This is a genomic window from Rhodanobacter sp. KK11 (genome assembly GCF_033345435.1).
GTDB lineage: Bacteria > Pseudomonadota > Gammaproteobacteria > Xanthomonadales > Rhodanobacteraceae > Rhodanobacter.
In genome coordinates, this window is sequence record NZ_JAWPMI010000002.1 from 283,075 (window position 1) to 325,389 (window position 42,315).

The window sequence follows — 42,315 nt, forward strand, 5'->3', positions numbered from 1 at the left end:
CTGGCCGGATTGCGCCGGCGCTTCTCCACTTCGCTCAAGGGCGCTTCGCTGGCCCGGTTGATGGCGATGGCGGCGCAGCTGGGTTTCGCCTGCCGTCCGCTGAAGCTCGACATGGAAGATCTGACCCAGCTCAGGACGCCCTGCGTGCTGCATTGGGACCTCAACCATTTCGTGGTGCTCAGGTACGCTGGCCCACGCGGCGTCGTGATCCACGACCCCGCGCGCGGCATCCGCAAGCTGGGTTTGAAGGAGATTTCCGAGCACTTCACCGGCGTGGCGCTGGAGCTGAATCCCTCGGCCGACTTCGCGCCGGTGCGCGAGCGCCAGGCGGTTTCACTTCGCGCGCTGACCGGACGCGTGCGCGGATTGGTGCCGGCGCTGGTGCAGATCCTGCTGCTGGCCCTGGCGCTGGAGGTGTTCGCGCTGGCGGCGCCATTCTATCTGCAGTGGGTGATGGACCAGGTGCTGGTATCGGCCGACCGCGACCTGCTCAACCTGCTCGGCCTCGGCTTCATCGGCATCACGGTGTTCTCGGCCGCGGTCACCGCGGCGCGCTCGTGGGCGGTCGTCTGGTTGGGCGCCACGCTCAACGTGCAGTGGGCCGGCAACCTGTTCGGACACCTGATGCGGCTGCCGCTGGACTGGTTCGAGAAGCGCCACGTGGGCGACGTGGTGTCGCGCTTTGGCTCGATCCAGAGCATCCAGCGCACGCTGACCACGCAGTTCGTCGGTTCGCTGCTGGATGGCCTGATGTCACTGGTGACGCTCGTGGTGATGGCGCTCTACAGCGTGGGGCTTACCGCGCTGGTGCTCGGTCTGTTCGCCGGCTACGGGCTGATCCGCTGGGCGTTCTTCCGCCCGTTGCGCCGCGCCAGCGAGGAGCAGATCGTGTACGCCGCGCGCCAGCAGAGCGAGCTGCTCGAATCCATCCGCGGCGCCATGCCGATCAAGCTCGCCAACAAGCAGGGCGAGCGCCTGACGCGCTACGCCAATGCCACTGTGTCCACCGCCAACCGCGACATCGGCATCCAGCGCCTGGGCATCGCCTTCACCCTGGGCAACCAGCTGATGTTCGGCATCGGCCGGGTGGCGATGATCTGGATTGCCGCCACGCTGGCGCTCAGGAACGAATTCTCCGCCGGCATGCTGATCGCCTTCATCGCCTACGCCGACCAGTTCACCGGTCGAGCGGCTGGCCTGATCGACAAGTGGGTGGACTTCAGCATGTTGAAGCTGCACGCCGAACGCGTGGCGGACATCGCGTTGAGCGCGCCGGAGAAACTGGCCGATGCGGCGTGGAGTGGCCCGGCCCCCGAGGCCGCCATCGAGCTGTGCAATGTCAGCTTCCGCTACGCCGAGGGCGAGCCGTGGATCCTGCGGCACTGCAGCCTGCGCATCGAGGCGGGCGAGTCGGTGGCCATCGTCGGCCCCAGCGGCTGCGGCAAGAGCACGCTGGCGAAGATCGTGCTGGGCCTGCTGGAGCCTACGGAGGGCGAGGTACGCTTCGGCGGCATCGACATCCGCCAGCTGGGGCTGGACGCGTACCGCGGCTGGGTCGGCGCGGTGATGCAGGACGACCAGCTGTTCGCCGGCTCGATCGGCGACAACATCGCCTTCTTTGACCCCGACGCCACGCCGGCGCGGATCGAGGCAGCCGCGCGGCTGGCCGCCGTGCACGAGGACATCGCCACGATGCCGATGGGCTACCAGAGCCTGGTCGGCGACATGGGCTCCAGTCTGTCCGGCGGGCAGAAGCAGCGGGTGATTCTGGCCCGGGCGCTGTACCGCCGGCCGCGCCTGCTGGTACTGGACGAAGCGACCAGCCACCTGGACGTGGGGTGCGAACGACTGGTCAACGCGGCGGTGCAGCGGCTGCGCATCACCCGGCTCGTGATCGCGCACCGACCGGAAACGGCGGCGGCCGCGGAGAAGGTCATTCGGCTGGGAATGAAACGAGATTGATTGCGACCGGCGGGTGCCGGCGTGGTTGGTGCCTGGCAGAGGCTGTCTGCCCATGCAAACAAGGGAGTTGAGACATGCGTGAACTGGAAATGCGTGAAATTGACGAGGTTGCGGGCGGTGTGCTTCCCGTGCTCATCGGAATACTTGCATTCGAGTGGTATGAGGCGGGTCACATCCGCAGTTTCATCGATGGTGTGCTGGACGGTGCGAATCGCTGACTCGTCATGGAGTCCGTTGATTCGCGGTGGAGATCCAGGAAAAGACTCCGTCTTGTACTGATTTTTCTCTTTTGCACGATATGGGCATTTGCTGAAGAGATCAGGGAAGTGCTCATGTTCGTTTTTGAGAAATTGATCTAGGAGATCATGTGATGCGTGAAATTGCAGATGCCGAAATCCAGCTTGTTTCCGGTGGCCTTTGCCCTGATGGCGATGTCTATTACGACATGGGGCATGCGGTGGGAGAGGCTTATGCCTGGGCTGTGGACAAGACGTCCAGGGCCATAGAGTGGGTGGCAAACCACCTCTGATAAGTTGGCCGTCGAGGTGGCGGTTGTTTGCCGCCTCGGCATCCATGACTCTTCGAATACAGTATGCAAATGACGAGTGAAGAAAAGATTCCGTATTCGCGAGGCCTGTGGATTTTCATGGGCTACTTTGCAACAAGGTGGATTGTCGCGGCGTCGACTATTTTGTGGCTGGATCAGTTCCGCGGCCTTTCAAGCGACAAGGTGTCATTGGCGACGGCTTATACGGGCATACTCGGTGAGATCCTGGCTGCCGGAGCGGCATGGCTTCTTGTTCGGCACTATTGTCGGTCACAGATGAGTGTCGAGGGCGGCGTCTCCATTGGCCTGTTCCCGATTTCGATCAGGCAGTCGGCAGTGTCGGTGTTGGCGGGTGTTGCGCTGGCGGCGGTGATCATCGCCCTGAGTGTGACATTCCCTTCCGGTTCCCGTGCGGCAGGGTCGGCAGTCGATGCGTACACGATGCATGGAAGGGCCCTCCTCTACTCGTGGATGATTGCAGGTGTTGCGGTGGCGCCGTTTGCCGAGGAGCTGCTTTTCCGGGGGGTGGTGTTCTCGATAGTGTCGTCACATTTCAACACCTTTGTCGGGGCGGTGGCGTCGGTCGCGTTGTTCATGGCGGTACATGTCCCGCAAGTAATGCACTATTGGACGTCCGCCATGGCCGTATTCATGCTTGGTGCAATGTGCGCGTTCGTCAGGGCGAAGGGGATGCCGTTGTGGGCTGCCGTGATTCTTCATGGAACCTACAATGCCGTTTTGTCCGTGTGGACAATGATTAGGTAAATAGTGTCCTGTCGATACGCTTCTGGGTGGCGGGTGAACAAGAAGGTGGCTGCAGCAAGCAACATGATGCATCTACAAGCTCGATCCATTTGAAGGGGCGCCATGCGTAAGGCAGATGCCATCGCAATGCCGCTCGTAGCAACAAGTTTGCTTCTTGTCGTGTTTTGCCCGGGCAAGTCTGGTGTCTTGAAGCAGGCGTGCTTGATAAGTGCCATCGTGATCCCGTTCTTGGGCGTGGCGGTGAGCGTCATGGCCAGGCTGAAGTAGGGCATTGCACTTCGGAGTCGAATCCGCCACGAGCGCTGGCCCAGGCTCCGTGGCCAGCCTCTGCCACTGACGTCGTGTCTCAGCGTGTAGCTATCCCCTCTGGCGGAGGTGCCGGCGAGCGACGTAGCAGGGCGTGTTTCGCCAGCTGCAGGTCGGCAGCGGGGAGGTCGATCAGCGGCATGACCTTGCCGCCGGCCAGTGCGGCGATCGGCGCGCCGTCGCGGTACAGCACGCGCGTGCCGGCCAGCGCCGGCACCTTGTCGCCGGCCAGCACGGTGCCGACCAGGTTCAGCGGATCGCTGCCGCTGAGGCAGACCAGCTCGCCGTCGTCTGCGCGGGAGCGCACCGCGCGCAGCGGCGCGATGGCCTCGGGCAGGGCGAACTGTTCGCCGACCAGGCCTTCGACGAAGCGCCCGCCGCGGATTTCGCCGCGCGCTTCCAGCCGGTGGTACACGCGCAGCAGTTCGCGCCACGGCGGCAGCCACGGCGCCTCGCGTTCCAGCAATTTCCAGAACACCACGCCGTGGCGGCGCAGCAGGGTGCGGGCGATGTGTTCGATCGCCTCGGGGTCGGGCGTGTCCGTTATCGCGCCACGCGCCAGCGACCAGCGCCCGGCGTCCTCGATACCGCCGAACTGGTGCCGCCGCAGTCGCCGGCGGCGCCCGCCATCGCGTTTCGCTGCCGGCAACAGCAGGGCACGCAGGCCGGCGAAGCTGTCCGCGCTGGCCCGTCCGGCAGCGACCAGCTCCCCCAGGGCATCTTCCAGTTCGGTGCGCAGCAGGTGGGTGTCCGCCAGCAGTTCGTCAAAGAACAGGGCGCCGTGTGCCTGCAGCGCGTCGGCGACGGCCTGGGCGCGCGACGACAGCAACACGTCCTGGACGTCACCGCGGGAGGCAATGGACGTCCAGACGGCCACTTCGCGCCGCGGCAGCAGCACGATCGGTGTGCTGCGTACCGGACCGCCGCCACCGCCGCTGCCGGTACGCAGGCGGCTCCAGACGATGCGGCCGGCGCGGCACAGGTCGTCCAGCCAGTTGATCGAATAGTCCTCGATGCGCGCCGGCAGCAGCTCGGTCTCCCACGCGCCGGCTGCGGCCTCGTAGCCTTCCAGCTGCGCCAGCGTGGCGGCCAGCGCATCCGGGCCGCTCAGTTTGGTGGCCGCCGACACGTGCTGCCAGTCGAACAGGAAGCGCATCAGCGCACGCCGGCTGACCGGCTCGATCTCGCGGCGCAGCCGACCGATGGTGTAGCGGTGGATGCGTGCCAGCAGGTGGCGTTCGCACCATTCGGTGTCGTTGGCATCGGCGGTGAAGCGGCCCTGCATCACGTAGCCTTCGGATTGCAGCCGCAGCAGCGCCGGTTCGACCTCGCCGGCATCGACGGCCAGCGACTGCGCCAGCGAAGCGGCGGTGACCGGGCCGAGTCCGCCGAGACGATGGCGTACCAGTTCCAGCAGCGCGCCCTCGCGCGTCCACGTTTGCGCGGCGTATTCGGCGGGCGTGGCGATCGGCGGCTGCATGGCAGTGGCGGGATGCAGCGCCCGCAGCAGCGGCAGCAGTTCGGCGGTGGTCCACAGCCCGGCGCCCGCATCGAGCCGGGTGGCGCGGTGGGCGCGGGCCAGCGCCTGCAGGCGCTCGGGCCAGCCGGTGTTGGCGGCCGCTTCCGTCGTCGTGACGAAAGCCAGCAAGGTCAGCGCCTCGTGCATCTCGTCGGCATCGCGCACGCGCGGCCAGGCTTCCTCGCGCACGGCGGCGATCGCCTCGGGGTCGAGCCGGCCGAGGTCGTCGGCGCTGTCGGCGCCGTTCCATCGGCGCGTCTGCACGGCCTGGGTGCGGCGTTCCTCCAGCGGCGCATCATCGAGGAAGGCATAGGGCGCGGCATTCAGCACCTCGCTGGCAAGCGGGCTGGGCGCGGTGAGGTCGCGCGCGACGATGGCGATCTCGCCGGCCTCCAGCTTCCGCAGGATGGCCAGCAGGCCGTCCACGTCCATCGCCTCGCGCAGGCAGTCGTGCAGGGTCTGGTTGACCAATGGGTGATCCGGCACCTCGCGCTCGCCCACGATGTTTTCCAGGCAGGCGACCTGGTCGGGGAAGACCGCGGCGAGCAGGTCCTCGCTCTTCATGCGTTGCAGCGGCGGCGGGGTCTTCTTGCCGCCGGTGAAGCGCGGCAGCGCCAGCGCGGTCACCGCGTTCCAGCGCCAGCGCGCGGGGAACAGCGGGGCGTCGAGCAGGGCCTGCACCAGCACGTGCTCGGCGGTGGCCGAGTGCAGGTAGTGCGCCACCTCCTCCAGCGGAAAACTGTGGCTGGTGGAAAGTGACAGTACGATCGCGTCCTCGGTCGCCGCCGCCTGCAGCTCGAAGTTGAACTGGCGGCAGAAACGCTTGCGCAGCGCCAGCCCCCACGCGCGGTTGATGCGGCTGCCCCACGGCGTGTGGATCACCAGCTGGGTGCCGCCGGACTCGTCGAAGAAACGTTCCAGCACCAGCGTGTGCTGGCTGGGCAGCACGCCGAGCGCGGCTTTCGCGCGGGAAAGATAGTCGGCCAGCTGCTGCGCGGCGGCCTCGTCGAGGCCGAGTTGATTACGCAGCCACGCGACGGCGGCGGAAAGACCGCCGACATCGAGTTGTGCGGAAATCTCCTCGCGCAGACGCGACACGCCGAACGACAGCTCGTCGCTGCGCCCCGGTGCTTCGCCCAGCCAGAACGGAATGCTCGGCGGCGCGCCGTGCGCGTCTTCCACCCGCAAGCGGTCGCGCTCGACGCGCTGGATGCGGTAGCTGGCGTTGCCGAGCTGGAAGATGTCGCCAGCCATGCTCTCGACCGCGAAATCCTCGTTCACCGTGCCGACGATGATCGCCTGCGGTTCCAGCACCACCTTGTAGTCGGCGGTGTCGGGGATGGTGCCGCCGGAGGTCAGCGCGGTGAGCCGCGCGCTGCGCCGCGGGCGCAACTGCCGGTTCACCGCATCGCGATGGATGTAGGCCGCGCGCGGTCCCTGGCGGGTGGTGAAACCTTCAGCCAGCATGCGCACCACCGCGTCGAAATCCGCACGCGCGAGATCGCGATACGGATGGGCGCGGCGCACCAGTGCGTACAGCGCGTCCTCGTCCCATTCGGCGCAGGCGACCTCGGCGACGATCTGCTGCGCCAGCACGTCGAGCGGTTGCGGCGGCATGACCAGCGCGTCCAGCTCGCCGCGGCGCACGCAGTCGAGCAGGGCGGTGCATTCGATCAGGTCGTCGCGCGTCGCCGGGAACAGCCGCGCCTTCGGCGTGCCGTCGATGCTGTGGCCGGAGCGGCCGGCGCGCTGCAGGAACGCGGCGATCGAACGCGGCGAACCGAGCTGGCAGACCAGGTCGACCTCGCCGATGTCGATGCCCAGTTCCAGCGATGCGGTGGCCACCAGCACCTTGAGCTCGCCGCGCTTGAGCCGCTGCTCGGCATCCAGCCGCAGCTCCCTGGCCAGGCTGCCGTGGTGCGCGGCGACGTGTTCCTTGCCCAGCCGTTCGGACAGGTGCCGCGCCGCGCGCTCGGCCATGCGCCGCGTGTTGACGAAGACCAGGGTGGTGCGGTGCGCGTGCACCAGCTGGGCGAGGCGGTCGTAGACCAGCTCCCAGCTGTCATTCGACATCACCGCTTCCAGCGGCACCGGCGGTACTTCGATGGCGAGGTCGCGGGGGCGGGTATGGCCCACGTCGATGATGGTGACTGGGCCCCCTCCCAGCCTCCCCCTGCCAGCAGGGGGAGGGGCAAGAGCGGCGAGCGTGGCGTATTCACCGGCTCCCACGAGAAAGTCGGCGACTTTCTCGATCGGCTTCTGCGTCGCCGACAGCCCGATCCGCAGCAACCGCCGCCGGCACAGCGACTCCAGCCGCTCCAGCGACAGCGCCAGGTGCGCGCCGCGCTTGCTGCCGGCGATGGCATGGATCTCGTCGACGATCACCGTGCGCACGTCCTTCAGCATGTCGCGGCCCGAAGCCGAGCCGAGCAGCACGTACAGCGATTCGGGCGTGGTCACCAGGATGTGCGGCGGCAGCTTGCGCAGCAGGTTGCGCTCGACCTGCGGGGTGTCGCCGGTGCGCACCGCGGTGCGGATCGCCACGTCGGGCAGGCCGAGTTTCCCCAGCTCGGCGCGGATGCCTTCCAGCGGTGCTTCCAGGTTGACGTGGATGTCGTTCGACAGCGCCTTCAGCGGCGACACGTAGACCACCGTGGTGGCGTCGGTCAGCACGCCGGCGTGCGCCACGCCTTCGCGCACCAGCGCGTCGATCGCGGCGAGAAAGGCGGTGAGCGTCTTGCCCGAACCGGTCGGCGCGGCGACCAGGGTGTGTTGGCCGGCACGGATCGACGGCCACGCCGCCGCCTGCGCCGCGGTGGGCGCGGCGAACGCACCGCGGAACCAGGCGGCGACGGCGGGATGGAAATCGGCGAGCGGAGGCGACATGGTCTTCCCTAGATGGGTGCCATCGGCATGCCGGACAAGCGCGCCGCATCGGTTCATGATGTGGCGGCTTGCGACGAAAACATTACGTTAGCACCCTGTGGCTGGTCGCCACGCCGTCTTCCCGCCGCCGAGGTTGTCATGTCCGGTCGTTCATGCCGTCTGCTCGCCTGTCTCGCCACCATATGCGTCGCCACTGGCGCGATCGCCGCCGAGGCGCCGGCGCGGCCCTGGATGAACACCGCGCTGTCGCCCGATGCGCGCGCCGCGCTGGTGCTGCAGGCGATGAGCCAGGACGAGAAGTTCCAGCTGATCACCACCGCCTACGGCAGTGCTTCCGAGGGCAGGGCGGCGCCGGCCTGCGCGCTGGGTTCGGCGGCCTGCGCGCCGGCGCTCGCGCGGCTGGGCCTGCCGGCGCTGCAGGAGACCGACGCGGGACTGGGCGTGGCGCGCCCGCTCAACGCGCACAGCCGCGACGTCGCCACCGCGCTGCCTTCCGGCCTGGCCACGGCGGCCAGCTGGGACCCGGCGGTGGCCGAGGCCGGCGGCGCGATGATCGGCCGCGAGGCGCACCGCAAGGGCTTCAACGTGCTGCTGGCCGGCGGCGTCAACCTGCTGCGCGATCCGCGCAACGGCCGCAACTTCGAGTACGCCGGCGAGGACCCGCTGCTGGCCGGCGTGATGGCCGGCCACGCGGTGCGCGGGATCCAGTCGCAGCACGTGGTGTCCACGCTCAAGCACTACGCCGTCAACGACCTGGAAACCGGCCGCAACACGCTGAGCGCGAAGCTCGACCCGGTGGCCGCGCGCGAATCGGACCTGCGCGCGTTCGAGATCGCGCTCGGCATCGGCGCGCCGGGCTCGGTGATGTGCGCGTACAACCGCGTCAACGGCGTCTACGCCTGCGAGAACGCCTGGCTGCTCGACCAGGTGCTCAAGCGCGAGTGGGGCTACAAGGGCTTCGTGATGTCCGATTGGGGCGCGGTGCACAGCGCGGCGAAGTCGGCGCTGGCCGGACTCGACCAGGAATCGGCCGGCGAGACGTTCGACCCGCAGGTGTTCTTCGACCGGCCGCTGCGCGCGGCGATCGCCGCGGGCGAGGTGCCGCAGGCGCGGCTGGACGACATGGTCCAGCGCATCCTGCGCAGCCTGTTCGCGGTCGGCGCGATCGACCATCCGGCCGAGCCGGCGCCGATCGACTACGCCGCCGACGCCAAGGTGGCGCAGCACGCCGCCGAGGCCGGCGCGGTGTTGCTGCGCAACCAGGGGAATCTGCTGCCGCTGGCGCGTACGCTGGCCTCGGTGGCGGTGATCGGCGCGCACGCGGACCAGGGTGTGCTGGCCGGCGGCGGTTCGTCCGCGGTGACCGCGCCGGGAGGCAATGCGGTGCCGGGGCTGGCGCCGACCGTGTGGCCGGGCCCGGTGATGTACCACCCGTCCGCGCCGCTGGCGGCGATCGCGCGCCGCGTCGGTGGCAAGGCCAGCTACGCCAGCGGCGAGGACATCGCGGCGGCGGCGAAGCTGGCGGCCTCATCCGAAGTGGCGGTGGTGTTCGTGCAGCAGTGGGCGGCCGAGTCGTTCGACCGGCCGAGCATGGCGCTGGACGGCCAGCAGGATGCGCTGGTCGCCGCCGTCGCCAGGGCCAACCCGCGCACCGTGGTGGTGCTGGAGAACAACGGCCCGGTGGCAATGCCGTGGCTGGCGCAGACCGCGGCGGTGCTGGAAGCGTGGTACCCCGGCAACGCCGGCGGCGAGGCGATCGCGCGGCTGCTGTTCGGCGAGGTCGACCCATCCGGCCGCTTGCCGCTCAGCTGGCCGCGCGACGAGTCGCAGCTGCCGCGCCCGACGATTGCCGGCGCCGGCCTCGCCGCGATCGGCCTGCCGCCGCAGGGCCAGCCCGCCGACACGATCGACTACGACATCGAGGGCGCCGACGTCGGCTACCGCTGGTTCCAGCGCCGCGGCAGCGAGCCGCTGTTCCCATTCGGCTACGGCCTCGGCTACACCACCTTCGGCTACGGCCCGCTGACCGTCGCCACCGATGCGGCCGGCGCGGTGACGGCGTCGTTCGCGGTCACCAACACCGGCCAGCGCGCCGGCGCCGACGTGCCGCAGCTCTACGTGCAGTTGCCCGGCGATGCGGTGTCGCGGCTGGTCGGCTGGCAGAAGGTGGCCTTGCGGCCGGGCGAGACACGGCGGGTCCGCGTGGTGCTGCCGGCGGTGCGTTTCGCGCGCTACGACGATCGCGGCCACGGCTGGCGCGTCGCCGCCGGCAGCTACCGGCTGCTGCTCGGCCGCTCGTCCGCGCAGATCGAACAGGGCGCGGAGCTGCAGCTGCCGGCGGTGTTCCCCGCCGGTGCGCAGCGCTGATCCGCCGGCGGTTCGCTTTCACAAGCAGGGCCGCTGTATGACAATACGGCGACGAACGCGCCGACGTGGGGCCGGCCGCGGCGTCTTCCCTTTCGCCATTTGAGGACCGACCATGCACGTCGCCACTTCGTTGCGCCTCGCCGTACTCGCCGCCAGCATCGCCGCCGCGCTTCCGCTGGGCGCCGCCCTGGCGCAGGAGGCGGCGCCGACCAAGCCGCAGCAACCGGCCAAGACCACCGAGCTGCAGACGGTGAACGTCACCGCGTCGAAGCGGGTGGAGAACATGCAGAAGGTGCCGATGGCGCTGACCGTACTGACCCCGGACAAGCTGGAGGCGTTCGGCCAGTCCGGCGACACCGTGCTGCAGCTGGCCTCGCGCGCGCCCAGCGTGTACGCCGAGACGTCCTACGGCCGCGAGTTCCCGCGCTTCTACATCCGCGGCCTGGGCAACAGCGACTTCGACCTCAACGCCTCGCAGCCGGTATCGATGGTGTACGACGACATCGTGCAGGAGAACCCGATCCTGAAGGGCTTCCCGCTGTTCGACCTGGCCCAGGTCGAGGTGCTGCGCGGCCCGCAGGGCACGCTGTTCGGACGCAACTCGCCGGCCGGCGTGATCAAGTTCGAGTCGGTACGCCCGAGCCAGGAGACCAGCGGCTACGCCCGCGTCTCGTACGGCTCGCTGGGTACCGCGAACGCCGAGGCCGCGCTGGGCGGCGCGCTGGGCGGGCACTGGTCCGGCCGCGTCTCGGCGCTGGCGCAGCACCGCGACAACTGGATCGACAACACCTTCACCGGCCAGAAGAACGTGCTGGGCGGCTACGACGACCGCGCCGTGCGGCTGCAGGCGCTGTACGAGAACGGCGGCTTCAGTGCGCTGATCAACGGCCACGCGCGCTGGCTGGACGGCAGCGCGATGGTCAACCGCGCCAACGCGATCGAGCTGGGCAGCCCCAGCTTCGTGCCCGGTTTCGAACGCGACAAGGTCGCGCACGACGGCCGCAACAAGCAGCACCTGTTCAGCTGGGGCAGCAACCTGCACCTGGCATGGAACCTGGGCGACGTGACCTTTACCTCGATCACCGGGCTGGAGCGCGCCACCACCTACAGCCTCGGCGACGTCGACGGCGGCTACGGCGCCAGTTTCCATCCGCCGATGGGCCCGGGCTTCATCCCGTTCCCGGTCGAGACCGCCGACGCGCTGCCGCACGACCGCCAGATCACCCAGGAATTCCGCCTCGCCAGCAACGGGCAGGAGAAGCTCAACTGGCAGGTCGGCGCCTACTGGTTCGACGAAGACATCGCGATCAGCAACTTCGACTACGCCACCTTCAACAACCACGCGCTGGACGGCTATGCCATGCAGACCCAGCGCACCAAGGCATGGGCGCTGTTCGGCTCGGCCAACTACCAGCTCGCCGACGACTTCGAGCTGCGCGCCGGCGCGCGCTGGTCGCACGATTCGCGCGATTTCAAGGTGGACCGCGTGCTGTCGCCGATCGGCGGCGGCCCGTTGCAGCTGACCGCGAATCCGCACGACGCGCGCTGGAGCGGTGACCTCACCGGCACCTGGACGCTGAACCCGAACGTCAACGTGTACGCGCGCGTGGCCAACGGCTTCCGCGCGCCCAGCGTGCAGGGCCGCGTGCTGTTCTCCGACTTCATCTCGCAGGCCAAGCCGGAGACGATCACCAGCTACGAGCTGGGCGTGAAGACCACCGGCATGGACAACCACGTGCGCTTCAACGCCGACGTGTACGGCTACACCATGCACAACCAGCAGCTCACCGCGGTGGGCGGCGACATCAACATCACCCGCCTGATCAACGCGAAGAAGACCGAGGGCTACGGCGCCGAGTTCGACCTGGAGGCCTACCTCACGCCGAACTTCGTGCTCACCGCCGGCGGCAGCTACAACTTCACCAAGCTGAAGGACCCGGGCCTGGCGGTGGCCGTATGCGGCTCCGGCTGCACCGTACTCGACCCGCTCAACGGCGCGGGCAATGCGCTGATCGACGGCAACACCCTGCCGAACGCGCCGAAGTGGATCGGCACGCTCACCGCGCGCTACGGCATCCCGTACGGCGACGGCGGCGAGTTCTTCGTCTACACCGACTGGAACTACCGCAGCGAAGTGAACTTCTTCCTGTACGACTCGGCCGAGTTCAAGGGCAAGCCGTTGCTCGAAGGCGGCGTGCGGCTCGGCTACAACTGGGACTACGGCCGCCGCGAGGTTGCCCTGTACGGCCGCAACATCACCGACAGGCAGGCGATCACCGGCGCGATCGACTTCAACAACCGCACCGCCTTCGTCAACGATCCGCGCATCATCGGCGTGGAATTCCGCGCCGAGCTGTAAACCTGGGGGGCTTGCCGCGGCGGGGCATCGCGCTGCCTGCGCCGCGGCTCGCGCCCGCCATGCAAGCCGTGCGCGAGCATGCCAAGATGCATGCCAGCTGCCGTCCGCGAGGATGCCGAGGGGAGTCCGCGGGCGGCCGCTTCGGGGCAAGGGAAAACCATGCGTACACGGTGTGAAGGAGCGATCCGCCGGCTCGGCCTGTTGTTGCTGTTGCTGGCCGGCCCGGGCCTGGCGGGAGTGTCGGCGGTGCAGGCGGCCAGCCTCGATGCGGCGCTGCTGCCGAAGATCCAGGCGGCCACTTTCGAGGTGGTGCAGGCCAAGCCGGCCAGCGATCCGCTGAGCTACGAGAAACCGCTGCCGCTGGAGCTGCTGCCCTACCAGGAGCGCACCGACAAGTACTACTCGATCGGCACCGCGTTCGCGATCGGCCACGACCGCTACGTCACCGCCGCGCACGTGCTGCTGGCCGGCGCGGACAGCCTGTGGGGACCGCCCGAGCTGCGCGACGCCGCCGGTCGCGTCTACCCGATCGGCAAGATCGAGCAGTTCTCGCTGGGCAAGGATTTCGTGGTGTTCACGCTGGCGCAGCCGCCGGCGGGCGGCGCCGCGCTGGAGGTCGACGCCAGCCCGGCGCTCAACCAGGTGGTCTACGCGGTGGGCAATGCGCTGGGTACCGGCGTGGTGATCCGCGACGGCCTGTACACCTCCGACACGCCGGAGCAGCAGGACGGCGCCTGGAAGTGGATGCGCTTCTCCGCCGCCGCCTCGCCCGGCAACAGCGGCGGTCCGCTGCTGGACAAGGATGGCAAGCTGATCGGCGTGGTGCTGATGAAGTCGGACAACGAGAACCTCAACTACGCGCTGCCGATCCGCGAGGTGCTGGATGCGCCGGCCGGGCAGGCGGTGATGGACTCGCGCGTCGCCTACCAGCTCGACCTGTTCGACACGATCCAGAACGGCCGGCTCAAGGCGCAGTTCGCGCTGCCGCTCGGCCTGGCCGATTTCTACCGCGAGTTCCAGTCGCGCATGAACGCCAACAGCGACGCCCAGCTGAAGGCGCTGCTGGCCAGGGAGTCCGCCAACCTGTTCCCGAACGGCGCGGGCTCGGCGCGCCTGCTGCACCAGCAGACGCAGTTGAACGGCTTTCCCACGCTGATCGTGCGCGGCAGCGACGGCGAATGGCAGCGGGTCGGCCAGCAGTCGCAGTATTTCGCACTGGACGGCAACGGCTACGTGGCCGTCGGCGACGTTTCGCGCAACGGCTTGGCTCGCCTGCGCCGGCCCGACGGCATGGCGGCGGCGATGTTCTACGGCGACGCGAAGTCGCGCATGGACCTGCTGGCGCGGACCGGCATGTTCCAGCGCGTGGTCGCCGGCGAGAAGATCAAGATCACCTCGCTGGGCAAGCCTGTGCGCGAAGCGACCCACGTCGACCGCTGGCAGCGGCCGTGGCACGTCGGCGTGTGGACGCTGCCCTACGCGAACGCGCTGGTGGTGGCGTACTCGCTGCCGGTGCCCGACGGCAGCGTGATGCTGCTGCGCTTCGCGGCGCCCCCCCACGAGCACGACACCATGCTGGACATGGACGAGCTCAGCGGCTTCATCCACGTCACTTACCAGGGCACCCTGGCGCAGTGGAAGGAGTTCCTCGGCAATCCTGCGCTGCAACCGGCCGCGTTCAGGAACATCCGCGTCGACTACGATTACGGCCAGCGCTTCAGCTACGCCTCGCAGCGGGTGGCGTTCTCCTATCCGTCCGCGCTGCAGGCGGTCAGGCCGGACAACCTGCTGTGGCTCGGCTTCCGCTTCTTCCTGGACGACGGCAAGCCGGTATGGGACGTGGGTGACGTGAACGTGTGGAAGGACACCGCCTCCGACGACCACAACAACATCAACGTGCAGCGTTACGTCGCGCCGCCGCCCGGGCTGGACGACGACATGAGCAGCCGCTGGCGCAAGCTGTCGGAGCGCGAGTATCCCTACAATGGCGTGGCGCGCTACGAGAACGACCTGATGAAGATCAACACCGTGGTCGCTCCGGCAACGGCCGCCGGCGGGCAGCCGTCGGCCGTGCTGTACACCGCCTTCTACGGCACCGCGGGCAATCAGCCCCAGGCCGACATGAAGGGCAAGCTCGACCTGCTGACCAAGGACATGCGGGTCACGGAACATTGATGCCGGTCCCGGCGCGCACGATGGCGCCGGGACCGGGGAACGAACGCGGAACCACCCATGCAAGCGGCAACACCCCACCGTCCGGCGGACGGCACCGAACCCACCGCCTGGCTCCACATGGCCGACGGCCAGCCGCTGCTCCTGCGCGACTGGCCGCTGGCCACCCCGCGTGGTGCGGTGCTGCTCGTGCACGGGCTGGGCGAACACAGCGGCCGTTACCGGCGCCTGGCGCAATGGTTCAACCAGCGCGGCTACGCCGTGCGCGGCTACGACCAGCGTGGTCACGGCCGGACGCCGGGCCGCCGCGGCGGCCTGCGCCATGGCGACGACCTACTGGAAGACCTCGCCAGCGTCTACCGCGACTATGCCCGCGGCCTGTCGCATCCACCGCTGCTGCTCGGCCACAGCCTAGGCGGCCTGGTCGCGCTGCGCGCGGTGCTGGACGGCCGCGTCGCGCCGCCGGCGCTGCTGCTGTCCTCGCCCGCGCTGCGCAGTTGGGAGTCGCCGCGGATGATCCGTCTGGCGCGAGTGCTCAGCCGCATCGCGCCGAACCTGCCTTTGCGCAGCGGGTTGGACTTCGAGCAGCTCTCGCACGACCGCCAGGTGGTCGCCGACTACCGCAACGACCCATTGCGGCACGGCTGGATCACCCCGCGGCTGGCCGACTTCATCTTCCGCGCCGGCGCCGCGTGCATCGCCGACGCCACCCGGCTGGCGTTGCCGACCCTGCTGCTGGTGGCCGACGGCGACGCCCTGGTCGATCCGTCCGGCAGCCGCGCGTTCGCCCGCGCGGCCGCCGCGACGGGTCAGCTCACCACGCGCTTCTTCTCGCTGCTGTACCACGAGCTGTTCAACGAAGCCGAACCGGGGCGCGGCCAGGTGCTGATGCAACTGGGCGACTGGTTGGGCCGGCAGACGCTGCCGGCGCGGGGTTGAGCGTCGGCGTCACGTCACAAAGAAGCGGCGCGCCCGATCCCTGCCTCCATGCCGCCATGAATTCCGGCGATACTCCCGTGCAAACCTGCCGGGAGAAGGTTTCATGTCGCGTCGATCGTACGAGTGCCTTTCGCGCCGAGTCTTGTCGCGTGCCCTGATCAGCTTGCTGCTGGGCCTGCTGCTGGCGGCCTGCCAGCGCGGCCCCGACCACGGCAAGCCGGCCCTGCAGGGCGCGCCGGCCGGCAGCGCTTCCGCGCCGGCACCGGCGAAGGCGGAGTTCGCGCTGGTCTCGGCCAGCTCGCAAACCAGCGACTCGCGCACCGCGCTGACGCTGCGCTTCAGCGCCACGCTGGCCTCGGCGCAGGCGTTCGACACGCTGATCGCGGTGACCGGCCCGAACGGCGAGGTGGTCGGCGGCAGCTGGAGCCTCGACGACGACAACAAGACGCTGCGCTTCCCGTTCGTGCAGGCGAACACCCGCTACGCGGTGCAGCTGAAGGCCGGCCTGCTCGCCGCCGACGGCCGCACCCTCGGCCACGAAGTGAAGCACGACGTGTACTCCGGCAACCTGCCGGCGGCGGTCGGCTTCGCCTCGCACGGCAGCGTGCTGCCGGCGCGCGGCACCCGCGGCCTGCCGCTGGTGTCGATGAACGTGCACGACGCCGACGTGGAGTTCTTCCGCGTGCGCGAGGACGCGCTGTCGGACCTGTTCTGCAGCTATCCGCGCAACGGCCACCGCGACAGCTACGAGCTCGACCACGACGTCGCCTACTACAACAACTGCGGCCAGGGCGACGATCGGCGCAGCCGGGTGCCGATCACCCAGCTGGCCGACTCGGTCTATGCCAACCACTACACACTGGGCGGCGAGCCGAACGAGCGCACCGTGACCTACCTGCCGGTGCAGAACATCAAGGAGCTGGCGCAGCCCGGCGTCTACATGGCGGTGGTCAAGGCCGGCGGCAGCTTCAGGGACGGCTACGACACCGCCACCTTCTTCGTCAGCGACCTCGGCCTGCACCTGCGCGTGTATCGCGACAACGTGCTGCTGCACGTCGCCTCGCTGCGCGACGGCACGCCGGTGAATGCGGTGAATATCGAAATCCGCGACGCGGCCGGGCGCAGCAAGCTCAAGGCCACGACTGGCGCCGACGGCAATGCGCTGCTCGCGTACCAGGTCAAGGCCGCCGACGTGCTGGTCGCGCGGCACGGCAAGGACGTCTCGGTGCTGCCGTTCAACCGGCCGGCGCTGGACGTGTCCAACTTCGACATCAGCGGCCGCAAGCAGGCGCCGTTCGAGGTGTACGCCTGGTCCGGCCGCGACCTGTACCGCCCCGGCGAGACACTGCGCGCCTCGGCGCTGCTGCGCGACGACGACGGCAAGCCGATGAAGGCGCAGTCGCTGTTCGTGCGGGTGAAGCAGCCGGACGGTCGCACCCTGGTGGAAAAGCGGCTGGAGCCGCAGCCGCTGAACTATTTCGAGCTGAGCCAGGCGATCCCCGCCGACGCGCCGACCGGGCTGTGGCAGCTGGAGTTTCGCCTCGATCCCGCCAGCAAGGAGACCGTGCAGGCGTTCCCGTTCCACGTCGAGGAGTTCCTGCCCGAGCGGCTCAAGGTCGAGCTGTCCAGCCCGCAATCGCGGCTGGCGCCGGGCGAGCCGCTTCAGCTGAAAGTCGCCTCCAGCTACCTGTACGGCGCGCCGGCCGACGGCAATCGCTTCACCGCGAAACTGCTGGTGGCGCCGGAGGTGCATCCGCTGGCGGCGATGAAGGACACCTTCTTCGGCAATCCTCTGGTCGAGCTGCCGAAGAGCGCCGCCGACGTGGTCGACACCAAGCTCGATGCGCAAGGCGTGCTGGAGCAGGACGTGGCACTGCCCGACGACGTGAAGCCGGTCGCGCCGCTGGCGGTGACCCTGTCCGGCAGCGTGTACGAAAGCGGCGGCCGCGCGGTGACCCGGCTGCTCAAGCGCACCTACTGGCCGGCCGAGGCGCTGGTCGGCGTGCGCCCGCTGTTCGACCCGAAGCAGGGTGCGGAGAGCGAGGCGCCGGCCGGCTTCGAGATCGTGCGGGCGAATGCGAGTGGCGAACTGGTCGCCGGCGCGCATCTCAAGGTGCGCCTGCAGCGCGAACTGCGCGATTTCTACTGGCTGTACGAGCGCGATGGCGGCTGGCAATCCAATGCGAACCAGCGCCTGCAGCTGATCGACGAAAAGGACATCGACGTCGCCGCCGGCAAGTCGGCGAAGGTCGAGTTTCCGGTGCAGTGGGGCAGCTATCGCGTGGAGGTGTACGACCCGGCCACGAAACTCACCACGGTGTTCCCGTTCTTCGCCGGCTACAGCTGGGACGACGAGAACCTGGGCAAGGAGGCGCGCCCGGACAAGGTCAAGCTGCAGCTGGACAAGGCGCGCTACCGCGCCGGCGACACCCTGAAAGTCACGGTGACGCCGCCGCAGCCCGGCCCTGGCGTGCTGCTGGTGGAATCGGATCATCTGCTCTACACGAAGAACATCGACGCGAAAGCCGGCGCCACCTTCGAGATCCCGGTCACCAAGGAATGGGAACGCCACGACGTCTACGTGTCGGCGCTGGTGTTCCGCGGCGGCGAAGCGGCCGAGCACACCACCCCGGCGCGCGCGCTGGGCGTGGAATACGTGGCGATGGACCGCAACGACCGGCGCATCCCGCTCAAGCTCGACGCGCCCGCGCTGATGCGCCCGGGCAACCCGCTCGAGGTCAGCGTGCAGGCCACTGGTCTGGCCGGGCAGAAGGCGTTCGTCACGCTGTCCGCGGTCGACCAGGGCGTGCTCAACATCACCAACTATCCGGTACCCGATGCGTGGGCGTGGCTGTTCGCCAAACGTGCGTTGAGTGTGGATGCGTACGATCTGTACAGCCGCCTCATCGAGGCGATGGACGGCGCCGAGGCCAAGCTGCGCTACGGCGGCGACATGAGCGGTGCGGCGCTGCCCAAGGCCACCCGGCTCAACCCGAAGGTGCAGATCGTCGACCTGTTCGCCGCGCCGGTGGCGTTCGACGCGCAGGGCAGGGCCACGCTGCGCGTCGACGTGCCCGACTTCAACGGCAGCCTGCGCCTGGCCGCGCTGGCGTACACCGACAGCCGCTACGGCAACGCCGACGGCGCGGTCACCGTGCGCGCGCCGCTGGTGGTCGAGCCGAGCACGCCGCGGGTGATGGCGGCCGGTGACAAGGCGATGATCAGCCTGGATCTGAAGAACCTGTCCGGCAAGGACGGCACCGCGAAAGTGGGCGTCAAGGGCGGCGGCCTGATCACGATCGACAAGGCCACCCAGAGCGTACCGCTGAAGGACGGTGCCGGCACCACGCTGCACCTGCCGGTGACGGCGCAGGCGGGCGCGGCGGTGGCGACGGTGGACATCCACGCCGAACTCAACGATTACCGCGTGGATCGCCACTTCGAATTTGCCGTGCGCCCGGCCTGGCCGGAAACCGTGAGCACCACGCCCATGGCGCTGGAAGCCGGCAAGGGCGAGCGCTTCGGCGCCGCCGCGATCGCCGGCCTGCTGCCGGCCACGGTGAACGCGCGGATCACCCTGAGCACCTTGCCGCCGCTGCCCTACGCGGCCGCGCTGCGCGACATGCTGCGCTACCCGTACGGCTGCATCGAGCAGACCACCAGCAAGGGTTACGCCGCCTTGATCCTGGACGGCCAGACGGCCAAGGCACTGGGCGCCCAGGTGATGAGCGACGCCGTGCGCCAGGCCGCGGTGGACGGCGCGCTGTCGCGGATCGCCTCGTTCCAGGCCAGCAACGGCCACTTCAGCTTCTGGGGCGGCAGCAGTCCGATCCAGACCTTCACCACCCCGTACGTGGTCGACTTCATGCTGGACGCGCGCGACGCCGGCTTTGCGGTGCCGCAGGACGTGCTGCAGAAATCGCTGCAGCGGCTCAATGACGACCTGCTCGCCGGCGGCCATCCGTACTACAGCTACGAGCACCACGACCATCTGCGCCTGGCCGACGAGGCGTACTCCGGTTTCGTGCTGGCCCGGGTCAACCGCGCGCCGCTGGGCACCCTGCGCGCGATCTTCGACAACGAACGGCAGAAGCTGGTCGCGCCGCTGCCGCTGGTGCATCTGGGCATCGCGCTGAAGCTGATGGGCGACACCGAGCGCGCGCAGAAAGCCGTCGACGAGGCATTCGCCTGGAGCAAGGAACGCCCGTGGTACGTCGGCGACTACGGCTCGGAGCTGCGCGACCTTGCGCTGATGGTGGCGCTCACCCACACCTATGGCATGAACAAGCCCGCCTACGACGCCAAGCTGGTCGACTGGGCGCGCAACGCCACTGCGAACGTGCGCCAGCGGCAGCAGGAATTCGCCGACTACCGCTGGTCGTGGTCGTACCTGAGCACGCAGGAGCAGGCGGCGATCGCCCGCGTGGCACGCGCGTTCGACGCGAAGAGCAACGCGCCGCTGGCCGCCACCATGACCGTGGCCGGCAAGGCCGAGACCGCACCGGACAGCCGCGTGTGGAGCCGTGAACTCACCGCCGCCGATCTTGTGGCCGGCGTCAGCGTGCAGCCGACCAGCGACGCGGCAATCTTCGCCACGCTCGACGTGGCCGGCATTCCGCAGCAGGCGCCTGCGGCCGACGCCAGCCAGATCGACGTGCGCCGCAGCTGGTTCACCACCGACGGCAAGCCGTGGAGCGGCAGCCAGTTGAAGGAAGGCGACACGCTGATCGTCGAGTTGGAGATCGAGGCATGCATGGACATCCCCGACGCGCTGGTCACCGACCTGCTGCCCGGCGGGCTGGAGGTGGAGAACCTCAACCTCGGTGGCGCGCAATCGTGGTCCGGCGTGGTGATCGACGGCATCGAGCTGGACCAGCACGCCGCCGCCGCGCAGATCGTGCACGAGGAATACCGCGACGACCGCTACGCCGCCGCCCTCAACCTCAGCCGTGGCGACAAGGCCCGCGTGTTCTACCTTGTGCGCGCGGTGACGCCGGGCACGTACACCGTGCCGCCGCCGCTGGTGGAGGACATGTACCGCCCGGCGGTGCGCGGCATCGGCAAGGTCGAGCCGGCGAAGCTCACCGTGGTCGAGCCGTAGCTGTGCTTTGCTCCTCCCCCTGCTCGCAGGGGGAGGTGGGGAGGGGGTAAAGCTTTTGACCTTCGCTTCGACGTGATGAAGAGCACCCCACCCCAGCCCTCCCCTGCGTTGCAGGGGAGGGAGCCAGACATCATGACTGTGACCACTTCCGCCAAGCCGTCCCCTTCCACGCGTCGCTCCCGCGCGTGGCGCTGGCTGCGCGCGATCTTCATCGCCGTCGGCGTGCTGCTGCTCGCTGCCGTCGCCCTCGACCGCCTGTTCCCGTTGCGCCTGCCCGCGCCCGACACCGGCAGCACGGTGGTGCTGGCGCGCGATGGCACGCCGCTGCGCGCGTTTGCTGACAGCGATGGCGTGTGGCGCTACCCGACCAGCGCGAAACAGGTCTCGCCGCTGTACCTGAAAGCGCTGCTGACTTATGAGGACCGCCAGTTCTACCGCCACCCCGGCGTGAACCCGTACGCCCTGCTGCGCGGTCTCGCCGGTGGGCTGCGCCATGGCCGCATCGTCTCGGGCGGCTCCACGCTGACCATGCAGGTGGCGCGGATCATCGAACCGATCCCGCACACGTTCCGCGGCAAGCTGGTGCAGATCCTGCGCGCGCTGCAGCTGGAAGCGCACCTGAGCAAGGCGCAGATCCTCGACCTGTACCTCAACCACGCGCCGTTCGGCGGCCCGATCGAGGGCGTCGAGGCAGCCTCGTGGGCGTACCTGGGCAAGCCGGCGACGCGGCTGTCGCATGCCGAGGCGGCGCTGCTCGCGGTACTGCCGCAATCGCCCAGCCGGCTGCGCCCGGATCGCCGTCCCGAGGCGGCGCGCGCGGCGCGCGACAAGGTACTCAAGCGCATGCGCGATCTTGGGGTGTGGAGCGCGGCGGAAGTGCGCGACGCGGCGATCGAGCCGGTGGTGGCGCGCTCGCTGCGCGCGCCGCTGTCCGCGGCCTTGCTGGCCGAACGCCTGCACCGGCAGCAACCGCAGGCGCGACGCATCACCAGCACCATCGACGCAAACCTGCAGCGTGCCGCCGAGGATCGGGTCAGCGCGTACCTGTCGCGCCTGCCGGCACACACCTCGGCAGCGCTGCTGGTGGTCGACAACGCCACGCTGGAGGCGCGCATCTACGTCGGCACCAGCGACTTCGCCGATCCGCAGCGGCATGGCTACATCGACATGGTGAACGCGCCGCGCTCGCCCGGCTCGACGTTGAAGCCGTTCCTGTACGGCCTGGCGCTGGACGACGGCCTGATCCACTCGCAGAGCCTGCTGGTCGACGCGCCGCAGGACTTCGGCGGCTACAAGCCGGGCAATTTCGATGAGGCGTTCTCCGGCCCGGTCAGCGCCGCCGAGGCGCTGCAGCGCTCGCTCAACGTGCCGGCGGTGGACGTGCTGGATCGGCTCGGGCCGAACCGCTTCGTGGCGCGGCTGGCCAACGGCGGCGTCGACCTCGGCCTGCCCGCGGGTGCGCAACCGAACCTGTCGATCATTCTCGGCGGCGCCTCCACGCGATTGGAAAACCTGGTCGGCGCGTACACCGCGTTCGCCAACGGCGGCCTCGCCGGCACGCCGCGCTACACCACGGAACAACCCGCGCGTCCACGCCGGCTGTTGTCGCCCGGCGCGGCGTGGATCATCCGCGACATCCTCGCCAGCAACCCGGCCGACGTCGAAGGCGGCCCGCTCGCCGGCGCGATCAACCGGCACGCCACGGTGGCGTGGAAGACCGGCACCAGCTACGGCTACCGCGACGCCTGGTCGATCGGCGTCACCGACCGCTGGACGATCGGCGTGTGGATCGGCCGCCCGGACGGCACGCCGTCGCCTGGTCAGTACGGCGCGGTGACCGCGCTGCCGCTGCTGTTCCAGATCGTCGACATGCTGCCCGCGCGCGGTGGCCACGCGCGGGCGCAGCCGGCCAGCGTGAAGTCGGTCGGCATCTGCTGGCCGCTCGGCGGCGCGGTCGCCGCCACCGATCCCGCGCTGTGTCGGCAGCGCCGCACGGCCTGGGTGCTCGACGACGCACTGCCGCCCACGTTTGCCGAACGCGACCTCGGCGCGTGGTCGTCCGGCCTGCTCACCTTGCGTGTCGACGCCAAGGGCCGGCGCCTCAGCGGTGCCTGCCACGCCCGCCACGAGCACACCATCCAGCTGGTGCGCTGGCCCGCGCTGGCCACGCCGTGGCTGAGCGTGGACGACCGCGCCCGCTCCGCGCTGCCACCGCTCGCGCCCGGCTGCGCCGCCGACTCGCTGGACCGCGCCAGCCCGATCCGCATCAGCGGCCTCGGCGACGGCGCCACCCTGCGCCGCGCGCCGAACAGCGACAAGCCGCTGCGCGTGACCTTGCGCGCACTGGGCGCGCAGTCCGGCGTGCAATGGCTGCTCAACGGCCGCCTGCAGGGCAGCAGCGAAGCCGATGCCGCGATCGCGATCAGCCTGCCGCAGGCCGGCGACTACCGCATCACCGCGCTCGCCCGCGACGGCGCCTTCGCCACCCTCACGCTGCGCGTGGTCGGCCCGTCGGCGTGACGGCGGGCGCCAGTAGGGCGGGCACGGCCCGCCGCTGTTCGGTCACGCGCGAAGCGGAAGCCGGCGGGCCACGCCCGCCCTGCCGTGCCGGGTCCGCTTAAGAAAGAACTAAGCAGCGGCTTCCAGAATGGCGGCATGCGCGATGCGGGCCGCCAGCGATGTTTCTCCTCGACAAGCCGCGGCCTGCGCACGGTGTGCGCCGTCGCCGTCGCCGTCGCGTTGCTCGTGTCCGGTTGCGCCAGCTATGCGCCGTTGCCGCTGGACCAGGGTGAGGGCGCGGCCGACGTGAGGCAGCTGACCGTGCCCTCCAGCGAAATGCCGCTGCCGTCGCTGGCAACGCATCGCTTCGATCCCGCCGACGGGCTGGATGTGACCGAGACGGCGATGCTGGCGGTGGCGAACAGCCCGGCGTTGAAGCTCAAGCGCGACGAGCTGGGCGTGGCCCGCGCGCAGGCCTTCGCGGCCGGGCTGCTGCCCGATCCGCAGCTGAGCCTGGGCGAGGATTTTCCGCAGCACTCCGGCGGTGGCCTGACTACGGCGTTCAATCTCGGCCTCAGCGAAGACATCGGCGCCCTGCTGACGCGCTCGTCGCGCCAGGCGGCGGCGCGCAGCCAAGCCGGTCAGGTGAACCTCGAGCTGTTGTGGGCGGAGTGGCAGACCGTGGCGCAGGCGCGCTTGTTGTTCGGCCAAGTGCTGAACCTGCGCGCGCAACAGGCGCGGCTGGCCAGCGAGCAGGCGGCGCTGGAGCAGGTCACGCCCTACGTGCAGGCGGCGCTGGACGCCGGCAACCTCACCTACGACAGCGCCAGCGCCGGCCTCAACGCCGCCGCGGACGTGCGCAAGCAGCAGGCCGACAACGCGGTCGCCCTGCACCAGGCCGACAGCGACCTGCATGTGCTGCTCGGGCTGGCGCCGACCGCACCGCTGGAGCTGGTCGGCGCGCCGTACCAGGTCGCGCCCACTGCGGCGCAGTTGCAGCAGGCACTGGCCGACCTGCCGCGCCGGCGCCCCGATCTGCTGGCGCTGCAGGCAGGCTATCAAGCGCAGGAAGCCAAACTGCGCGGCGCGGTGCGGGCGCAGTTTCCCGCGTTGACCATCGGCTTCAACAGCGCGCGCGACACCAGCGCCATCTACACCCACGGCTTCAGCGTCGGCATCACGCTGCCGCTGTTCGACCGCAACCGCGGCAACATCGCGATCGAGCGGGCGACCCGGCAGCAGTTGAAGGACGACTACGCCTCACGCGTGCTGACCACGCGCAGCGACATGCAGCGGCTCGCCGCCGATCTCGCCACGCTGGATCGGCAACGCGACACCTTGACCGCCCACGCAAGGCAGCTGGCCGAGGCCCGCCGCGCCGCCGAACCGGCGTGGCAGCAAGGCCTGCTGGACTGGCCGACCTGGCTGGCGATCCGCAGCCGGTCGCTGGCTGCCGACCTCGACCTGCTCGCCGTGCAACAGCAGCAGGCCACCCAGTCGATCGCGCTGGAAGCGCTGCTCGGAAACACCGATGTCGACATCGCCACCCATCCCGTTTCCACGCAGGCGCCCACGCCATGAACCGATCGCTGCTCCTGCCGCTGTTGTGCCTGCTGCTGGCCGCGTGCAGCCACGGTGCCGCCGATGACGAAGAAGCGGCGGCGGCCAAGGGCCAGGTGGCGGTGACCACCGCCACGCCGGTGCAGCGGACCTTCCACGACACCGTCGAGGCCTGGGGCAGCGCCGCGGGCGATCCGCAGCATGCTCGCGCGGTCAGCCTCGCGCATGGCGGCCAGATCGTGGCGCTGAGCGTGGCGGCCGGGCAGAGCGTGCGGCGCGGACAGCCGCTGCTGACGATCGCCCCCGATCCGGCCGCGCGCAACGCGTACCAGCAAGCGCAGAGTGCGCTGGAGCTGGCCCGCGGCGAACTCCAGCGTACCGAACAGCTGGCGGCGCAACGACTGGCCACGCAGTCGCAATTGGCGACCGCGCGCAAGGCGTTGGCCGACGCGCAGGCCGCGCTGGGGGCGCAGCGCGCGCTCGGCGGCGGCAGCGCGCAGGAAACCGTCGGCGCGCCGGCCGATGGCGTGGTCAACGCCCTCAGCGTGGGCCTAGGCGAGCGCTTCGCCGCGAACGCGCCATTGCTGAGTTTCACCCCGGCGCATGCACTGGTCGCACAGCTCGGCGTGCAGCCGGAAGACGGCGCGAAGCTGCATGCCGGCATGCCGGTGCAGCTGCGCAGCGTGTATGGCGACCAGTCCGCTTTCGTGGGCACGTTGCGCATGATCGGCCAGTCGATCGACCCGCAGACCCATCTGCTCGGCGCGCAGGTCGAACTGCCGGCCGAAGCCGGCGCCGCGCTGGTCGCTGGCGCCGCGCTGGAGGCGCAGATCCGCACCGCCGATTTCAGCGCGTGGGCCGTACCGCGCGCGGCGGTGTTGCACGACGAACACGGTGATTACCTGTTCGAGCTTGAGCACGGCCACGCCAAACGCATCGCCGTGACCCTGCGCAGCCCGGCGGGCGATCCCGTCGGCGTGCAGGGCCCGCTCGATGCGCAGGCGAAGGTGATCGTGCTCGGCGCCTACGAACTGGCCGATGGCGATGCGGTGCGGGAGTCCGCCCGGTGAGCGTCACCGCATGGATGCAGCGGCATCGGCGTTCGCTGCTGTTCCTCGCCCTGATGCTGGCGATCGGCGGCATCGCCAGTGCGCTGCGGATGCCGGTGGCGCTGTTTCCCAACGTGGCGTTTCCGCGCGTGCAGGTGTCGCTGGATGCGGGCGACCGCCCGGCCGATCAGATGGCGATCGAGGTGACCACGCCGGTGGAGGAGGCGATCCGCCACGTGCGCGGCGTGCGCGACGTGCGCTCCACCACCAGCCGCGGCAGCGCCGAGGTGGCGGTGACCTTCGACTGGGGCGCGGACATGGCTGCGGCGCTGCAGGAAGTGAATGCGGCGGCCGGGCAGATCCTGCCGCAGCTGCCGGCCGGCACAGCGCTGAGCACGCGGCGGATGGATCCCACCACGTTCCCGGTGCTGGCCTACAGCCTGCGCTCGCACACGCAATCGCCGGCTGCACTGCACGACCTGGCCGAGTACCAGCTGCGTCCGTTGCTGAGCGGCATCGGCGGTGTGGCCCAGGTCCAGGTGCAGGGCGGCGAGGTGGCCGAGTTCCACGCCGACGTTGATCCGGGCAAGCTGCGCGCGCTGCAACTGAACCTGGCCGACGTGGCCACGGCGGTCGGCCACGCGGCGACGATCCAGGCGATGGGCCGCGTCGCCGATCACTACAAGTTGTACCTGCTGCTGGCCGACAACCAGCCGAAGACGCTCGCCGCGTTGCGCGACATCGTGCTGCGCGCCGGCCCCGGCGGCGCGGTGCGGTTGGGCGATGTGGCCGCGCTCAGCCTCGACCACGTGCCGCAGTGGATCCGCGTCAACGCCGATGGCCAGGACGCGGTGCTGCTGCAGGTCTACCAGCAGCCCGACGGCAACAGCGTGCAGATCGCCGGGGAAGTGAAGCAGCGGCTGGCCGACTATGCGCCGCAGATGCCGGCCGGCGTGCGCATCGCCAACTGGTACGACCAGACCCAGCTGGTGGCCGGCGCGGCGGCCAGCGTGCGCGATGCGATCCTGATCGGCGTGCTGCTGGCCGGACTGGTGCTGTTCGTGTTCCTGCGCAACACGCGGGTGATCCTGGTCGCGCTGATCGTGGTGCCGGCGGTGCTGGCGATCACCGTGCTGCTGCTGTTCGTGCTCGGCATGAGCTTCAACATGATGACGCTGGGCGGCATGGCCGCGGCGGTCGGCTTGATCATCGACGACGTGATCGTGATGCTCGAACACATCATCCGCCGGCTCAACCAGGGCGAGGGCGAAGTGCACGAACGGATCGCCGGCGCCGCATGGGAGTTCACCCGCCCGCTGACCGGTTCCAGTGCCGCCACCGTGGTGATCTTCCTGCCGCTGGCATTTCTGTCCGGTGTTACCGGCGCGTTCTTCAAGGCGCTGTCGCTGACCATGGCCAGCGCGCTGGTGATTTCCTACCTGCTGACCTGGATCGCGGTGCCGCTGCTGGCGGAGCGTTTCCTTGATGAGCGTCATCGTGCCGAGCATCCGCCGGGCCGTTTCACCCGGCGCATGATGCAGGGTTATCAGAGCATCCTGCAGCGCTGGCTGCGGCGGCCGTTGCTGGTGCTGCTGCTGATCGTGCCGTTGCTGCTTGTCGGTGGCCTCGCCTTCACCCGCGTCGGCACCGGTTTCATGCCGCAGATGGACGAGGGCGGCTTCATCCTCGACTACCTGTCGCCGCCAGGCACCTCGCTGCAGGAAACCGACCGGCTGCTGCGCCAGGTCGAGGCGATCATCCGCGCGAACCCCTACGTGGACACCTACTCGCGGCGCACCGGCCTGCAGCTCGGCGGTGGCCTCACCGAGGCGAACCAGGGCGACTTCTTCGTGCGCCTGAAAAGCGGCTCGCGCCCCGATACCGAGGCGGTGATGGCGCAGGTACGCGAGGAGGTGGAGCAGCGCGTGCCGGGGCTGGACATCGAGCTGTCGCAGCTGATGGAGGACCTGATCGGCGACCTGGTGGCGGTGCCGCAGCCGATCGAAATCCAGCTGTACGGCGACGACCCGACCCAGCTTTCTGCCACCGCCGGCAAGGTCGCCGCGGCGGTCGGGCGGATCGGCGGGGTGGTCGGCGTGCGCAATGGCATCAACCCGGCCGGCGACGCGCTGACCGTGCAGGTCGATCCAGCCAAGGCCGCGCTGGAAGGGCTCGACCCGGCCAGTGTCGCCGACCAGGTGGCGGCGGCGATCGACGGCACCGTGGCCGCGCAACTTCCCACCGACGGCAAGCTGGTGGGCGTGCGCGTGCGCCTGCCGACCGCGACGCACCAGCGGCTGGAACAGGTCGCCGCCTTGCCGATCCGCGCCGGCGACGGCCACCTGCTGCCGCTGTCGCGGGTGGCCACGCTGCAACAGGTGCAGGGCCAGCCGCAGATCACCCGCGACAACCTGAAACGGATGGTCGCGGTGACCGGGCGCATCAGCGGGCGCAGCCTCGGTGCCACCATCGCCGACGTCAAGCGCGCGCTGGCCCGGCCCGGCCTGCTGCCCAAGGGCATGTACTACCAGCTCGGTGGCCTGTACCAGCAACAGCAGCAGGCGTTCCGCGGCCTCAGCATCGTGCTGCTGGCGGCGATCGCGCTGGTGTTCACCCTGCTGCTGTTCCTGTACGAGAGTTTCCGGGTGGCGCTGGTGATCCTGGCGATGCCGTTGCTGGCGATTCCGGCGGTGTTCGCCGGGCTGTGGCTGACCGGCATCGAGCTCAACATCTCGGCGATGATGGGCATGACGATGATCGTCGGCATCGTCACCGAAGTGGCGATCTTCTACTTCTCCGAACTCGAACAGGCCGCCGCCGGCCTGCCGTTGCACGAGGCGCTGCACGAAGCCGGCCGGCACCGCACGCGGCCGATCCTGATGTCCACGCTGGCCGCGATGCTCACCCTGCTGCCGCTGGCGCTGGCGCTCGGCGGGGGCTCGCAGATGCAGCAGCCGCTGGCGGTGGCGATCATCGCCGGCCTGCTGGTGCAGGTGCCGTTGGTCTTGTTGGTGATGCCGGTGCTGTATGCGCTGTTGCGCCGTCGCGACATACAAAAGGCGGCGGGCTAAGGCTGGCGTAAGTCGGCGCTCGCATGCTGGGTCGACCACTCCAGCCGCCCGAGGTGCCGCCATGTCACGACTGATCCGCAAACGGCTGCCCGCCGCGCTGCTGGCGCTGGCGATGCTTTCGCCGGCCGCCGCGACCGCCGCGTCGCCGCCGGTTCCCCGCCTGCTTTCGCGACTGGCGCTGGGCGGCCCGGGCGGTTGGGACTATCTGGCCTTCGATGCGCCCAGCCGCCGCCTGTTCGTCAGCCGCGGCGACCGCGTGCTGGTGATCGACGTCGATGCCGGCAAGCAGATCGGCACGATCGCCGGCACCGCCGGCGTGCACGGTATTGCGCTGGCCGATGACCTGCAGCGCGGTTTCGTCAGTGACGGCAGGAGCGACTCGGTGACCGTGTTCGACCTGGCTTCGCTGCAGACCGTGGCGACGATCACCGGCACCGGCCGGAATCCCGATGCGATCCTGTACGACAGCGCCTCGCACCACGTGCTGACCTTCAACGGCAGAAGCACCAGCGCCAGCGTGATCGACCCGGCGAAGAACACGGTAGTCGGCAGCATCGCGCTGCCGGGCAAGCCGGAGTTCGCGGTGGCCGATGGCGCCGGCCACGTCTACGTGAACATCGAGGACAAGTCCGAGCTGGTCCAGCTCGATTCGCTCCACGGCAAGCTGCTGCAGACCTGGCCGCTGACGCCGTGCGCATCGCCGAGCGGGCTGGCGCTCGACCACCCGCACCATCGCCTGTTCTCGGTGTGCGACAACCGCACGATGGCCGTGCTCGATGCGCGCGATGGCCACCACGTGGCCGACGTGCCGATTGGCGACGGCCCGGACGGCGTGGTGTTCGACGCGGCCGAGGCGATGATCTACAGCGCCAACGGCGAGAGCGGCACGCTTACCGCGGTGCACGAGGACGATCCGGACCACTACCGCGTGACCGCGACCATCCCCACCCAGGTCAGCGCGCGCACGCTCACGCTCGATCCGAAGCTGCACCGGCTGTATCTCTCGGCGGCGCAGCTGGGCGCGACCCGGCAGGCCAATGGCCGCCGCACGATCGAGCCGGACAGCTTTGCCGTCCTGACCGTCGGGCGGCCTTGATGAAGTTCAGGATCGCAGCGGGATCGTGACGCGTACGCGCAGGCCGCTGCCGTAGGGCGAGTCGAGCAACTCGATGCCGGCGTCGTGCAGCTGCGCGGCGCGCTGCACGATCGACAGGCCCAGCCCGAAGCCGTCGCCGCGGCTGCCGGCTTCGCGGTGGAAGCGGGCGAATACGCTGGCGCGGCGCTCCGCCGGGATGCCGGGGCCGTCGTCGATGACGTCGATCAGCGCCGCGCGCTCGCCCGGTTCGATCGACAGCTGCACCTGCCCGCCGGCGGGCACGTGGCGCAGCGCGTTTTCCAGCAGGTTGCGCAGCAGCGCCGCCAGCGCCGCCTCGTAGCCGTGCACCACCAGTTGCGGCGTCAGCCGCGCCACGCTCAGCTCGACGCCGCTCTCGGCGATCACCGGCGCGAGTTCCTCGAGCACGGTCGTGGCGACGACGGCCAGGTCGACGCGCGTGCGCTGGCCCGCCGCCGCGCCGGCCTCCAGCCGGGCCAGTGCCAGCAGTTGCTCGATCCGTCGGGCCAGTCCGGCGATAACGTGCTGCGCGCTGCCGAGCGCGACGTCCAGCCCGGCCCGATCGGTGGTGGCCATCGCGTTCTCGAGGTTGATCATGGCCGAAGCCAGCGGCGTGCGCAGTTCGTGCGCCACGTCGGCGCTGAAGCGGTGCTCGCGTTCCAGCGCATCCTCCAGCCGGGCGAGCTGTTCGTTCAGCGCCGCCAGCACCGGCTGCAACTCCAGTGGCGCGTCGCGCAGCCGCACCGGTTCGCGGCTGCCCGGTTCGCGCGACGACAGCGCGCGGGTCAACGCCTCGAGCGGGCGCAGGCCGCGGCGTACCGCCCAGCCCACCAGCAGGGCCAACAGCGGCAGACCGACCAGCAGCGGCAGGCTGTGTTCCAGCCACAGGGCATGGGTGATGTCGTGGCGGCTGTCGTAGCGCTCGCCGGTGCGGATCACCATGCCGTCTGCCTCGTCATGCAGGGTGAACACGCGCCAGCGGTAGCGCCCCTGTTGCAGGTCGCGGAAATCCGCATCGGCGGCGCCCGGCGGCGGCAATGTGGCGAGGTTGGCGGTGGCCAGCAGCAGGCGCCCCGTGCGATCGAAGATCTGGAAGCCGACTTCGGACTCGTAGGTGTGGTCATGCAACTTCGGGTGGGCGGCCTCGATCGGCACCACCAGCGTGCCGGCACTGCCGCGCGCCTGCAGGGCCTCGAGGTCGGCATGCCCGATCAGCACCTGCAGCGTGCGCGCCGACTGCGCCAGCCGTCCGTCGGACAGCTCGTCCACCTCGGTGAGGGTGCGATGGAAGCTGAGTACGCCCAGCGGCAGCAGCACCGCGGCGAGCACCACGATGATCAGCCAGCGCAGCCGGCCGTGCAGGCTCGCCGGCTTCACGTCGGCTCCCGCGGGATCATGTAGCCGAAGCCGCGCACGGTGCGGATGGTGTCGTAGCTCAGCTTGCGGCGCAGGGTGTGCACCAGCACCTCCAGTGCGCTGGAGCCGACCATGTTGTCGAGGCCGTACAGCGAGTTCTCCAGATTTTCCCGGCGCACCAGCCGGCCGGCGCGTTCCATCAGGATCTGCAGCAGGGCGAATTCGCGCTTGGTCAGCTCCACCGGCGCGCCGCGGAAGCTTACCTCGGAGGTGCCGAGGTCGAGGCTCAGCGCGCCGGCCTCGATGCGGTTCGCGGCCAGGCCCTGCGCGCGCCGGGTCAGCGAGCGGATGCGCGCGGCCAGTTCGTCCAGGTGAAACGGTTTCACCAGGTAGTCGTCGGCGCCGGCGTCGAGGCCGCGCACGCGGTCGTCCAGCCCGTCGCGCGCGGTCATCACGATCACCGGGGTCCGGATGTGCGTGCGGCGGGCCTCGAGCAGCACGTCGAGCCCGTCCTTGCCGGGCAGGCCGAGGTCGAGCAGCACCAGGTCGGCGGTCTCGTCGCGCAGCGCAAGCAGCGCCGCGCGGCCGTCGCGCAGCCAGCTCACCGTGTAGGCGAGGCGCTCCAGCGCGCGCTGGATCGCCGCGCCGAGCTGGGGATCGTCCTCGACCAGGATGATGTGCACGGACAGGCTCCTCCGCGTCGCGGCGCAGACGGCCCGACTCGGGGGGGATTATCCGTGGATCCGCTTACGAAGTGCTTAAGCGTCAGAAGCGGAACCGCGCGAACAGCGACGGGCCATCGAGCTTCATGTCGAGGTCGGCGCTGTAGGTGTGCTTGCGCTGGTGCAGCACCACGCGGCTGTAGCCGTATTCGGCGCCGAAGCCCGCGTTCTGCCACGGGAACCATTCCACGCCCAATGCGGCGTTGACGATGTGGCCGCTGAGGCGGCCGCCGTTTTTCCTCACGCCGGCCGCGTCGACGTACAGCCGCCACCGCTCGTTGAACGCATGCCGCCAGCCGAGCTGCAGCATCGGTGCCCAGACGCCGTCGCTGGTGCGGGAGGAGGCTTGTCCGACCGGCATGCCGTTGACGCTGGCCTCGCCGCTGATGCCGGCGTGCACGCGGTAATAGGCCCCACCCAGGCCCAGGCCGAACACGTCGTCGCCGTGGCCGATCCACCAGCGGTACGACGCGCTGCCGAAATCGAAGTTCAGCTTGCCGTGGACGGCGGCGTCGGCGTGGTAGTCGTTGCCGGCGTAGCTGATGTCCCGCGTCAGGCTTTTGCTGCGCGAGCGGTTGACACTGTGGTAGTCCAGTGAGAAGCCCTGGCTGTCACCGATCAGGAAATCCAGCCGCGCGCGCGGCACACGCTTGTGGTGGCTGAAGTCGAGGTCCTTCTCCAGGTTGAAATTGCCGCTGTACCGACCGCTCTTGTCGCTGGCGCCGATGGTGGTGTCGACATGCGCGTCGTAGCCGCCCAGCCAGATGCTGACCCGATCGAGCGCGGGCGACTGCCGGGCGCAGGCCAGGCCGCTGGCCAGCGCCAGCGGGAGGAAGGTGGCGGTGCGGACGGCATGCCGGTGCCGGCGGGCCGAAAGGTGGGTCATCTGCCATGTCTCCGATGGTCGATGAATGTCGCGGGGGGAGGGCACATTCGCCTTGCCATTCTGTCATTCCCGCGGACAGGGTACGAACAGCCGGTGTGCAAACGCCGTGCATGGTCGTTGCCGCTCGCTCGCGGCGAACGATAGAATCGGGCAAGGAGTCCGGATGGTGCTGCCGCCACGCTCCCAGACTTGAGGTGAGCGCATGCGGGCGATCGCGACGATGGCCCGCGGTGCGGCGCGCCCGGATCCATCGGTGGTCCGGGACGGGCCGGTGCACATGAAGTGCCGGGCGATGGCCCCGGTGACGGGCGACACCGACGATCCTTCCATCGAACGCAGTGACCGATGCCCGACCACGCCCTTCCCAGCGCCATCCTCTGCCTGCCCTTCGTGGCGGCCGCGGTGACGTGGCTGATGCGCGAGCGCGGGCACAATCGCGCCGCCTGGCTGATGACCGGCACCGCGCTGCTCGGGCTGGCGCTTTCGTTGTGGCTGGCCCCGGCGATCCTCGCCGGCGAGGTGCTGCGCCAGACCATTCCGTGGGCGGGCTCGCTGGGGCTGGACCTGGTGCTGCGGGTCGACGGCTTCAGCTGGCTGATGATGCTGCTGATCTGCGGCATCGGCGCGCTGGTGGGCGTGTATGCGCGCTACTACATGTCGCCGGACGATCCGCTGGCGCGCTTCTTCGCGCTGCTGCTGGCGTTCATGGGGTCGATGCTGGGCATCGTGATGTCCGGCAACGTGATCCAGCTGGTGTTCTTCTGGGAGCTGACCAGCCTGTTCTCGTTCCTGCTGATCGGCTACTGGCACAACGGCGCGTCGGCGCGCGACGGCGCGCGGATGGCGCTGATCGTCACCTCCGGCGGCGGTTTCTGCCTGCTCGCAGGCATGCTGCTGCTGGGCCACATCGCGGGCAGCTACGAGCTCGACACGATCCTCGCCGCGGGCGATGCGGTGCGCGCGCATCCGTGGTACACGCCGACCCTGCTGCTGGTGCTGCTCGGCGCGTTCACCAAGAGCGCGCAGTTTCCGTTCCACTTCTGGCTGCCGCAGGCGATGTCGGCGCCCACGCCGGCGTCGGCCTACCTGCACTCGGCCACCATGGTGAAGGCCGGCGTGTTCCTGCTGGTGCGCTTCTGGCCGGTGCTGGGCGGCACCGCCGAGTGGTCGTGGATCGTCGGCGGGGTGGGCCTGGTCACGCTGATCCTGGGCGCCTACGCGGCGATGTTCGAGCAGGACCTGAAAGGCGTGCTGGCCTATTCGACGATCAGCCACCTGGGCCTGATCACCATGCTGGTGGGGCTGGGCAGCACGCTGGGCGTGGTGGCGGCGATCTTCCACATCGTCAACCACGCCACCTTCAAGTCCTCGCTGTTCATGGCCGCCGGCGCGGTCGACCACGAGGCCGGTACGCGCGACCTGCGCAAGCTCGGCGGCCTGTACCGGGTGATGCCGGTCACCGCCACGCTGGCGCTGGTGGCCGGCGCGGCGATGGCCGGCGTGCCGCTGCTGAACGGCTTCCTGTCCAAGGAGATGTTCTTCGCCGAGACGCTGGCGGCGCGCCAGGGCCCGCTGCTGGACGCGATCTCGGTGGTGATCGCGGTGGCGGCCAGCGCGTTCGGCGTGACCTATTCGATCCGCTTCGTGCGCGGCGTGTTCTTCGGCCGCATGCCCGCCGACTTGCCGCGCGAGCCGCACGAGCCGCCGCTGTGGATGCGCTTCCCGATCGGCTTTCTCGCGCTGGCCTGCCTGCTGGTGGGCGTGTTGCCGGGGCAGGTGATCGGGCCCACGCTGCGGGTGGCGGCCGGCGCGGTGCTCGGCGCGGACACGCCGGCGTACAGCCTGGCGGTGTGGCACGGCCTGACCACGCCGCTGCTGATGAGCGTGTTCGCCTTCGTCGCCGGCTGCCTGCTGTTCGCCAGCCTGCGTCGCCGCTTCGATGCCATCGAGACGGCACCGCTGACCAGCCGCTTCAGCGGCAAGCGGATCTTCGAGCGCGCACTGGCGGTGTTCGCGGCGGACTGGCCGCAGCGGATCGAACGGCTCTACCCGAGCCGGCGGCTGCAGTCGCAGTTGCTGTGGATCGTGCTGCTCGCCCTGCTGGCCGGCGCTCTGGCCGCGGCCAGTGCGCCGTTCGAGGTCGACCTGCGCTGGTCCAGCATCGATCCGGCGTTCGCCCTGCTGTGGCTGCTCGGCGCGGCCTGCGCGATCGGCGCGGCGACCCAGGCCAAGTTCCACCGCCTCGCCGCGCTGGTGCTCAGCGGCGGCGCCGGGCTGGTCTCGTGCGTGAGCTTCGTGTGGCTGTCGGCGCCAGACCTGGCGGCGACGCAGCTGCTGGTGGAGGTGGTCACCACCATCCTGATCCTGCTCGGCCTGCGCTGGCTGCCCAAGCGCATCGCCGGCTATGCGCCCGAAGGGTGGCGCCAGCGCTTCCGCCGCCGCCGCGACATCGTGATCGCGATGGCGGTGGGCGTCGGCGTGGCCAGCCTGGCCTATGCGGCGATGATGCACCCGGTGGCCGACTCGATCTCGCGCTTCTTCCTCGAGCGCGCGTACGCCGAGGGTGGCGGCCACAACGTGGTCAACGTGATCCTGGTCGATTTCCGCAGCTTCGACACGCTGGGCGAGATCAGCGTGCTGGCGATCGTGGCGCTGACCGTGTTCGCCCTGCTGCGCCGCTTCCGCCCGGCCGCCGAAAGCATCAGCGCACCGGAGCAGCAACGCCAGCAGACGGTGCTGGAGGCGGGCGAACCCGGCCGCGCGGCGGGTCACTCGCTGACCGACTACCTGATGATCCCCGGCCTGATCATCCAGCTGATGGCGCCGGTGATCCTGCTGTTCGGGCTGCACCTGTTCCTGCGCGGGCACGACCTGCCGGGCGGCGGCTTCGTCGCCGGCATCACCGTGGCGGTGGCGCTGATCCTGCTGTACATGGCGCGCGGCGCGCGCTGGGTGGAGTCGCACTTGCGCGTGCTGCCGCTGCGCTGGATCGGCGCCGGCCTGCTGCTGGCGCTGCTCACCGGCCTGGGCTCGCTGGTGTTTGGACGTCCTTTCATGACCAGCCACTTCCAGTACCTGGAGCTGCCGCTGCTGGGCCGCGTGCCGCTGGCCACGGCCTTGCTGTTCGACCTGGGCGTGTTCGCCGTGGTGGTCGGCGCCACGGTGCTGATGCTGATCGCGCTGGCGCACCAGTCGCTGCGCCGTCCGCGCCAGGCGGCGGCCGAGACGGGAGGGCCGGGCTGATGGAACTGGTGCTGGCCGCCGCCATCGGCATCCTCGCCGCCTCCGGCGTGTGGCTGCTGCTGCGCCCCCGCACGTTCCAGGTCATCATCGGGCTGACCCTGATCTCCTACGCGGTGAACCTGTTCATCTTTTCCATCGGCGGCCTGCGCACCGGCGCCGATCCGGTGCTGCACGAGGTAGCCGGCGACGTGGCGCAATACGCCGACCCGCTGCCGCAGGCGCTGGTGCTCACCGCGATCGTGATCGGCTTCGCCACCACGGCGCTGTTCCTGGTCGTGCTGCTGACCTCGCGCGGACTGACCGGCAACGACCACGTCGACGGCGAGGACGGCACGCCGTGAGCCAGCACCTGATCATCGTGCCGATCCTGCTGCCACTGCTGGTGGCCGCGCTGCAGCTGCTGATCGGCGAGAAGCGCCGGCGCACGGCGCTGGCACTGAGCATCGCCTCGTGCGTGGCGCTGGTGCTGGCCTGCGCCGCGCTGATGCACGCGGTGTCCACCGACGGCGCGCTGACGGCGGTCTACCGCATCGGCGACTGGCCGGCGCGCTTCGGCATCGTGCTGGTGGCGGACCGGCTCTCGGCGCTGATGGTGCTGCTCACCGGCGTGCTGGCGCTGGCGCTGCTGCCGTTCGCGCTGGGCCGCTGGCAGCATCGCGGCGGCCACTTCCAGCCGCTGCTGCAGTTCCTGCTGATGGGGCTGAACGGCGCCTTCCTCACCGGCGACCTGTTCAACCTGTTCGTGTTCTTCGAGGTGCTGCTGGCCGCGTCGTACGGGCTGGCGCTGCACGGTTCGGGCGCGCGACGGGTCAGCGCGGGGCTGCATTACATCACGGTCAACCTGGCCGCCTCGATGCTGTTCCTGCTCGGCGTCAGCCTGATCTTCGGCGTCACCGGCACGCTGAACATGGCGGCGCTGGCCGAGCTGATCCCGCACGTGCCCGAACACACCCGCGCGCTGCTGCATGCGGGCGCGGCGATCCTCGGCGTGGCGTTCCTGATCAAGACCGCGATGTGGCCGCTCGGCTTCTGGCTGCCGCGCACCTACGCGGCCGCGGCGCCGGCGGTGGCGGCGATGTTCGCGCTGATGACCAAGGTCGGCATCTACGTGCTGCTGCGCCTCGGCCTGCTGCTGTTCGGCGCCGGCGCCGGGCCCGCCTCGGCGCATTTCGGCAGCGTGTGGATGCTGTGGGGCGGCATGGCTACGCTGGTGGCCGGCACCATCGGCATGCTGGGCGCGCGCGACCTCGGCAAGCTGGCCGGCTACAACGTGGTGATCTCCGCCGGCACCCTGCTCGGCGCGATCGGCCTGCAGCAGAGCGCGGTGACCACCGGCGCGCTGGCCTACCTGGTGATCTCCACCCTGGCGATCGCCGCGTTCTTCCTGGTCGTCGGCCTGCTCGCCTCCGACGGCGACGACGACACCGACGACACGCTGAGCCTGGAGCCGTACGAACAGCCCGGCGAGGTCCCCGCGAACGAAAGCCTGTACGCGCAGGAGGACGAGAGCCGCGTGGTGATCCCGGCACCGATCGCGATGCTGGGCCTGAGCTTCTCGGCCTGCGCAGTGCTGCTGGCGGGGCTGCCGCCGCTGTCCGGCTTCCTGGCCAAGTTCGCGCTGCTGGCGCCGATGCTCGATGACGCGGCGGGCGGCGGGCGGGTGCTGTTCGCGCTGGTCGTGGCGGCCGGTTTCTGCACGGTGATCGCGCTGTGCCGCGCGGGCATCCAGATCTTCTGGGTCGAGCCGGAGCGGATCTTTCCGAAAGTGCGTCTCACCGAAAGCATCTCCATCGCGCTGTTGCTGGGGCTGTGCCTGCTGCTCACGGGCTGGGCCGAGCGGCCGTTGCACTACCTGCGCGACACCGCCGCCCAGCTGCACGCGCCGGGCAACTACATCCACGCGGTGCTGCCCGGCGCGGGGGGCGCACCGTGATCCGCCGCTGGCTGCCGCATCCGTTGCTCACCGCGCTGCTGGCGCTGATCTGGCTGGTCTTCAACCAGAGCTGGGCGCCCGGCACGGTGCTGCTCGGCATCGTGTTCGGCCTCGTGCTGGGCCGGTTGTTCGACCTGCTGGACCCGCCGAAGGCGCGCCTGCGCCACTACCCACTGCTGCTGCGCCTGTTTGTGCGGGTGGTGCTGGACATCGTGCGCTCCAACATCGCGGTGGCGCGCATCGTGCTGTTCGACAAGCGCCCGATGCACTCCGGCTTCGTGGCGATTCCGCTGGAGCTGACCGACCGTTACGGCCTGGTCGTGCTGTCGTGCATCATCACCTCCACCCCCGGCACGATCTGGGTCAGCTACGACTCCAGCGCCAACGTGCTGCTGATCCACGTGCTGGACCTGGTCGACGAGGCCGGCTGGATCGACTCGATCAAGCGGCGCTACGAACGCCCCCTGCTGGAGATTTTCCAATGAGCCACGCACTGCTCGACGCGGCGATCCGTGCGGCGCAGATCCTGCTGCTGCTGGCGATGGCCTTCTCGCTGATCCGCATGGTGCGCGGCCCGCGCGCGCAGGACCGCGTGCTGGCGCTGGACGCGCTGTACGTCAACGCTATGATCCTGCTGCTCACCATCGGCATCCGCAGCGGCAGCATGCTCTACGTCGAGGCCGGCCTGGTCATCGCGCTGCTCGGCTTCGCCAGCACGGTGGCGCTGTCGAAATTCCTGATGCGCGGGCAGGTGATCGAATGAACCACCTCGATGCCCTGCCGCCGTGGGCGGCCGTCACCGTCGCCGCGCTGATGCTGCTGGGCGCGCTGTTCGCCTTCGTCGGCTCGCTCGGTCTGCTGCGCCTGAAGAATTTCTACCAGCGCGTGCACGCGCCAACCCTGGGCACCACGCTGGGCACGTTCTTCATGCTGGCCGCCTCGATCACCTGCTTCTCGGTGCTGCACGGCCGGCCGATCTTCAATGAAGTGCTGATCGGCGTGTTCCTCACCCTGACCACCCCGATCACCCTGATGCTGCTGGTGCGCGCCGCGCTGTACCGCGACCGCGAGGAAGGCTCGCAGGACGTGCCGCAGGTTACGCCGAAGGACTGACGCGCGGAGCCGCTGCAACCGCAGCGACCCCGCGCAATGCCGGTGGGATTACAGCGTCCGCTCGAAATCCCGCACCTGGCGCTTGGCCTCGTCGCGCGCGATGCCGTAACGCTCCTGCAGCTTGCCGACCAGATATTCGGTATTGCCCTCGGCCCGGGTCAGGTCGTCGTCGGTCAGGTCGCCCCACTTGGCCTTGATCCTGCCGGTGAGCTGTTTCCAGTTGCCCTGGATACGGTCGTTGTTCATGTCGTGTCACTCCGTTTATGAAGAGGGATGACAGGCATGCCGTTGCAACCCGTCGCGGACCACTATCCGCATGGCGGCGTTAGGGCGAGGTGGTGGCGACGTGCAGGGCTGGGGCGGGTGTTCAGGCGGTGGTGCATGGTGGAGGGTGCTAACCCGAGCGATGAACGCCGTTCGTGGCCGACTCCGACCAGTGGTCACATGGTGATCAGGATTCCGGTGTACGGATCATGATGGATTGGTGCTACTGAACGACTTCATCGGTGTGTGCAACCCAAAAGCCCGACGTCAGCGACAGATCCTCAACCAATCGATCGTTCTGCAGATCGAACGGCACGACCCGGAGGTGTAGATGCCGCGAATAGGTGAACACCGGCAACGGCTGCTGGAACCTGTGGGTCATGGGGTAGATCAGCAGCATCTGCCCTTCCGCGGGTAGGTAGCGGTGGCCGTAGGCGAAGAGCTGATAGAAGTCGGACTGGCTGAGGCCGTACTTATCCTTGGTGCCACCCAAGGCCTGGTCAAGCAGCTTCCACTTGGTATCCAGTACCCAGGTCCGCTCACCCTGCTTGATGAGAAAGTCGGGTTTGAGCTATAGGCCTGCGAGCGTGGAAGGTTACCGCAGGGCGCGGCGCGCTCATGAGATCGCGCCTTCGCCGGAACGAAGAAGCCCCGCGTCGGCGAGGTTTCTTGCCTGGCGCGGCTGATTATGGCGTCACCGCGGCGCTTGCTGCGGCACCTTGCGCACCTTCTCCAGCGGGTAGCCCAGCGCCTGCACCCGCGCCAGCAGCGCGTCGTAGTCGGCCTGCGCGATGGTCGGCGTGCGCGCCATCGCCCACATGTAGTCGCGCGCATCGCGGGCCACGATGACCTGACTGTAGTCGTCGTTGAGCCAGGCCACGACGTACTGCGCCTGCAGCGGCCAGAACACCTGCACGCCCCACACCGCATTGCCGCTGCCGGGTTTGACGATGCCGGTGGAGTGGATGTCCTTCTTCTCGCCGTCGAAGCTGCCTTCGCGGAAGTGGAACGAGGTGGCGACGTTGCCATTGGGCTTGAGCGTGTAGACCTCGACGGCGTTGTACGCGTTCTTTTCGAAGCGGGTGGGGATGGTGGCGATCACGTACCAGTTGCCCATGAAGCGGGGCAGGTCGACGTGGGCCACCGGGGCGATCGGCGGCAGCTCGCTGGCGCAGGCGCCGGCGTTCAGCAGCATGGCGCAGGCCATCAGCAGGGTCTTCGGAAGTTTCATGGTCGCTCCGGGCGAAGGTGTGAGAGATGGGGAATCACGGCCGCGCGAAGCGGTAATGCGCCACCAGCCAGTGCTGGCCGCCGGCGTAGCCGAACAGCTCGGCGCAGGCCATCCAGAACATGCGCCAGCGCTGGAACCACAGCGCCGCATGTTCCGGATAGGCGGCGCGCAGGATCTCCATCACCTCCTCGCGCTGGCTGTCCTGCCGCTCGAGCCAGTGGTTGGCGGTTTTCTCGTAGTGCGTGCCGTCGACCAGCCAGCGCTGCTCGATGGCCAGGTCCCGCTGGAAGTGCAGCAGGGTATCGGCCGCCGGCATCAGGCCGCCGGTGAAGAAGTGCCGTCCCATCCAGTTGTCCGTGCCGGCGGTCTCGAACGGGTACGCCAGCTCGCGGTGCGCGAAGATGTGCACGAACAGCTTGCCGCCGGGCGCCAGCCAGCCGGCGATGCGCTGCATCAGCAGATGGTAGTTGCGCACGTGCTCGAACATCTCGATCGAGACGCAGCGGTCGAATTGCCCGGCTGCGAGCTCCAGCGAGTTCACGTCGCGGGTCAGCACGCGGACGTTGGCCAGGCCGCGCAGCCGGCACTGCGCCTGGATGTGGTGGCGCTGGCCGTGCGAGTTGGAGACGGCGGTGATGCGTGCGTTCGGGTAGCGCGCGGCCATCCACAGGGTGAGCGAGCCCCAGCCGCAGCCGAGTTCCAGGATGCGCTGGCCGTCGGCCAGTTCCGCGCGCTCGCCGTACAGCGCCAGCATCGCCTCCTCCGCTTCGGCCAGCGTCTCGTCGCCACGCGGGTAGTGGCAACACGAGTACTTCACGCGCGGGCCGAGGCAGCGCTCGAAGAACGCCGCCGGCAGCTCGTAGTGCTGCGCGTTCGCCGCGTCGGTGTGGATCGCCACCGGGCTGTGGCGCAGCAGTTCGATCAGCCGCGCCTGCCGCTCGGCCTGCGCCGCCACGCCGCCGGCGCGTTCCTCGCGCAAGCGCTCGGCGCACATCCGGCGGATGCCCAGGCGCAGCAGCGCGTCGGGCAGCAGGCCGCGCTCGGCCAGGCCCAGCACGCCGGGCGCGGCGCGGTCGGGAGACAGTTCGGCGGTGTCCAGGGCAACGGTATTCATCGTTCGGTTCTCGGGTCGCGGGAGCGTTTGGGAAACCACGGAAACAGCATTGGCGTGCTGCGCTGGTATGCGCGGTAGTCCTCGCCGCGCGTGCGCAGCGCCTGCGCCTCGGTGTAGGGAATGCCGCTGACGAAGCGCAGGAACAGCAGCATCAGCAGCGGCCCGCTCCACGCCAGCCAGGCCAGCGGCGAGCCGGCGGCGAACGCCACGTAGGCGAACCAGTGCAGCCATTCGAAG

28 protein-coding genes and 1 pseudogene (1 of these 29 only partly in view) are annotated in these 42,315 nt (G+C 69.6%); 20 read left to right on the plus strand and 9 right to left on the minus strand.

Going from position 1 to position 42,315, the window contains the following annotated elements:
* From R5H19_RS07695 to R5H19_RS07710, 4 genes are all read left to right on the plus strand, one after another.
* Window positions 1–1,962, plus strand: the 3' portion of a protein-coding gene (locus R5H19_RS07695) for a peptidase domain-containing ABC transporter (RefSeq protein WP_318158406.1). It extends 117 nt beyond the left edge of the window; 1,962 of the gene's 2,079 nt are visible here — the last part of the coding sequence; the start codon falls outside the window, past its left edge; the stop codon is at window positions 1,960–1,962.
* A 74-nt stretch (window positions 1,963–2,036) separates the two neighbouring features.
* A complete protein-coding gene (locus R5H19_RS07700; protein WP_318158407.1) occupies window positions 2,037–2,180 on the plus strand; it encodes a hypothetical protein in 144 nt (47 codons plus the stop codon).
* 152 nt (window positions 2,181–2,332) lie between these two features.
* Window positions 2,333–2,491 (plus strand): hypothetical protein, encoded by a 159-nt coding sequence (locus R5H19_RS07705; protein WP_318158408.1) that lies wholly within the window; start codon window positions 2,333–2,335, stop codon window positions 2,489–2,491.
* Between the two features lie 69 nt (window positions 2,492–2,560).
* The gene (locus tag R5H19_RS07710; RefSeq protein ID WP_318158409.1) at window positions 2,561–3,274 is read left to right on the plus strand and encodes a CPBP family intramembrane glutamic endopeptidase; all 714 of its coding nucleotides are present in this window, start codon (window positions 2,561–2,563) and stop codon (window positions 3,272–3,274) included.
* 346 nt (window positions 3,275–3,620) lie between these two features.
* On the opposite strand, the gene R5H19_RS07715 is transcribed toward R5H19_RS07710, so the two are convergent.
* Window positions 3,621–7,985, minus strand: a complete 4,365-nt coding sequence (locus R5H19_RS07715; RefSeq protein ID WP_318158410.1) for a DEAD/DEAH box helicase — start codon at window positions 7,983–7,985, stop codon at window positions 3,621–3,623.
* A 138-nt stretch (window positions 7,986–8,123) separates the two neighbouring features.
* Here R5H19_RS07715 and R5H19_RS07720 point away from each other — a divergent pair, with 138 nt between their 5' ends.
* From R5H19_RS07720 to R5H19_RS07765, 10 genes are all read left to right on the plus strand, one after another.
* Window positions 8,124–10,352, plus strand: coding sequence for a glycoside hydrolase family 3 C-terminal domain-containing protein (locus R5H19_RS07720; protein ID WP_318158411.1), 2,229 nt, complete (start codon window positions 8,124–8,126; stop codon window positions 10,350–10,352).
* A gap of 112 nt (window positions 10,353–10,464) precedes the next feature.
* Window positions 10,465–12,711 (plus strand): TonB-dependent receptor, encoded by a 2,247-nt coding sequence (locus R5H19_RS07725; RefSeq protein WP_318158412.1) that lies wholly within the window; start codon window positions 10,465–10,467, stop codon window positions 12,709–12,711.
* 159 nt (window positions 12,712–12,870) lie between these two features.
* On the plus strand, window positions 12,871–14,886 hold the full coding sequence (locus tag R5H19_RS07730) for a serine protease (protein ID WP_318158413.1): 2,016 nt from the start codon (window positions 12,871–12,873) through the stop codon (window positions 14,884–14,886).
* 57 nt (window positions 14,887–14,943) lie between these two features.
* On the plus strand, window positions 14,944–15,822 hold the full coding sequence (locus R5H19_RS07735) for a lysophospholipase (RefSeq protein WP_318158414.1): 879 nt from the start codon (window positions 14,944–14,946) through the stop codon (window positions 15,820–15,822).
* A 103-nt stretch (window positions 15,823–15,925) separates the two neighbouring features.
* Window positions 15,926–20,923, plus strand: a complete 4,998-nt coding sequence (locus R5H19_RS07740) for an alpha-2-macroglobulin (RefSeq protein WP_318158415.1) — start codon at window positions 15,926–15,928, stop codon at window positions 20,921–20,923.
* A gap of 132 nt (window positions 20,924–21,055) precedes the next feature.
* Window positions 21,056–23,443 (plus strand): penicillin-binding protein 1C, encoded by a 2,388-nt coding sequence (pbpC, locus tag R5H19_RS07745; protein ID WP_318158416.1) that lies wholly within the window; start codon window positions 21,056–21,058, stop codon window positions 23,441–23,443.
* A 135-nt stretch (window positions 23,444–23,578) separates the two neighbouring features.
* Window positions 23,579–25,003: a TolC family protein gene (locus R5H19_RS07750; RefSeq protein WP_318158417.1), complete on the plus strand. Its 1,425-nt coding sequence runs from the start codon at window positions 23,579–23,581 to the stop codon at window positions 25,001–25,003.
* Complete coding sequence (locus tag R5H19_RS07755; RefSeq protein WP_318158418.1) at window positions 25,000–26,052, plus strand: efflux RND transporter periplasmic adaptor subunit; 1,053 nt, start codon at window positions 25,000–25,002, stop codon at window positions 26,050–26,052. The genes R5H19_RS07750 and R5H19_RS07755 overlap by 4 nt, the downstream gene beginning before the upstream one ends.
* On the plus strand, window positions 26,049–29,102 hold the full coding sequence (locus tag R5H19_RS07760; protein ID WP_318158419.1) for an efflux RND transporter permease subunit: 3,054 nt from the start codon (window positions 26,049–26,051) through the stop codon (window positions 29,100–29,102). The genes R5H19_RS07755 and R5H19_RS07760 overlap by 4 nt, the downstream gene beginning before the upstream one ends.
* 61 nt (window positions 29,103–29,163) lie before the next feature.
* Window positions 29,164–30,198, plus strand: coding sequence for a YncE family protein (locus R5H19_RS07765; RefSeq protein ID WP_318158420.1), 1,035 nt, complete (start codon window positions 29,164–29,166; stop codon window positions 30,196–30,198).
* A gap of 6 nt (window positions 30,199–30,204) precedes the next feature.
* Here R5H19_RS07765 and R5H19_RS07770 read toward each other — a convergent pair whose 3' ends face one another.
* The 3 genes from R5H19_RS07770 to R5H19_RS07780 form a co-directional block, all read right to left on the minus strand.
* Window positions 30,205–31,593 carry an ATP-binding protein gene (locus tag R5H19_RS07770; protein ID WP_318158421.1) on the minus strand — a complete coding sequence of 463 codons (1,389 nt, stop codon included), beginning with the start codon at window positions 31,591–31,593 and terminating at the stop codon, window positions 30,205–30,207.
* A complete protein-coding gene (locus tag R5H19_RS07775; RefSeq protein WP_318158422.1) occupies window positions 31,590–32,255 on the minus strand; it encodes a response regulator in 666 nt (221 codons plus the stop codon). The genes R5H19_RS07770 and R5H19_RS07775 overlap by 4 nt, the downstream gene beginning before the upstream one ends.
* 82 nt (window positions 32,256–32,337) lie before the next feature.
* The gene (locus R5H19_RS07780; RefSeq protein WP_318158423.1) at window positions 32,338–33,180 is read right to left on the minus strand and encodes a hypothetical protein; all 843 of its coding nucleotides are present in this window, start codon (window positions 33,178–33,180) and stop codon (window positions 32,338–32,340) included.
* Between the two features lie 345 nt (window positions 33,181–33,525).
* Between R5H19_RS07780 and R5H19_RS07785 the strand changes: the two genes are divergently transcribed.
* Genes R5H19_RS07785 through mnhG form a run of 6 tightly spaced genes read left to right on the plus strand, consistent with a single transcriptional unit; the run spans window position 33,526 to window position 39,469 of the window.
* Complete coding sequence (locus tag R5H19_RS07785) at window positions 33,526–36,423, plus strand: monovalent cation/H+ antiporter subunit A (RefSeq protein WP_318158424.1); 2,898 nt, start codon at window positions 33,526–33,528, stop codon at window positions 36,421–36,423.
* Window positions 36,423–36,764, plus strand: a complete 342-nt coding sequence (locus R5H19_RS07790; protein WP_318158425.1) for a Na+/H+ antiporter subunit C — start codon at window positions 36,423–36,425, stop codon at window positions 36,762–36,764. Before R5H19_RS07785 ends, R5H19_RS07790 begins: the two co-directional genes overlap by 1 nt.
* Window positions 36,761–38,356 (plus strand): monovalent cation/H+ antiporter subunit D, encoded by a 1,596-nt coding sequence (locus R5H19_RS07795; protein ID WP_318158426.1) that lies wholly within the window; start codon window positions 36,761–36,763, stop codon window positions 38,354–38,356. Before R5H19_RS07790 ends, R5H19_RS07795 begins: the two co-directional genes overlap by 4 nt.
* A complete protein-coding gene (locus R5H19_RS07800; RefSeq protein WP_318158427.1) occupies window positions 38,353–38,841 on the plus strand; it encodes a Na+/H+ antiporter subunit E in 489 nt (162 codons plus the stop codon). Before R5H19_RS07795 ends, R5H19_RS07800 begins: the two co-directional genes overlap by 4 nt.
* Window positions 38,838–39,119 carry a K+/H+ antiporter subunit F gene (locus R5H19_RS07805; RefSeq protein WP_318158428.1) on the plus strand — a complete coding sequence of 94 codons (282 nt, stop codon included), beginning with the start codon at window positions 38,838–38,840 and terminating at the stop codon, window positions 39,117–39,119. The genes R5H19_RS07800 and R5H19_RS07805 overlap by 4 nt, the downstream gene beginning before the upstream one ends.
* Window positions 39,116–39,469, plus strand: a complete 354-nt coding sequence (gene mnhG, locus R5H19_RS07810) for a monovalent cation/H(+) antiporter subunit G (RefSeq protein WP_318158429.1) — start codon at window positions 39,116–39,118, stop codon at window positions 39,467–39,469. Before R5H19_RS07805 ends, mnhG begins: the two co-directional genes overlap by 4 nt.
* Before the next feature lie 48 nt (window positions 39,470–39,517).
* Here mnhG and R5H19_RS07815 read toward each other — a convergent pair whose 3' ends face one another.
* The 5 genes and pseudogenes from R5H19_RS07815 to R5H19_RS07835 form a co-directional block, all read right to left on the minus strand.
* Complete coding sequence (locus tag R5H19_RS07815; protein WP_318158430.1) at window positions 39,518–39,715, minus strand: CsbD family protein; 198 nt, start codon at window positions 39,713–39,715, stop codon at window positions 39,518–39,520.
* Between the two features lie 241 nt (window positions 39,716–39,956).
* Window positions 39,957–40,292, minus strand: a pseudogene (locus R5H19_RS07820) (hypothetical protein); the annotation flags it as partial.
* Window positions 40,293–40,427: 135 nt separating this feature from the next.
* Window positions 40,428–40,964, minus strand: a complete 537-nt coding sequence (locus R5H19_RS07825; RefSeq protein WP_318158431.1) for a lipocalin family protein — start codon at window positions 40,962–40,964, stop codon at window positions 40,428–40,430.
* Window positions 40,965–40,998: 34 nt separating this feature from the next.
* Window positions 40,999–42,078, minus strand: a complete 1,080-nt coding sequence (locus tag R5H19_RS07830) for a cyclopropane-fatty-acyl-phospholipid synthase family protein (RefSeq protein ID WP_318158432.1) — start codon at window positions 42,076–42,078, stop codon at window positions 40,999–41,001.
* Window positions 42,075–42,315, minus strand: a 241-nt coding sequence (locus tag R5H19_RS07835) for a DUF1295 domain-containing protein (RefSeq protein ID WP_318158433.1), incomplete at its 5' end; no start/stop codon positions are given. The genes R5H19_RS07835 and R5H19_RS07830, both read right to left, overlap by 4 nt.

Excerpts from the sequence above, each read along its gene's own strand:
- mnhG (WP_318158429.1), top strand. The coding sequence starts at position 39,116 with ATGAACCACCTCGATGCCCTGCCGCCGTGGGCGGCCGTCACCGTCGCC.
- R5H19_RS07730 (WP_318158413.1), top strand. The coding sequence starts at position 12,871 with ATGCGTACACGGTGTGAAGGAGCGATCCGCCGGCTCGGCCTGTTGTTG.
- R5H19_RS07790 (WP_318158425.1), top strand. The coding sequence starts at position 36,423 with ATGGAACTGGTGCTGGCCGCCGCCATCGGCATCCTCGCCGCCTCCGGC.
- R5H19_RS07720 (WP_318158411.1), top strand. The coding sequence starts at position 8,124 with ATGTCCGGTCGTTCATGCCGTCTGCTCGCCTGTCTCGCCACCATATGC.
- R5H19_RS07715 (WP_318158410.1), bottom strand. The coding sequence starts at position 7,985 with ATGTCGCCTCCGCTCGCCGATTTCCATCCCGCCGTCGCCGCCTGGTTC.
- R5H19_RS07815 (WP_318158430.1), bottom strand. The coding sequence starts at position 39,715 with ATGAACAACGACCGTATCCAGGGCAACTGGAAACAGCTCACCGGCAGG.
- R5H19_RS07805 (WP_318158428.1), top strand. The coding sequence starts at position 38,838 with ATGAGCCACGCACTGCTCGACGCGGCGATCCGTGCGGCGCAGATCCTG.
- R5H19_RS07710 (WP_318158409.1), top strand. The coding sequence starts at position 2,561 with ATGACGAGTGAAGAAAAGATTCCGTATTCGCGAGGCCTGTGGATTTTC.
- R5H19_RS07755 (WP_318158418.1), top strand. The coding sequence starts at position 25,000 with ATGAACCGATCGCTGCTCCTGCCGCTGTTGTGCCTGCTGCTGGCCGCG.
- R5H19_RS07785 (WP_318158424.1), top strand. The coding sequence starts at position 33,526 with ATGCCCGACCACGCCCTTCCCAGCGCCATCCTCTGCCTGCCCTTCGTG.
- R5H19_RS07735 (WP_318158414.1), top strand. The coding sequence starts at position 14,944 with ATGCAAGCGGCAACACCCCACCGTCCGGCGGACGGCACCGAACCCACC.
- R5H19_RS07705 (WP_318158408.1), top strand. The coding sequence starts at position 2,333 with ATGCGTGAAATTGCAGATGCCGAAATCCAGCTTGTTTCCGGTGGCCTT.
- R5H19_RS07780 (WP_318158423.1), bottom strand. The coding sequence starts at position 33,180 with ATGACCCACCTTTCGGCCCGCCGGCACCGGCATGCCGTCCGCACCGCC.
- R5H19_RS07830 (WP_318158432.1), bottom strand. The coding sequence starts at position 42,078 with ATGAATACCGTTGCCCTGGACACCGCCGAACTGTCTCCCGACCGCGCC.
- R5H19_RS07740 (WP_318158415.1), top strand. The coding sequence starts at position 15,926 with ATGTCGCGTCGATCGTACGAGTGCCTTTCGCGCCGAGTCTTGTCGCGT.
- R5H19_RS07700 (WP_318158407.1), top strand. The coding sequence starts at position 2,037 with ATGCGTGAACTGGAAATGCGTGAAATTGACGAGGTTGCGGGCGGTGTG.
- pbpC (WP_318158416.1), top strand. The coding sequence starts at position 21,056 with ATGACTGTGACCACTTCCGCCAAGCCGTCCCCTTCCACGCGTCGCTCC.
- R5H19_RS07750 (WP_318158417.1), top strand. The coding sequence starts at position 23,579 with ATGCGCGATGCGGGCCGCCAGCGATGTTTCTCCTCGACAAGCCGCGGC.
- R5H19_RS07725 (WP_318158412.1), top strand. The coding sequence starts at position 10,465 with ATGCACGTCGCCACTTCGTTGCGCCTCGCCGTACTCGCCGCCAGCATC.
- R5H19_RS07825 (WP_318158431.1), bottom strand. The coding sequence starts at position 40,964 with ATGAAACTTCCGAAGACCCTGCTGATGGCCTGCGCCATGCTGCTGAAC.
- R5H19_RS07765 (WP_318158420.1), top strand. The coding sequence starts at position 29,164 with ATGTCACGACTGATCCGCAAACGGCTGCCCGCCGCGCTGCTGGCGCTG.